This is a genomic window from Endozoicomonas sp. 2B-B, assembly GCF_053470045.1.
On the sequence record NZ_JBLZMU010000001.1, the window covers coordinates 3,087,660 to 3,145,330 of the forward strand.

Consider the following 57,671-nt stretch of genomic DNA (forward strand, 5'->3'; position numbering starts at 1 on the left):
TCTTGATCTCAGTGACGTTCCCGACCCAACGTGGCTAAACAAGCGCACCTGCTGTTCCCCTGTTTCAGGCCAGGCTGCTGACTGTTCTGCCGCCAGCCGGAAACAACTTGGTGGCAAGGGAATGTATTTGCAGCGCATGAAGAAAGCCGGTCTGTCTGTGCCACCGTTCGAATGTGTTACTGCTCAAGTCATGAGTGCTCTTGAACAACAGCCTCTGGATAACCTTGACCGCTATCTCCCCGGGATTGACCGTGAACTGAAGGCAGAGACCTGTCTCAAGAACATCCGTGAACACCTCAATGCCTTGCCGCCTTCAGAGCAAAGCAAAAGGGATAACTGGCTGCTGGGTCTGGCGCAATTTGTTGCCAGTGATGACTATTACGAACAGGTTAAAGATTCTGAAGCGGCCCGACACATCAGGACTCTTCGCCATCAGCTGGACAAACTCTCCAGATCACAACCTGTTATTGTCCGCAGTTCCGGCATCAACGAAGATAACTACGGCGATGCCCAGGCGGGCAAATACCTCTCGGAAGTTCAGGGAGAAGAGGATGTATTGCGCACCTGCCTAAAGGTCATGGCCTCAGGTTACCGGGCTGAAGTCTGTTCCGAAGGCATACCACAACCCATGGCACTGATCATCCAACAGTGCATTGATTGCCGATACGGCGGTGTCGTCATGAGCTTTCAATCTTTTCAGGAAGATACCATCAGGGTTGAGTACACACGTGGTCAGCCCAGAGGCGCAGTGGCAGGGCAGTCCGGTAACCGGCCCCATCGCATTGATATTTATCGCGAAGATCACAAAGAAGAAGCTCACAGCTATCAGTACTTTCCCGGAACAATCTCCAGTCACTTTGTCTTGCATAAGAATAATAACGGCTATTCGGAAACAATCATTGCTAATGCCGATGCTCAATCAGACGACAGTGGACAGGAACTTACTGATAAAATGGTTTCAGATCTCAGGGATGCGGTGACAAAACTGGAAGACCTTTTGCTCTGCCCCGTGGATGTGGAGTTTGCTATCGATCATCAGGATCGTCTGTTCCTGTTGCAGGTGCGCCCTGTTACCCGACTCTCCGGCGACATGGTTTTTGCCATGCCCATACCCGAAGAGACTCTGGCCATTGGCGAGGGCATCAGTGAAGGCTTCTGCACCGGGCCACTCTGGTTGGCTAAAAAAACACAGGCAGACTCTATGCCAAAGGGCGCTATTGTCGTCGCCCGGCAGGCAGAAGACTGGATGCTTGAGCCCGGCTTGCTGAAACGGGCAGGAGGTTTTGTGCTGGCCGAAGCCGGATTCAATGATCATGTAGCGATCCTCATGAAACAGGAAAAAATAGCCTTGATGCGGGCCGGTGATGAGTATGCGGCTGTGATCGCTCAGGATGGCCAACAGGCGACACTGGCCTGCGCTCGCTTTAACGGTGAGCCCGGCGCCTTTATTGTTGTCGGTGACCTTGCCGGAAAACTGGCCAGTCACAGAAATTTATCCTCTGCCTTCTCTGATGTGCTGCCGGGTAAAGCCGTCCCGTCGCGGGCTGATTTGTCTCCCTCTGAAGATACACTTTGTCAGGTCGCCAGCGGTTTTCAATGGCTCACGGATCAAAATGCTCGCCTGCTGGCATTTTTTGCCTCCGGCGGCGGACTGGATTGTCTGGCAAACCCCATAAAACTAAGCATGTCGCCGCAACGATCAGAGTTACTGGCAGACGCCAGAGAGAACATAAGCCGACTGATTTATGGAGCTGAAAAGCTGTTGCAGGGTTATGAGGCATTCCTGCGGCTGGCGGGCGACAGTAGTTCATCCCGGGTTGAGCCATTGCTGGATGAATTTCTGCACCTGTCCAACCGCTTTGAGACGCTGAAACAGACCATCCTATCTGGCTTGAAGAGTATCATTATGCCAATGCAAGCTGCTGAAGACGGGCAGCTATCTCCGGTAATGTTTCGTCATTGGCTGGCAGACTGCGATCAGCTGCAATCCTATCTTCAAGCTCTCAACCCCTGGAGGGCTGAGCAGGTACAGAGTGTCCATGAACTGATTTTTGCTGTACATCAGCGCTTCGTAAATGCGCTTGCACCGATCACTCTTGCCTCGAGTCAGGGCAGGGTCTCTCGGGAAAAGCGCATCACCTACATTGATCACAGGACTCCGAGTGAAACGGCACCGCTACTGAGTCCAGCCTGCAAAGCATCCCTCGAAGGATTATTGTTTCGTAAAGCGATTGTCGTCTGTATGGATGAAGCCTTGATTGTTAACCTGAAGTTAGGCACTCATGTGAGTCTTATCGAGCTACTTGATCGTGCAGAGGGGGGGAAAGGACGAACCCTGCGGCTGAAATTTTCTGACTCTTTTGACAGTGATGATGGCAGTGATTCACCCGGCAAATTAAAACGTATGTGGTTTCTGGTGGAGTTACTGAAAGCGTTCGAACTCAATAAAAATGCGGGTAGCATGAAGACAAGTTGTAACGCTGTAGCGGGTGAAATTATCGTTGAATGCACTCGCATGAGATCACGTGAAAACATGCAGGAGGCCTTTGTAAAACTGACCAAGGCATTATATTCATTAGTTAGTCTGGATCAATACTTAAGTCGGATAACTCTGTTTGAAGGAGGTCGGTGGAGCTTTAACTGGCTTGCGCAGCGCCTTGACAGCGATGCTTCGGCAGAAGCTAATAGATTCGCCTTTCAGCATTGCCTTTTCTCAATGGTTAATAGTGTCCGAGATGGCATTGCTCCAGAGTGTTACCCGTTATTAAGCAAGCATCAACAAGAGTTCATGGATCAAGGTCGATGTCTGGTCAAATCGAAGGACAATGTTTGGGAACTATTAATGAGTGATCAGGTCTCTGAAGATATCTTAAGGGAGCTATTACATCATTTTTTATTGTCATATCCTGGTAACGCCAGTCAATGGGTTGAGCTTTTGTATCCTCATCTTAAAGATCAATACTACATTATCAAACGTTCCTATAGTTACAGTCTGGAGTTTGATGTGCCACCGATGCCGTTGCTCAGGGGGCAAAAAGAAAGGGTCAGGAGTTTCTTGCTCAAGCATGGCATAAAATGTGCCAGCCAACGAATTCGAAATGACAAAGACCTTATGTTAGCGGCTCTTGCAATACATCCGTATAGCCTGAAATATGTCAGTGAAAAGCTGAGGAGTGATAAACAGGTCGTCCTCACTGCAGTCAGCGGAGATGGTTGTAGCCTGCAATACGCCAGCACCAAACTGCGGGATAATGAAGAGGTTGTCAAAGCCGCTATCAAACATGATTCAGCAGCCCTGGAATATGCCAGTGACAGAATTCGAAGCGATAAAAAAACATTATCAAAGCCTTAATGGCTGTCAGTTTTGATAACTTAAGATATGTCAGTAAAGCGGTGTTGAAGGATCGTACAGGTTGAACTTTATAAAAAAATTATTGTCAAAAGATTAATTGATGTTTTTTCTAGCAGCCTGTCGGACTTAAGCGTCCGTAGCGAGGATTGCAAGAAATTGAGGATAAAAATCTCTGTTTCTGAGGAGAATAGCGAGCTATTTGACGAAGAAACAGGGATTTTTAGACCAATTTATTGCAACCGCAGTAGGACAGTCTTAAGTCCGACAGGCTGCTAGATGAATCATGGATGAATATTAACATGGGAGGGATATCTTGATGTTACCTGCTAATTCTCATATGTCAGCGCTTCGGAGTCCAACAACGAATCCAGATGAGATTACCGGGACTGGTAGTTCATCCGGCAGGGTTGGTAGTTTATACGGCAGGGCTGTTAATTACCTCAAAAGTTATTTCAGTTATCCTGATAGCACTTCCATTCCAGACCCGACGTGCCTTGGCAAACGCACCTGCTGTTCATCTGTTTCAGATCAGGCTGATGACTATTCTCCCCCCATCCGGCATCAGCTTGGGGGTAAGGGACTGTTTTTGCAACGCATGAAGGAAGCTGGTCTGCGTGTTCCAGCGTTCAGATGTGTGACAACTCAGCTCGTTCATGCGCTTGAACAACACCCTCTGGATCCTCACTCTTTAACTCGCTATCTTCCCGATATCGCCTGTGAGCCGGGTGTGCACAGCAGCCTGACGCTCATCAGGGAATACCTCAATACTCTGCCACCTTCAGAACCCGTCAAAAGAGCCGGGGTGCTGACGGGGCTGGCGGAATTTATTGCCAGTGATGACTTTTATCAGCAGGTTAAAGAGTCTGAAGCGGCCCAACAAATCACAGACCTGCGTCGTCAGCTGGACAATCTCTCTTTATCACAACCGATTATTGTCCGCAGTTCTGGCGTCAACGAAGATAATTACGGCGATGCCCAGGCAGGCAAATACCTCTCTTTGGTTCAGGAAGAAGACGATGTTTTGCGTACCTGTCTGAAAGTCATGGCTTCAGGCTACCGCCCTGAAGTCTGCCCCGAAGGCATACCACAACCCATGGCTCTGATCATCCAGGAGTGTATTGACTGCCAATACGGCGGTGTCGTCATGAGCTTTCAATCTTTTCAGGATGGAACCATCAGGGTTGAGTTTACTCAGGGTCAGCCCAGAGGTGTGGTTGCGGGGCAGTCCGGTAACACGCCTCACCGTATCGATATTTCTCATGAGGAAGGCCCTGACAGCTATCAATATTTTCCCGGTACGATTTCAAGTCACTTTGTCCTGAACAAAAACAATCATGGTTATTCAGAAACAAGAATTGATAATGTCGGTGCCCAGCCAGACGACGGTGAACAGTTACTTGGTGATCAAACGGTCTCAGATCTCAGAGAGATGGCGATAACGCTGGAAAACCTGTTGTTCTGCCCCGTGGATGCCGAGTTTGCCATCAATCGTAAGTGGCAGCTGTTCCCGGTGCAGGTGCGCCCTGTTACCCGACTCTCTGGTGGCATGGATTTTGCCCTGCCCATACCCGAAGAGACCATTGCCACAGGTGCCGGTGTCAGTGAAGGCTTTTGCACCGGAACGCTCTGGCTGGCCAGACGACAAAAGGCAGACTCTATGCCAGAGGGTGCCATTGTCGTGGCCCCACACGCTGAAGACTGGATGCTTGAGCCTGGGTTCCTGAAGCGGGTTGGTGGTTTTGTCATTGCCAAAGGAGGATTCAATGATCATTTTGCGATCCTTATGAAACAAGAACAAAAAGCGTTGATGCTGGCCGGTGGGCAGCTTGCGGCAGTGGAAGCTCAGGTTGGGCAACAGGCGACGCTGGCCTGTGCCCGCTTTAACGATAAGCCCGGTGCCTTTATTGTTGCCGGTGACCTTACCGGAACATTGGCCAGGCACAAAAGCCTGTCCTCAGCTGTTTCTGATGTGCCGCTAGCCAAAGCCGTCCCCTCACGGAATGATTTGTCCTTTCCTGAAGGTACATTCCTTCAGGTTGCCAGCAGTTTCAAATGGCTCACGGATCAAAATGCCCGCCTGCTGGCATTTTTTGCCCCCGGTGGCGGACTGGATGGTTTGACAAACCCGCTAAAACTCAGCATGTCGCCACAACGATCCAGGATACTGGCAGAGACTAAAGTCAGCGTAAATCGGCTGGTTTATGGGGCCGAAGCCTTGTTGCAGGGTTACTGGGCCTTCTTACAGCTGGCGGGTGAGAAAGGTTCGCCCGAGGTTCAGTTATTGCGGGATGAATTGCAGCAACTGATCAGCCGGTTCGAGACCTTGCAAAAGACTATCCAATCAGGGCTGGAGAGTGTCATTCTGCCCATGCAAGCCGCTGAAGAAGGGTGGCCATTCCCCGGTATCTTTCGTCAATGGCTGGCCGATTGCCATAAGCTACAATCCGATCTTCAGGCGCTCAACCCCAGCGCAGCTGAGCAGGTCCTAAGTGTCCATGAGCTGATTTTTACCCTGCATCAGCGCTTTGTAGAGGCACTGGCACCGGTCACTTTGGCTTCGGGGCAGGGCATGATATCTACAGAAAAGAAAATCACCTATGTCGATTGCACGACTCCGGGCGGCTCAGGTGGAAAGGTGCCGTTATTGAGGCAGTCCGGCAAAGCATTGATTGAACAATCAAGGCACCCGGTAACTGTCGTCAGTCTGGATGATGCCTTGTTGGTTAACCTGGAGCTTGGGCATCATTTAGGCCTTATTGAGGCACTTGAATGCGCAGAAGGAGGGAAAGAAAGAACCTTGCGGCTTAGGTTTACAGACCGGTTTCGGAGCCCTGATGGCTATCAGGAACCCGGCAAGTTGAAGCGTATGTGGTTTCTGGCGCGGTTGCTGAAGGCAATTGAACTGGATAAAGAGGCAGATGGTATGAAGATCAGTGTCAATCCTGCAGTGGGTGAAATGATTGTTGAATGCTCTCGAATGTCATCACGTAAAATCCTGCAGCAGGCTTTTGAAAAACTGATAATGGCATTGTATTCAACCTATAGTCTGGATCTGTACATACGTAATATAGCCCTTTTTGAAGGAGATCAGTGGAGCTTTAATTTGCTTGCACAACGCCTTGATAGCGATGTTGTGACAGAAGCCGATCGATTCGCCTTTCAACAATGCTTAATTCAACATGGCTTATGCTCACTACATTACTCCGTTGCGATCGGTATTTCAGATGCTTGCTACTCGTTCTTAAGCGACCATCAACAGCAGTTTGTTTATCATAGTCGGCGGTTCTTTCTATCGGAGAAGAATTTTTCGGAAGTGTTAATGAGTGATGAGGTGGATGAGGACACCCGCAGGGAGGTACTGCATCATTTTTTATGGCTCAATCCCGATGAGGCGACTCCATTGTTTGAGCTTGTCTATCCTCGTTTGAGAGGCCAATACTATATTATTAAGCCATCATGGGATTACACGCTGATGTTTGATGTGCCACCGGGGCAGCCGCTTCCCGATCACAAAGAAAAGGTCAGGAACGTTGTGGTGAAGGAAGGGCTGACATATGCCAGCCAGCAGGTTCGAAATGATAAAAGCCTTGTATTAGCGACCCTTGCAAGACATCCAGATAACCTGAAATATGCGAGTGAAAAACTCAAGAGTGATAAAGTGGTCGTCATGGCTGCAGTCACTCAAAATGGCTTTTGTCTGAAATATGCCAGCCCGAAACTTCAGGATAATTATGAAATTGTCATGGCTGCAGTCACTATTCATGGCAGTTATCTGGAATTTGCCAGCCCGAGACTTCGGGATAATTATGAAATTGTCATGGCTGCAGTCACTCAAAATGGCTTTTCTCTGAAATATGCCAGCCCGAAACTTCAGGATAATTATGAAATTGTCATGGCTGCAGTCACTATTCATGGCAGTTATCTGGAATTTGCCAGCCCGAGACTTCGGGATAATTATGAAATTGTCATGGTTGCAATCAAACGGGATGGTATACATCTCAAATATGCCAGCCCGAGACTTCGGGATAATGAAGAGATAGTCAGGGCTGCAGTCGCAGTTTATTCAGGACCTGTGTCTTATGCCAGTGAAAGAATCCGAAGCGATAAAAACATTATTAAAAACCTGATAGCCGTTAATATTGAAATTCTACGAAATGTCAGGAAAACATTATTGAATGATCGGGAGTGTATGCTGGACTTAATTGAACAGGACTCTTTTGCTTTTTTGTATGCGTCTGATGAGCTTAAACAATATAAGGCTTTTATTGAGGCAGCAAAAAAAAGAAACCCCGAAGTGATTCGACACCTCAAGTAATCTCCGAACAAGGTTTCATTTATTCTGACAACGCTAAGTACTCAACCATACGAAATCATATTTTCTGACTCATTGTTCAGGCACTCTGACTGCGTTGCAACTCTGGTCACATAGCTTGCTATGTTCCCGTCGTTGCGCCTTGCAGAGCACCTGCCCAATAAGCCAGAAATATTCGATTCCGTATGGCTGAGTACTTAAACAGTGCCAACTGTGTTGACAGCTCATTGTTGTTCCCCCTATTGCGTGGTTCAGCCTGAGGGGTGAACTTTATAAAAAAACTATTGTCAAAGGTTTATTGACCTCCCAGTCATTGAGTCACATGGATGAATATTAACATGAGAGGGATATTTTGATGTTACCCGCTTGTTATCAAAGGGCAGATTCTCCGACTCCGGCAACGAATTCAAATCAGATTCCCGGGGCTGAGGGTCTATCCGACGGGGCCGAGAGTCCACACAAAAGCTATTTCAGTGATCCTGATCTCACTGGCGTTCCCGTCCAGACATCGTTAGCCGATCGTCTTTGCCGTTCACCTGTTTCAGATCAGGCTGATGACTATTCTCCCCCCAGCCGCCATCAGCTGGGGGGTAAGGGAATGTTTTTGCAGCGCATGAAGGAAGCCGACCTGCCTGTTCCACCCTTTGAATGTGTGACAATCCAGGTCATGAATGCACTTGAACATGAGCCTCTGGATCGCCGCTGCCTGGCCCCCTATCTCCCCTGGATTCCTGATCAACCGGAGGCAGAGACCAGCCTGTCGCAGATCAGGAAATACGTCGCTACTTTGCCACCTTCTGAGCAAGCCAAAAGGAAAGACTGGCTGGCGGGTCTGGCAACATTTATTGCCAGTGATGACTATTACGAACAGCTTAAAGATTCTGAAGCAGCCCGGGAAATCAGAGACCTGCGCTGTCAGCTGGAAAAACTCTGCCCATCACAGCCGGTTATTGTTCGCAGTTCTGGCGTTAATGAAGACAACTACGGCAATGCCCAGGCGGGCAAATACCTCTCGAAACTTCAGGGAGAAGAGGATGTATTGCGAACCTGCCTTGAGGTCATGGCTTCAGCTTACCGGCCTGAAGTCTGCTCCGAAGGCGTACCCCAACCTATGGCACTGATCATCCAACAGTGCATTGATTGTCGATATGGCGGGGTTGCCATGAGTTACCAATCCTTTCAGGAGAATACCGTCAGGCTTGAGTACACATATGGTCAGCCCAAAGGTGTCGTGTCAGGGCAGTCCGGTAACAGGCCCCACCGTATTGATATTTATCGTGAGGATCGCGTAGAAGAAGTTAACAGTTTCCGATACTTTCCAGGGAGGATCTCCAGTTACTTTATCCTGAAAAAAAATGATAACGGTTATTCGGAAACTGAGGTTTTTGATGCCGATGCCCAATCCGACGACGCCAGACATGCACTCACTGATGACATGGTTTCAAAACTCAGTGACTATGTAACAAGACTGGAAAACCTGCTGTGCTGCCCGGTGGATGTGGAGTTTGCCATCGATCGTCTGGGTCGTCCGATCCTGTTACAGGTGCGCCCTGTTACCCGACTCTCTGGCGGCATGGATTTTAACATGCCCATACCCGAACAGACCCTGGCCATTGGCGAAAGCGTCAGCGAAGGCTACTGTACCGGACCCATCTGGCTGGCCAAAAAACGACACGCAGGCTCTATGCCAGAGAGAGCCATTGTCGTGGCCCACCACGCTGAAGACTGGATGCTTGAGCCCGGGTTCCTGGATCGGGCAGGGGGTTTTGTCCTTCTCGAAGGAGGATTCAATGACCATGTAGCCATTCTCATGAAACAGAAACGAAAAACTTTGATGCTGGTTGCTGGTCAGTTTGCGGCAATGGATACTCTTGTTGGCCAACAGGCGACGCTGGCCTGTGCCCGTTTCAGGGGTAAGCCCGGCGCCTTTATTGTCGCCGGTGACTGTACCGAAAAACTGGCGTGTCACAGCAGTCTGTCCTCTGATTTTGCGGATATGCCCTTAGCAAAAACTCTCCCGTCACGGGATGATTTGTCCCCCCCTCCAGGCACATTCTCCAGGGTCACCAGTGCCTTTCAATGGCTCACCGACCAAAACGCCCGGCTCCTGTCATTCTTTAACTCCGGCAGCGAACTGGATTGTCTGGCAAACCCGATAAAACTGAGCATGTCGGCACAACGTTCAGAGCTACTGGCAGAGACCAGAGACAGGGTTAACAGGCTGATTTATGGAGCTGAAGCCCTGTTGAAGGGCTACCAGGCATTCTTGCGGCTGGCCGGGAAAAAAGATTCACCCCATGTCAAGTTATTGCAGGATGAATTTCCACTCCTGAGGGAACGGTTTGTGGAGCTGAAAGAGACCGTGGAATCAAAGTTAGACAGTGTCATTCTGCCAATGCAAGTCGCTAAAGAAAGACTGGTTTCCCCGTTAGTGTTTCGGCAGTGGGTGTTTGCTTGCCACCAGCTGCAATCTTGTCTGCAAGCACTCAACCCCAGAGAAGCTGAGCAGGTTCGAAGTGTCCATGAGCTGATTTTTGCTCTGCATAAGCGCTTCGTAGAGGCGCTGGCACCGGTCACACTGACCTCGGGTCAGGGCAAGATATCTATGGATAAGAACGTCACTTATGTTGAGTGCTCGACCCCGGGTGAAACAGTCCCGCTGATCAGTGCATCCTGCAGAACATCCCTCAAGAGATTAGTGCGTCATGCGACGGTCGTCACTATGGAGGGAGCATTTATTGTTAACATGAAGTTTGGCGAACACTGGGGGTTGATTGAGCTGCTTGAAAAGGCAGAGGGGGGGAAAGGACGAACCTTGCGGCTGAAATTTTCTGACGCATTTCATCCATCGGATGGTAGTGAAGAACCCGGTAAGTTGAAACGTATGTGGTTTCTGGTGCAGTTACTGAAAGCCATCGAACTGGACAAAAATGCTGATAGCATGAAGCTAAGCTGCAACGCCGTTGCAGGGCAGATTATTGTCGAATGCCCCCGAATGACATCACCTGAAACCATGCAGGAGGCCTTTGGAAAACTGATAACAGCTTTACGTGCTGTTCAGAATCTGGATCTTTTTTTAGAGGATAAAAGCATTTTTGAAGAGGTTGAGTGGAACTTTAACCTGCTTGCACAACGCCTTGATAGTGATGTTGTGACAGAAACAGATAGATTCGCCTTTCAACATTGTCTTTTCTTAATGGTTCTTAGTCAGCAATATGACATTCTTCCCAGTTGCTACCGGTTATTAAACCACCAGCAGATGCAATTTATTGATCATTCCCGGCGGTTAGTTAATTTGGAGAATGCTTATGAAAAAGTGCTGATGAGTGATGATATCGGTGAGGCCACTCGCAGGGAACTTTTGCATCATTCTTTATTAGTAGATCCCGGATGGGTGACTCCGTTGGTTGAGGATGTGTATCCCCATTTGAAGGGTAAAAGTTTTATTATCGAACCATCAGAAGATTACCAGTTGAATTTTGTCGTTTCAACTGATCAGCTGTTCAGTGAGCATAAAGAGAAAGTCGAGAAAGCCTTTCAGAGGAATGGGCTTCTATATGCCAGTCAACGGCTGCGAAATGAATACTTTGCTTTTAGGTACGATCAATAATTTTGTGAATCAGCTCTGATCTATTCTGACAACCTTGACCTTAACGGCTTATTGCCATTTTTACTGGTGCCTGTTTCAGACTGAAGGTTGAACTTTATTGATGTGCCGGTTATTTATGAAAGGGATATCTTAATGTTAAATGTCAATTCTGATAAATCGAATGATGGACTCCTGACAGCTTATTCAAGTCAGAATAACCGGGCTGGCAGTCCATCCAGAGGAACTGATAGTTCACCCAAAAAGCATCTCGATGATTCTGATTCCAGTGGCGTTTCCATCAGCAATACGCCTTTAGCCAAACGTCACTGTTGTTTATCTGTTTCAGATCAGACTCCCCTCAACCGCGAAGAACTGGGGGGTAAGGGAATGTTTTTGTGGCGCATGAAAAAAGCCGGTTTGTCTGTTCCGCCATTTGAATGTGTGCCAGCCCGGGTCATGAACGCGCTTGAGCAACACTCTCTGGATAGCAGACTTTTAGCCCGCTATCTCCCAATGATTGCATGTGAACTTGAGGCAGAGAAAGAGATCAGCCTGACGAACATCAGGGCATGCCTCAATGCCTTGCCACCTTCACAGCAGACCAAAAGGAATAACTGGCTGGCGGGTCTGGCAGAATTTATTGCCAGCGAAGACTATTACCAACAGGTTAAAGATTCTGAAGCGGCCGGAAAAATCAGGGGGCTGCACAGTCAGGTGGGCGGACTCTCTGCATCACAACCCGTGATTGTTCGCAGTTCCGGCATCAATGAAGATAATTACGGCGACGCTCAGGCGGGCAAATACCTCTCTTTAGTTCAGGGAGAAGAGGATATTTTGCGAACCTGTCTTAAGGTCATGGCTTCAGCTTACCGGCCTGAAGTCTGCTCCGAAGGTATACCGCAACCTATGGCCCTGATCATCCAACAGTGCATTGACTGTCGCCACGGCGGTGTCGCCATGAGCTTTCAATCTTTTCAGAATAATACCCTCAGGGCAGAGTTTACATCGGGTCAACCCAGAGGCGTGGTGGCAGGGCAGACCGGTAACACGCCCCACCGCATCGACATTTATCGCAAGGATCGCAAAGAAGATGCTGTCAGCTATCAATACTTTCCCGGGACAATCTCAAGTCACTTTGTCTTGCACAAGAACAATAACGGCTATTCGGAAACAATAACTGATAATGTTGATGCTCAATCATGCGACGGTGGACTGCAACTCACGGATGCAACGGTTTCAGAACTCATGGAGGCGGTGATACAGCTGGAAAACCTGTTGCTTTGTCCTGTGGATGTGGAGTTTGCCGTTGATCATCAGGGGCGCCTGTTCATGCTGCAGGTACGCCCTGTTACCCGGCTCGCTGGCGACATGGTTTTTGCCATGCCCATACCCGAAGAGACCCTGGCCATTGGCGACAGCATCAGTGAAGGCTATTGCACCGGTCCCCTCTGGCGGGCTGAAAAAAGAGCAAAAGACGCTATGCCACAAGGCGCCATTGTCGTCGCCGACCACGCTGAAGACTGGATGCTTGAGCCTGACTTCCTGAAGCAAGTGAGGGGCTTTGTCTTTGCCAAAGCAGGATTCAATGATCATGTAGCGATCCTCATGAAACAGCAAAGAATAACCTTAATGCGGGCCAATGATCAGTGTCCGGTATTTGCCACTGACAATGGCCAACAGACGACACTGGCCTGCGGCCGCTTTAAAGGCAAGCCCGGAGCCTTTATTGTTGCCGGTGACATGACAGAAAAACTGGTCAGCCACAGAAGCCTGTCCAGCGTTTTTTCTGATCTGCCTTCCGCGAATGCGATTCCGTCCTGGGAGGATTTATCAATTCCTGAGGGCAAGTTCTGTCATGTCGCCAGCGGCTTCAAATGGCTAACGGATCAAAATGCCAGGCTTTTGGCATTTTTTGCCTCCGGTGGTGGACTGGATTGCCTGGCAAACCCGGTAAAACTGAGCATGTCGCCAGATCGCTTAAAACTATTGGCAGAGACCAGAGACAGCGTGAAGCGGCTGATTCATGGATCTGAAGCACTGTTAGCTGGATACAAAGCATTTCTGGGTCTGGCTCTGGAAAGTCGACCATACCTGACCACGTCATTGCGGGATGAATTACAGCAACTGGAGAAACGCTTCAAGACGCTGCAACAGACCATAGGATCAGTGTTAGATAGTATTATCCTGCCAATCCAGGCCGCTGAAGAAGGGGATGTATCCCCGGGCATCCTGAGTCAGTGGGTGGCAGATTGCCATCAGCTGCAATCTTGTCTTCAGGCACTGGACCCTGAGCAGGCTGAACAGGTACGGAGTGTCCATGAGCTGATTTTTGCCTTGCATCGACGTTTTGTAGAGGCACTGGCCCCCGTCACTCTGGCTTCTGTTCAGGGCAAGGTATCTACAAATAAGCACATCACCTATTTTGATTTTACCACTCCGGGTGGAGAGTTACCGCTATTGGGACTGTCAGGCAAAGCATCCTTGGACGGGTTGAGGCTTCCAGGGACTGTCATCAGTACGGATGAAGCCTTGATTGTTAACCTCAAGTTAGGATCTCACGTGGGCCTTATCGAGCTGCTTGAGAATGCAGAGGGAGGTAAAGGACGAACTCTGCGACTGAAATTTTCTGACCAATTCAATATATCTGATGGTGTTGAAAAAACCGGCAAGTTTAATCGTATGTGGTTTCTGGTGCAGTTACTGAAAGCGATCGGGCTGAACAAAGATGCCGATAGCATGAATCTGAATGGCAATGCTGTAGCAGGTGAAATCACTGTTGAATGCACGGGAATAGCATCACGTGAAACCATGCAGCATGCCTTTGAAAAACTGATCATTGTGTTAGATTCAATGGCTGAACTGGATCGACGGTTTCATAAAAAGGTTATTTTTGAAGGAGGCCAGTGGGACTTTAGCTTGCTTGTAGAACGGCTTAATCGAGATGTTGCGACAGAAGCCGATAGATTCGCCTTTCAACATTGCCTTTTCTTACAGTTTCACCAGCGAGGTTGGAGCATCACTCCCGCTTGCCAGGAGTTATTGAGCGATCAGTGTCAACGTTTTGCTGAGCATGCACAGCGGTTAGGTGAGTGCGCGCGGGCAATTTTTTGGCGACGAAAATCGGAGGACAGCCTGCAGGAAATGTTAATGAGTGATGAGATCGCTGAGGACACTCGCTGGGAACTCCTGCATCATTTTTTATTGGTAAACTTCAGTTACGCCACTCGATTGGTTGAACGTCTGTATGGCCTGGAAAATCAATACTTTGTGATCAATCCATCTTGCAGTTACAGATTGGAGTTTTATGCTCCACCGGGGCAGCCGTCCGGGGATCATAAAGAAAAGGTCAGGAATGCCCTGCTCATGCATGGGTTGATGTATGCCAGCCAACGGGTTTTGAATGATAAAGAACTTGTACTAGCCGCCATTACAAAACATCCCGAACAACTGCAATACGTGAATGAAGAACTGAGGGATGATAGTGATGTCGTCATGGCATCAGTCACTCGAGATGGCAGTCAGCTGCAACATGCCAGTCCAGAACTTAAGAATAATGTCGGGGTGGTAATGGCGGCTGTCGAACAATATCCAGATGCTCTGAGGTATGCCAGTGAAAAAATGCGAAGCAATCAAAATATTATTAAAATCGCAATGGCCAATGATATTCAATACTCAGAATATGCCAGTGAAAGTGTATTGAGTGATCGCGATTTTATGCTGGACTTAATTGCAAAAAATCATCGAGCTTTCAAATATGTTGCTTCAGAGCTTGAAAAGGATAAGGATTTTATTGAGGCAGCAAGACACAGAAACCCCAAAGTTATTAAATACATCAGGAAACTTTCGGATAAGGTCTGATTGGCTCTGAAAACGTTGACCGGTTCAAATCGTCTGGCCAGGTACTTATACCAATCGAACTTTCTAACTCCCTATTGCGCTGAAGATTTGAGCCCTAATCCTGCGTTGGCGATCGTCGCCATAGCTAAGGCTATGACTCCTCACGCCGCCTTGTCTTAAGGCTCAAATCTCCATGCTCATCACGGGAGTTAGAGAGTACGATTGGTATTATTGCCGTTTTCCTGTTGTGCTCTTCAGCCTGAGTGGTGAACTTCATAAAAATATCATTGTCAAAAGTACCAAACGTTTTATGCCATAGCGATAAAGTCATGGATGAATAAGAACCTGAGAGGGATATTTTGATGTTACCTCCTGCTAGAGACATACCAGGTCCCAGTGGCCTGACAACTGTTCCTGATCAGGATAATGAGGCTAAGCATTCACACAAAAGGCATTTCAGTGATCTTCATCCCGGTGACGTTCCGGACCGGACGCCGCTAGCCAAGCGCACCTGCCGTTCAGCTGTCTCAGATCAGCCTGCTGATCGTTCATCCGCCAAACGGGAAGAATTTGGGGGCAAGGGAATGTTTTTGCAGCGCATGATGAGCGCCGGTCTGTCTGTTCCACCGTTCCGATGTGTGACAGTCCGGGTCATGAATGCGCTTGCACAATACCCTCTGGACAAACACCCTCTGGATAGCCATCTTTCAGGCCGCTATCTCCCCGGGATTGACCGTGAACCGGATGCCGAGACCAGCCTGAAGAGCATCCGGGAATACCTCAGTGCCATGCCGCCCTCAGAGCAAACCAAAAGGAATGACTGGCTGACGGGTCTGGCAGAATTTGTAGCCAGTGATGATTATTACCAGCAGGTTAAAGATTCTGAAGCAGCTCAAAAAATCAGGGATCTGCGCACCGAGCTGGACAGACTCACCAGATCGCAGCCCGTTATTGTCCGCAGTTCTGGCATCAATGAAGATAATTACGGCGATGCCCAGGCGGGCAAATACCTCTCTTTAGTTCAGGGAGAAGAGGATATTTTGCGAACCTGCCTTAAGGTCATGGCTTCAGCTTACCAACCTGAAGTTTGCGCCGAAGCTATACCACAACCCATGGCGCTGATCATCCAACAGTGCATTGACTGCGAATATGGTGGTGTCGCCATGAGCTTTCAATCTTATCTGGATAATACCGTCAGGCTTGAGTATACACAGGGTCAGCCCAGAGGCGTGGTGGCAGGGCAGTCCGGTAACAGGCCTCACCGCATTGATATTTATCGCGGGGGTGTTAAAGAAGAAACTGACAGCTACCAATACTTTCCCGGGACCATCTCCAGTCACTTTATCCTGCACAGGAACAAGGATGATAACGGCTATTCGGAAACAAGAATTGATGATGCCAATCCGCAATCAAAGGTCACTGGGCATTCACTCACTGATGACAGTATTTCAAAACTCAGGGAGGCGGTAACAGAGCTGGAAAACCTGTTGCTCTGCCCCGTGGATGTGGAGTTTGCTATCGATCATCAGGGACAGCTATTCCTGTTGCAGGTACGCCCTGTTACCCGACTCTCCGGCGACATGGTTTTTGCCATGCCCATACCCGAAGAGACCCTGGCCACTGGCGAGAGCGTCAGCGAAGGTTATTGCACCGGCCCCATCTGGCTGGCCAAAAAACCAGAGGCAGACTCTATGCCATACGGAGCTATTGTCGTGGCCCCGCACGCTGAAGACTGGATGCTTGAGCCTGAGTTCCTGAAGCGAACAGGGGGTTTTGTCTTTGCTGAAGGAGGATTCAATGACCATGTAGCCATCCTCATGAAACAGAAAAAAATAGCTTTAATGCTTGCCGGTAAAAAGTATACGTCAGTAGTGAATCATAATGGGCAGCAGGCGACACTGGCCTGTGCTTGCTTTGACGGTGAGCCCGGTGCTTTCGTCGTGAGCGGTGACATGACCGGTAAACTGGCCAGTTACAGAAGCCTGCCTTCTGCTGCTTCTGATATGCCGGTAGCAAAAAACCTCCCCTCACGGGATGATTTGTCCCCCCCCGAAGGCACATTCTGTGAGGTGGCCAGCGGTTTTAAATGGCTAACGGATCAAAATGCCCGGCTGTTGGCATTTTTTGCCACCGGCGGCGGACTGGATTGTCTGGCAAACCCAATCAAACTGAGTATTTCGCCACAGCGATCAGAGCTATTGTCAGAGACCAGAGACAGCATAAATCGGCTGATTTTTGGTGCGCAAGCCTTGCTGGAGGGATACCGGGCAATCCTGTGGCTGGCGGATGAAGGTGATTCATCTCAGCTCAAGTCAATGTGGGAAGAATCACAGCAATTGATCGATCGGTTCGGGACGCTGAAACAGATTATCCGGTCAAGGCTAGAGGATGTCATCCTGCCCCTGCAATCCGTTGCAAAAGGCCTGGTACCTGCTGGAACTTTTCGCCAGTGGCTGGCCGCCTGCCATCAGCTACAATCCTGTCTTCAAGAACTCAACCCCGGGGAGGCTGATCAGGTCCGAAGTGTCCATGAACTGATTTTTACCCTGCATCAGCGCTTTGTAGAGGCAATGGCACCGGTCGTTCTGGCTTCGGGTCAGGGCAGGATATCCAGGAAAAAGGACATCACTTATGTTGATTGCAGGACTCCGGGTGGCGCGGATGAAATGGGACCACTATTGAGTTACCCCTGCAAAGCATCCCTCAAAAAGTCAAAGCGTTCAGCGACGGTTATCAGTATGGATGATGCTTTGATTGTTAACCTTGAGTTAGGACATCATATGGGCATTATCGAAATGCTTGAACATGCAGAGGGGGGGAAAGGACGTACCTTGAGACTGAAATTTTCTGACCAGTTTGTCAGGGCTGATGGCCGTGACGCCCCCGGCAAATTGAAACGTATGTGGTTTCTGGCGCACTTGCTGAAAGTGATCGAGCTGAATAAACACGCTGGTAGTATGAAGCTGGGTTGCAATGCCATAGCAGGTGAAATGATTGTTGAATGTCCGCGAATGGAATCACGTGAAATCATGCAGGATGCCTTTGTAAAGTTGATAACGGCTTTACGTGTCATCAAGAATCTGGATATGGACCTAAAGTCAACAGCCATTTTTGAAGGAGATCAGTGGAGCTTTAACTTGTTAGTACAACGCCTTGGAAGCGATGTTGCGGCTGAAGCCAACAGATTCGCTTTTCAACACTGCCTGTTCTTAATGGTTTATGGGAGTCGAGATTGCATTATTCAGGACTGCTTCCGGTTATTAAAACGGTTATTGAGGAAACACCAAAAACAGTTTATTCAGCATAGTCGACGCTTAGCTCAATCAAAGGACAATCTTCGGGAAGTGTTAATGAGTGACAGGATCGCTGAGGACAACCGCAGGGAACTCTTACAGCATCTTTTATTGTTAGAGCCCAATAAAGCTACTCCATTGTTTGAGGAAGTGTATAGCCTGAGAGATCAATACTTTGTTATCGATCCATCCCTCAGTTACAGCCAGAATTTTGAGGTTCCAGCGGTTCAGTCGCTTGGGGATCAAACGGAAAAGATTAAAAATGTCTTGCGCAGGCGAGGACTGAAATATGCCAGCCAACGGGTTCGAAATGATAAAGATCTGGTATTGGCGGCCATTGCCGTACATCCATATAATCTGGAATATGTGAGTGAAGCACTGAAGAGTGACAGAGAAGTCGTCCTGTCCTGTATTCAGGCACTCTATCCCATGAAGACCGGAGAGGTCCTGAGTGTCAATGGCCTGATGCTTGCGTTGTACGAGTGCCTGGTAAAGTCCCGGGCACCAGATACTCCGGTCTCGGCTCAGGGCATGCTGGCCATGGACGAGGGCGTGATCTATGTTGACTGTACGACAGCGGATGGCTCGGGTGAAAAAGCACCGGTATTGAGTTCGTCCTGCAGGGCAGGTCTGAGAGAGTTAAGGCTTCTTAAAGGGACTGCCATCCGTATGGATAATACCCTGACTGTTAATTTGGATTTAGATAATACTGCGAGCGTTATTGAGCTTCTTGAAAACGCAGAGGGCGGAAAAGGGCGAACCTTGCGGCTGACATTTTCTGAGGAATTTTATGCCACTGATGGCAGTGATGCACCCGGCAAGTTGAAACGTATGTGGTTTCTGGCGCAGTTACTGAAAGCGATCGAACTGGATAAATATGCTGATAGCATGAAGCTGAGTTGCAACGCTGCAGCGGGAGAAATGATCGTCGAATGCTCCCGATTGACATCACCTGAAATCATGCAGGATGCCTTTTTAAAGCTGATAACGGCGTTAGATGTCATTTATGATCTGGATGAGTTTTTAGAGCTAAGAAGCATTTTTGAAGAAGATCTGTGGAGCTTTAACTTGCTTGCACAACGCCTTGATAGCGATTTTTCGGCAGAAGCCAATAGATTCGTTTTTCAACATTGCCTTTTCTTAATGGTTGATAGTCACAGAAATGGCATTAATCCCGGTTGCTACCAGTTATTAAACAGTCATCAACAAGACTTTATTGGTCATAGTCGACGGCTCATTAATTCGAAGGACAATCTTCGGGAAGTATTGATGAGTGATAAAAACGCTGAGGACATCGGCAAGGAGCTGCTGCATCATTTTTTATTGTTACATCCCGGTAAGGCTATGGGATGGGTTGATCTTGTGTATCCTGATTTGAAAGATCAATACTACGTGATCAAGCCGTCCTATCTTTACAGCCTGGAGTTTTATTTTCCACCGGCGCAGTCGCTTGGGGATCACGAAGAAAAGATCAGGAGTGTCTTGCTCAGGGGAGGATTGAAATATGCCAGCCAACGGATTCGAAATGATAAAGACCTTGCATTAGCAGCCATTTCATCAAACCCCTATAATCTGATACATTTGAGTGAAGAACTGAAGAGTGATAACGAGGTCGTTCTGGCTGCAGTCACCCAAGAAGGCTATCAACTGCGATACGCCAGCCCGAAACCACAGGATAATGAAGAAGTTGTAATGGCCGCTATCAAAAATTATCCGGCAGCCCTCAGATATGCCAGTGAAAGAATCCGAAGCGATAAAAACATAATTAAAACCTTAGTGGCTATCAATTTTAATATCTTGAGATATGCCAATAAAACGCTATTGAAGGATCGTGACTATATGCTGGACTTGATTGAACAGAATTCTGATGTTTTCAATTTTGTTGCTTTCGAATTTGAAGATGGTGAGGATTTTATTGAGGCAGCAATACAAAGAAACCCCGAAGTTCGTGAATACGTCGAGTAATCTGCGAATAAGGTCTGATCAATTCTGACATCGTTGACCGGCACAAGCCGTTTTGCCAGCTTATTGGCTTTTTTTCTAATGCGTGCTTTTGGCCGACGGTTGAACTTTATAAAAATATCAATGTCCAAGGACAGTAATTAATTGACTCATCAACTATTGGGTCACAGGTGAACATTATGAGAGGGATGTCTAATGAATCATGTTACTTTCAGAGCATCATGTCCTGAAAGCCTGACAACCAATCCTGATCAGAATACCGGAGCAGGTACTCGATCCAATGAGGCTGTTCATCCAGCCAGAAGGTATTTCGATAATCTTGATACCCGTGGTACGCCCGACTCAAGCTTGCTGGTCAGGCGCAACTGTCATTCAGCGGTTTCAGATCAGGCTGCTGAGCATTCTCCCTGTAAACGAGAACTACTCGGGGGCAAGGGGATGTTTTTGTGGCGCATGAAAGCAGCCGGTCTGTCTGTTCCGCCCTTCGAATGTGTTACTGTTCAAATCATCAATGCGCTGGCACAACACCCTCTCGATACCCATCTTTTAGACCACTATTTGCCCGGGTTTGTTGATGAACCGCTGACGGAGATCAGCCTGAAGAACATCCGGGAATACCTCAATACCTTACCGCCTTCAGAGCAAACCAAGAGGGATGACTGGCTGTCAGGTATGGCAGAATTTATTGCCAGTGATGACTTTTACGAACAGGTTAAAGATTCTGAAGCGGCCCGAAAAATCAGGGAGCTGCACCGTCGGGTGGACCGACTCTCTGCATCACAGCCCGTGATTGTCCGCAGTTCCGGCATCAACGAAGATAACTACGGCGATGCCCAGGCGGGCAAATACCTCTCTGTCGTTCAGGCAGAAGGCGATGTTTTAAGTACCTGTCTCAAGGTCATGGCCTCAGGTTATCGTCCTGAAGTCTGTCCCGAAGGCATACCGCAACCCATGGCGCTGATTATCCAACAGTGTATTGACTGTCGATATGGTGGCGTCGTCATGAGCTTTCAATCCTTTCAGGATGATACCGTCAGGGTTGAGTACACACCAGGTCAACCCAGAGGTGTGGTAGCAGGGCAGTCCGGTAACAGGCCCCACCGCATTGATATTTATCGCAAGGATCGTAAAGAAGAAGCTGACAGCTATCAATACTTTGTCGGCACGATCTCAAGTCATTTCGTCCTGCAAAAGAAGAATAACGGCTATTCGGAAGTAGCAATTGATAATGCTGGTGCTCAATCAGACGACGGCGGACAGAAACTCAGTGATGAAACGGTTTCAGAGCTCATGGAAGCGGTGACAACGCTGGAAGACCTGTTGCTCTGCCCCGTGGATTTGGAGTTTGCCATCGATCATCAGGGTCAACTTTTCCTGTTACAGGTGCGTCCTGTTACCCGACTTTCTGGTGGTATGGATTTTGCCATGCCTGTACCCGAAGAGACTCTGGCCATTGGCGAGGGTGTCAGCGAAGGCTTTTGCACCGGTCCCCTCTGGCTGGCCAAACAACAACAGGCCGACTCTATGCCACAGGGAGCCATTGTCGTGGCCCACCATGCTGAAGAGTGGATGCTGAAGCCTGAGTTTCTGGAGCGGGCGGGAGGTTTTTTCATGGCTGAAGGAGGATTCAATGATCATGCAGCGATCCTCATGAAAGAGAGAGGAAAAACGTTAATGCTGGCCGGTGAAAAGTTTGCAGCTATAGCCGCCGGGGAAGGCCAACAGGCGACGCTGGCCTGCGCCCGCTTTAAGGGTAAGCCGGGTGCCTTTATTGTTTCCGGTGACCTTACCGGAAAACTGGCCAGTTATAGAAGCCTGGCCTCTGCTTTTGCTGATGTGCAGTTACACAAAGCCGTCCCGTCGCGGGATGATTTGTCCCCCCCTGAAGGCACTTTCCTTAAGGTTGCCAGTGGTTTTCAGTGGCTCACGGATCAAAATGCCCGCCTGCTGTCATTTTTTGCCTCCGGCAGCGGTTTGGATTGTCTGGCAAACCCGATAAAACTGAGCATGTCGCCGCAACGACTCAAGATTATGGAAGAGATCAGAGACATCGTTAATCGGTTGGTTTACGGGGCTGAAAAACTGCTTGATGGCTACAGGGCATTCTTGTCGCTGGCGGGTAAAAGCGATTCACCTCAACTCAAATCACTGCAGGAAGAATTACCGCAACTGAGCAACCGGTTCGAAACACTGAAACGGATCATCGGATCAGGGTTAAAGCGTTTCATCCTGCCAATGCAGACTACTGAAAAAAGACAGCTATCCCCGATAATTTTTAGTCAATGGGTGACAGACTGCCATCAGTTGCAATCCTGTCTTAAGGCACTCATCCCCGGTGAGGCTGACCAGGTCCGGAGTGTCCATGAGCTTATTTTTGCCCTGCATCAGCGCTTCATAAAAGGGCTGGCACCGGTCACTTCGGCCTCGGGTCAGGGCAATCTGACAAGGAAAAGGGCAATCAACTACGTTGATTGCACGATCCCGGGTGAAAAAACACCGATATTGAGTCCGGTCCTCAGAGCACTTATGGAAGAGTTAAGGCTTATAGGGACTGTCATCATTATGAATGAAGCCTCGATTGTTAACCTGGAACTTGGAAGTCATGTGGGCCTTATCGAGCTGCTTGAGTGTGCAGAGGGGGGGAAAGGTCGAACCTTGCGGCTGACATTTTCTGATCAATTTGACAGGCCTGAGGACCGTGATAAATCCGGCAAGTTCAGACGCATGTGGTTTCTGGCGCAATTACTGAAAGAGATCAAACTGGATCAAAATGCTGACAGCATGAAGCTAAGTTGCAACGCAGTTGCGGGTGAGATTATTGTCGAATGCTCCCGAATGAAATTACCAAAAACCATGCAGAATGCCTTTCAAAAGCTGATCATTGTGTTACGTGCTATGTATAATATGGATATTCGGTTGAAGTGCTCACCCATTTTTGAAGGCGGTCAGTGGGACTTTAACTTGCTTGCACAACGTCTTGATCGTGGTGTTGCGACAGACGCAGATAGATTCGCTTTTCAACATTGCCTTTTCGTAATGTTTTATTGGCTCAGGGGTGGCCGCTACACTACTGCCGCTTTCTGCAGTTTATTAAGCAACCACCACCAACAGCTTACCCATCATGCCCGGCGGTTAGGCGCGCATCAGTGGTCATTGTTTTTTAATAGAGAACCCGAAGAGAGTCTGCAGGACATCTTTATGACTGAAGAGATGAGTGAGGACATCCGCAGGGAGCTGTTACATCATTTTTTATTATTCGAACCTAAAAGTGCTACCAGATTGGTTGAGCAAGTGTATGACCTGGGAAATCAATACTTTGTTATTAAGCCATCGTTCAGTCACGAATTGGAGTTTTATGCGGCACCAGGCCAACCGCTTGGGGATCACAAAGAAAAGGTCAGGAATGCCCTGCTCAAACATGGATTGGAATATGCCAGCCAACCAGTCTGGAATGATAAAGACTTTGTATTACCCGTCATTTCAAAATATCCCATGGAACTGAGATATTTGAATGAGGTGCTGAGGAATGATAGAGATATCGTTATGGCCGCTGTCGCAGAATCTCCCGGAGTTTTGTGTTATGCCGGTGAAGGGCTCCGAAGCGATAAAGACATTATTCAATTGGCAAATGGCAATTGCCGATAGTATTTCTCCCTTATTCTTTGCCAGCGAAACAAAGCAATCCCGAATTTCGTGAAAACTTCATGAACTTTATAAAAATATCAATGTCCAACGAAATTAATTAATGACTCATCAGCTATTGAGTCATAGGTGAACATTATGAGAGGGATGTCTAATGAATCATGTTACTTTCAGAGCATCATGTCCTGAAAGCCTGACAACCAATCCAATTCAGAATACCGGAGCTGGCACTCGATCCAATGAGGCTGGTCATCCAGCTAAAAGGTATTTCGATAATCTTGATATCAGTGGTACACCCGACCCAAGGTTGCTGGTCAAGCGCAACTGTCATTCAGCTGTTTCAGATCAGGCTGCTTACCATTCTTCCTGCAAACGGGAACTGCTCGGGGGCAAGGGGATGTTTTTGTGGCGCATGAAAGCAGCCGGTCTGTCTGTTCCGCCCTTCGAATGTGTGACTGCTCAAATCATGAATGCGCTGGAACAACACCCTCTTGATACCCATCGGTTAGACCACTATTTGCCCGGGTTTGTTGCTGAACCGCTGGCTAAGACCAGCCTGAAGAACCTCCGGGAATACCTCAATACCCTGCCGCCTTCAGAGCAAACCAAAAGGGATGACTGGCTGTCAGGTATGGCAACATTTATTGCCAGTGATGACTTTTACGAACGGGTTAAAGATTCTGAAGCGGCCCGAAAAATCAGGGAGCTATACCGTCAGGTGGACCGACTCTCTGCATCACAGCCCGTTATTGTTCGCAGTTCTGGCATCAATGAAGATAACTACGGCGATGCCCAGGCGGGCAAATACCTCTCTGTCATTCAGGCAGGAGGCGATGTTTTCAGAACCTGTCTCAAGGTCATGGCCTCAGGTTACCGTCCTGAAGTCTGTCCCGAAGGCATACCGCAACCCATGGCGCTGATCATCCAACAGTGTATTGACTGTCGATATGGTGGAGTCATCATGAGCTTTCAATCCTTTCAGAATGATACCGTCAGGATTGAGTACACAAAGGGTCAGCCCAGAGGCGTAGTGGCAGGTCAGTCCGGTAATACGCCCCACCGTATCGATATTTATCACAAGGAAGGCGCTGAACACTTTCAATACTTTCCCGGCAAGGTTTCAAGTCACTTCGCCCTGCACAAAAACAATAACGGCTATTTGGAAACAGAAATTTATGATGCGGACGACCAATCAGACGACAGTATTCATAAACTCAGTGATCATTTGGTGGTAAAACTCAGTCAGGCGGTGACGGAGTTGGAGAACCTGTTGCTTTGCCCCGTGGATGTGGAGTTTGCCATTGATCATCAGGGTAACCTGTTCCTGTTGCAGGTGCGCCCTGTTACCCGGCTTTCTGGCGGCATGGATTTTGCGATGCCGATACCCAAAAAGACCCTGACCGTTGGTCAGGGCGTCAGCGAAGGCCATTGCACCGGAACACTCTGGCAGGCTGAAGAACAAGCGGCGGACTCTATGCCAGAGGGTGCCATTGTTGTGGCCCAACACGCTGCAGACTGGATGCTTGAGCCAGAGTTCCTGAAGCGGGCAGGGGGGTTTGTCTTTGCCGAAGGAGGCTTCAACGATCATGTCGCGATCGTTATGAAACAGGAAGGAAAAACCTTGATGCTGGCCGGTGGGCAGTTTGCGGTCGTGGCCGCTCAGGTTTGCCAACAGGCGACGCTCGCCTTTGCCCGCTTCAAAGGAAAGCCTGGCGCCTTTATTGTTGCTGGTGACCTTAGCGGTAAACTTGCCAGTCACAGAAGTCTGTCCTCTGCATTTTCTGATGTGCCGCTCACCGGAGCCGTCCCGTCACGGAGTGATTTGTCCCCCCCTGAAGGCACATTCCTTAATATCGCCAGCGGTTTTCAGTGGCTCACGGATCAAAATGCCCGTTTGTTGGCATTTTTTGCCTCCGGTGGCGGACTGGATTGTCTGGCAAATCCCATAAAACTGAGCATGTCGCCGCAACGGGCAGAGTTGCTGGCAGAGATCAGAGTCAGGGTAAATCGGCTGGTTCAGGGGGCTGAAGCATTTCTGGATGGCTACCATGCATTCTTGCAGCTGGGGAGAAGCAGTGTCAGACCTTTGCAGGATGAAGCACGACAATTAATCAAACGGTTCATGACAGTCAAAGAGAGCGTCCTGTCAGGCCTGGAGGCTATTATGCTGCCCCTGAAAGCTGCTGAAAAAAGGCAGGGGTCCTTCCGTCAGTGGGTTACAGACTGTCAGCAACTACAATCCGTTCTGCAATCATTGAATCTTAAAGAGGCTGAGCAGTTCAGAAGTATTCATGAACTGATTTTTGCCTTGCATCAGCGTTTCGTAAACGCGCTGGCTCCGATTGCTCTGGATTCGGTTCAGGGCAGGGTATCGAGAGTAAAGAAAATCACCTATGTTGACTGCACGACCCCGAGTGACAAAGTATCGCTACTGAGGCCGTCCGACAGATCATCCATTGAAAATTCCGGGTCTACGGGGACTGTCTTCAGTATGGACAGTGCCACGATTGTTAACCTGAAGCTTGGCGTTCATCTGTGCCTTATCGAGCTACTGGAAAACGCAGAGGGGGGAAAAGGACGAACCTTGCGGCTTAAGTTTTCTGACCAATTTGATGGCAATGATGGTGTCGATGTCAGCGCCAAGTTAAAGCGTATGTGGTTTCTGGTGCAGTTGCTGAAAGCGATCGAACTGAATAAAAATGCTGGTGGTATGAAGGTAAGTTGCAATGCCATAGCGGGTGAAATTGTCGTCGAATGCCCGCGAATGAAATTGCATCAAACCATGCAGCATGCCTTTGAAAAACTGATGATTGCGTTAGATTCCATGTATAATCTGGATAGACATTTAGAGGACTTACGTATTTTTGAAGGAGATCAGTGGGACTTCAACTTGCTTGCACAACGCCTTAATCGCGATGTTGCAACAGCAGCTGACAGATTTGCCTTTCAACATTGCCTTTTCTCAATGTTTTACCGCGGTGGGTTCAGGATTTCCAGCGAATGCTGCCAGTTATTAAGCAACCGACTGCAACAGTTTGTTCGCTGGGCCCGGCAGTTAGGTTCGTGTGATTCGTTAGTATTTCAGAGGAAAAAAACAGTAGATAGTCTGAGGGAGATGTTCTTGAATGATGAGATCGCTGAGGACATTCGCTGGGAGTTCTTGCATCATTATGTATTGTTACATCCCGAATACGCTGTTCGAGTGGTTGAGTTGGTGTTTGGCTATAAAAACCACTACTTTGTGATCAATCCATCCTTCAGCTACAAACTGGAGTTTTATCTTCTACCGGTTCAGCCACTTTCAGTTAATAAAGAAAAGCTCAATAATGTCTTGCGAGAGCATGGGCCGAAATATGCCAGCCAACGGGCTAAAAATCATTACTCTGCTTATTTCTGGAGATAAGGTCTGATCTATTCTGAGAACCCTGATCAGTGAAAATATTGTCGTTTTTCCTGATTGCTGGATAGAACCGGGCTGAAGCAGACCGGAAATTTCCCTCGTTTTTTATCGATCATTTGAAAATACCTAAATATTCAGCGTTGCGACATCTCTCTTGGGGTGACATGGCATCTTTCTGCGTCATTAAGACTTTGCTGAACATTTTTGAGGTCATACCAATCGAACTTTCTAACTCCCTATTGCGCTGAAGATTTGAGCCTTAATCCTGCGTTGGCGATCGTCGCCATAGCTAAGGCTATGACTCCTCACGCCGCCTTGTCTTAAGGCTCAAATCTCCATGCTCATTGCGGGAGTTAGAAAATACGATTGGTATCAGACATGTCCAGAGTGAAGAGACCGATCAAAGTCGTATAAAAAGTCAGTAAGAAATCATTGTTTCCTACTTCTCCTGTCGTTAGTCTTTACAGGCAGATTCAATTTTTTCGCACTATTTTTCGATCACAGTATGCAGGAAACGAATCAATCCGTTCAGAGAAAAATTCTCCATGTTGATGCAGATGCCTTTTACTGCTCTGTAGAGGAGAGGGATGACCCCACGCTAAAAGGCAAGGCTTTTGCTGTGGGGGGTAAAGCTGAACGTCGGGGAGTGATTGCCACATGCAGTTATGCGGCGCGAAAGTCGGGCGTGCATTCTGCTATGGCGTCCTATCGTGCACTCAGGCTCTGTCCTGATCTGATTATTTTGCCAGCCCGGTTTGATGTCTATAAAGCCGCTTCACGGCAGATGCATGCCATTTTTCATCGTTACACTGAGATGATTGAGCCCTTGTCGCTGGATGAGGCCTATCTGGATGTTTCCCTCTCCAGTCACTGCCAGGGCAGTGGCACGCTGATGGCCCGGGAGATTATGCAGTCTGTCCTGGAAGAGGTGGGGATTTCTGTCTCTGTTGGTGTGGCTCCAAACAAATTTCTGGCCAAGGTGGCATCGGACTGGAACAAGCCAAAAGGTCTTTGTGTGATCACGCCCGACCAGGTTCAGGATTTTGTTTTTGAATTACCGGTTGAGAAGATACACGGTGTCGGCAAGGTCACTGCTCAAAAGCTACATAGCAAAGGGATTATGACCTGTGGCATGTTGCGACAATACTCTCCGGTTGAGTTGTGTCGTTGGTTTGGCAGTTTCGGCGAGCGCCTCTGGGAGCTTGCCAGAGGCGAGGACAATCGTGCACTGGAGCTGGATAGAAGACGGAAGTCGTTATCTGTTGAGCACACTTTTGATGCAGATTTGCAGGACGAACAGTCGATACTGACTCAGGTAAAACCCCTGGTTGAGGATCTGTCGCAACGTTTTCAGGCAATCAGGAATGAATATTCGGTCACCAAGCGGTTTGTAAAAGTGAAGTTCAACGATTTCACCCAGACAACACTTGAGGAAATGATAGAGTCCGATGATCTGGCACCCGAGGCACACTTCCAGGCATTGCTGATTCGAGCCTGGCAAAGGGGGAATAAACCTGTTCGTCTACTGGGTGTTGGCGTAAGGCTGCTGGATTTGAGAACCTCGGGGCAGATGCAGCAATTGGAGTTGTTTGAACGCAGGGGTAGAAGGATATAGTATGGTATCTCTCAATATTTAAACTCTGATAAGGTCCCATGGAGCTGAATCTGACAACTCCCGCCCTGTTGTTTCCGGCCATTTCTCTATTGTTCCTTGCCTATACCAACAAGTTTCTGGCGCTGGCTACATTGATCAGAAATCTTCACGGTGAGTTCAAGAAACATCCGGATAACCCTCACATCAAAGGGCAGATGGAAAACCTCAGGCGACGAATGATACTCATCAAACACATGCAGGGGGCTGGAATTGTCAGCTTTATCTGCTGTGTTCTGGTTATGTTTCTTCTTCACCTGGGTCAATATCAGGTGGGTTTTATCATTTTTGGTATAAGCCTGCTGGCTTTATTGATTTCCCTGATCATCTGTCTGGCCGAAATTAAAATTTCGATTGATGCGCTCGAACTTCAGGTAAGTGAGATGGAAGATTGAGCAGTTTATGGCTGCTCTTTCAATAACAGCTGCCCTGTCAATCCTGAAACCAGGCAGTAGGCGACAAAGAGATAGAATCCACAGTGCAGTTCTGCCTGAAAATTCAGCAGAGCGCTTTCCGACGCAGTGGCGTTGGCAGCCAGCATGGCAATGATGATCCCCATTGCGAACACGTCTGCCATAGACCATTTACCGAGCGCAGCGTTGACTTTAAGTGCAACTCTTCGTGATGGCGAGTGACAGGATGCCAGCAAGAGTAAGCTTTTGATAGCAGGTATCAGGACACTGAAGGTAAGAATCAGAATGGCGACAAATTTGTAGCCAAAATTCCAGAGGTCGCTGGCAGTGCCAAGAATGCTTCGGGTCTTGTCATAAACCCGGCTCTGGCCTTCCACCTTCAGATTAGAGAGAAACTGGTTGGCCATAGTCAGCAGTGCCGGGTGAATGGACTGTTGTTCCATAATTTTTTGACCTTCCTTGACCAGGGCCTGTCGGTTCATATCCGCTTGAAGTGTGATCATGGGTTGGGTGATTCCGGGAATCAATAAACCTAGTGAAATGATTAAAACAATCAGGGGGGCAGCAATACTGAAATTTCGGGGCTCAGTCATTTTTCTTGTGTCTTCTGGAAAGAGTTATCTTGTCACTAAAATAGTTGAGAAACCTGCAAAGAACAATGATATGCCAATGAGGGCAGTCCCCCTGCTATCAGGCTGATTCAAGGTGGTCAACAATCAACTGAAGGCTCTGTTGACCCCGAAACTCGTTAATGTCCAGTTTATAAACCGCTTTAACGGTTGTTATGTTCTGGTTTGGCCACTGCCCCGGGTCAATGTTGAAGGCAATGGCATCTACATAATATTCTGACGAAGGCAGCTTGAGCACCATTTTCAGATGTTTCTGGCCTACCAGCCGCTGCTGAATGATCTGAAACCGGCCATCGAATGAAGGTTCCGGGAAATTCTGTCCCCATGGCCCGCTATCGCGTAGCAGTTGAGCCGTATCCATTGTCAGCTCGGAGACACCCAGTTCGCCATCGGTATGGATCTCTGCTTCAAGCTGCTCAGCAGAGAGCTCCTGTTTTACAATCCGGTCAAAAGCAGCCGCGAACGTCTCGAAATCTTTTTTATAAATGCTCAGACCTGCTGCCATGGCATGACCGCCGAATTTGATGATGAGGCCGGGGTTTTCCCGGGCAACACTGTCCAGAGCGTCGCGCATGTGCAAACCTTTTATGGACCTTGCCGAACCTTTGATTTCGTCATTGTCGGCTTCTGCAAAGGCGATCACCGGGCGGTGTAATTTCTCTTTCACCCTTGAGGCCAGAATGCCTACCACACCCTGATGCCAGCCTTCGCGGAAAAGACTGAGCCCCCAGGGCAAGTCGGAATGCTGATCCAGTTTCAGGCTGGACAAGTGGCTCATGGCCTCTACTTGCATTCCTGCTTCAATCTCTTTTCTGTCCCGGTTAAGACCGTCCAGCTCAGCAGCCAGTTCCCGTGCTGTCTCGATACGCTCTGTCAGTAATAATTCGATACCGGTGGACATGTCATCCAGGCGTCCCGCTGCATTGAGGCGAGGTCCCAGGGCAAACCCCAGGTCGGAAGAGGTCAGGCGTGACTGTTGTCGGCCTGAGATCTCAATCAGTGCCTGAATCCCCGGACGACAATGGCCAGCACGAATTCTTGCCAGACCCTGATAGGCGAGAATGCGATTGTTGGCGTCCAGACTGACAACGTCAGCAATGGTACCCAAGGCAACGAGATCCAGTAATTGAAAAGGGTTGAACTCGGTTTTTCCTGCAAACCAGCCCCGCCTGCGCAACTCGGTTCTCAGTGCGCACATGACGTAAAAAATAATGCCCACCCCGGCGGTATTTTTACCGATGAAAGGGCAGTCAGGCTGATTGGGGTTGACGATAGCGTCGGCTTGAGGAATCTGTTCGCCGGCCAGATGGTGATCCGTGACGATGACCTTCCAGCCCAGAGATTTTGCAGCTGCTACGCCTTCTATGCTGGAGATGCCATTGTCGACGGTGACCAGAACGTCAGGCTGATATTGTCTGGCGACCTGAACAATCTCCGGTGTCAGACCATAACCATATTCAAATCGGTTAGGCACCAGGTAATCCACTATTGCACCCATTTCTCTCATGGCCAGGACACCCAGCGCACTGCTGGTGGCTCCGTCACAATCAAAGTCTCCGACGATTAAAATACGTTGCTGGCCATAAACAGCGTCAGTCAGAAGACTGGCTGCTTTTTCAATATCCTTGAGACTTTTATAGCTCTGAAGACCCTTTAGCTGACGATTGATTTCCGAAGGGTGGCTGATGCCCCGGGCACTGTATATTCGGGCGAGAAGCGGGTCTATGCCATCAGTTAAAGAGAGAGGGGTGCTGGTGCGTCTAATGATCTGAAGCGGCATGGAAGTTCTGGGCTGTCTGCAGTAAAAAGTATCGGTTTACTCTATCACAGAGAGCGTCAGAGCACAGGAGGGTTATTGGCTAAATGAGAGCAGGCAGCTCAGGATAAGCTGCCTGCGGTAAGCTTTATTGTGCCAGATGATTCTGAATAAAGCTTTTCACAGCGTTCAGGTCGTCAGGCAGAACCTCATAACGCTCTTCACGTTCCAGAAGGTCCTTCAGATGATGTGGCAGCTCCGGGGCGTCCAGTCCGGCTTTTTCAATGGCTTCGGGAAACTTCACAGGGTGAGCGGTTGCCAGAACGACATTGGGAATACGGCTGTCCGTTTCAACTTCTGTCAGTGCTCTGATAGCGGTAATAGTATGAGGGTCGGCCAGGTATTCAGTGCGATCAAACAGGTCTTTGATGGCATTGCAGGTATCCTGGTCGGCACTACGACTGCTGTCGAACAACTCGCGGATTTTCTGCCAGCGCTGTTCTGAAACCGAGAGCTTGCCGGTTTCTTCAAAGGCTGCCATCTGTGCGGCAAGGGCCTGGCCATCACGATCCTGAAGGTCGAACAGCAGGCGCTCAAAGTTGCTTGACACCATAATATCCATACTGGGCGACAGGGTGTGTTCGAGGCCTTGTTTGCTGTAATCGTTGCTCTGGAAAAAGCGGTGCAGAATATCGTTACGGTTAGTTGCAACAATCAGCTTATTGATTGGCAGTCCGATACCCCGGGCGATGTAACCTGCGAAGATGTCACCGAAGTTGCCGGTGGGTACCGAGAAGGAAACCTCTCTGTCCGGGCCACCCAACTCCAATGCTGCATGGAAGTAGTATACGACCTGAGCCATGATGCGGGCCCAGTTGATGGAGTTGACAGCCACCAGGCGGGTCTTTTTTCCTGGCGAGTCTGGCAGGAAGGACTGATCGGCAAAGCACCGTTTGACCATCGCCTGACAGTCATCAAAGTTACCCTGAACAGCGATATTGTTGACGTTGTTGTCCAAAATAGTAGTCATTTGTCGTCTCTGGACTTCAGAGACTCTCTGGTAGGGGTGAAGGATGAAAATATCCAGCGCTTTACTGTGCCGACAGCCTTCGATAGCTGCCGAACCTGTGTCACCGGAGGTGGCACCCAGAACGACAGCACGTTCACCTCTTTCGGTAAGAGTGTAATCCAGTAATCGGCCAAGCAGTTGCAGGGCAAAATCTTTAAAAGCCAGGGTAGGGCCGTGGAACAGCTCCATGACCCACTGGTGACTTTTTAGTTGAGTTAGCGGTGCAACTGCTTCATGAGCAAAGGTTGCGTAGCTGTCATCAATCATTTCCTTCAGTTTGGGGTCAGGAATTTCACCTGCCACAAAAGGTTTAATCACTTCAAAGGCCAGTTCGTTGTAAGGCAGGCCCCTCAGTGAGCGGATTTTATCTTGATCAAACTGGGGCAGTTCGGCAGGGATGTACAAGCCACCGTCTTCGGCCAGACCGGCCAGAAGTACTTCCTTAAAACTCTTTTCTCCACCCTGTCCCCGGGTACTGATGTATTTCACGGTCTATTCCATCTATTGTTTATGAGTTCATGGCTGCTTTCCCATGAAGGGTGAGACTTGAATCTCACTCCTTCCGGGGCTTATGCACTCAGGACTTAATCTGTAGCTGTCTGACAAACGACAGTTTTCAAGCCATGGTCTCAACACGAATGCGTGTGACAGGTGCCTGGATATCGCTCAGGCTTTCAATTTCGGCAATGGCCTTATCCAGCTCCGATTCTTTGATGGTCTGGGTCAGGATAACAATGTCAGCGAAGCCATCGCTTTCACGGATCGCTTTTTGGGTGATGGCATCCATATTGATCCCACGGTCACTGAGAATCCGGGTAATGGCATTCATGACACCAGGGTGATCGTCAGCATGGATGCGCAGATAATTGGGACTCAGTGTTTCACCGATGGCCAGAACTGGAATGCTTTGTAACTGATCTTCGGAGAAACCCAGTGGGTTAGGGGCTGCTTCTGGCGTTGCCAGTGCTCTGGCAATGTCCATAATATCGGCAACAACAGAAGAGGCTGTTGGCTCGGCGCCAGCACCGGGTCCCACCATCATGGTTTCACCGATGGCATCTGCATTGATTACAACAGAGTTCAGAACGCCGTTGATATTGGCCAGTGGTCGGGAAGCCGGAATCAGGGTCGGATGAACTCTGAGTTCAACGCCTTCATCAGTCTGTCGGGCAATGCCCAGATGTTTTATGCGGTAGCCCAGCTCTTGCGCGTATTGAATATCGGCCGGAGTTATACGGCTGATACCTTCTGTATAGGCGCGCTCAAAGTTCAGAGGGATACCAAAGGCAATAGAAGCCATAATGGTCAGTTTGTGGCAGGCATCAATGCCTTCTACATCAAAGGTGGGGTCAGCTTCTGCGTACCCCAGGGCCTGGGCCTCGGCGAGTACTTCTTCAAATGAACGATTTTTGTCGCCCATTTCAGTCAGAATAAAATTACCGGTTCCATTGATGATGCCGGCCAGCCATTTAACCTGGTTGCCTGCCAGACCCTCTCTCAGGCACTTGATGACAGGGATGCCGCCAGCCACTGCCGCTTCATAGGCAACCACGACATTCTTTTCACGGGCTGCCTGAAAGATCTCATTGCCATGTTCGGCTATCAGCGCTTTGTTGGCCGTAACAACATGTTTGCCGTGTTGGATCGCTGTGAGAATCAACTCCTTGGCAACATCGTATCCGCCAATGGTTTCGACAAGAATATCCACTTCGGGATTACGGGCGACATCAAAGATGTCACGGGTGACTTGGGTGGTCGAGGTATCAGCAGCAGGATTGTCCCGACGGGCACCAATCTGCTCTACAATAATGGGTCTGCCAGTTCGTGCAGCAATGCTACTGGCATTGCGTGTCAGTACATTAAACGTACCGCTGCCTACGGTACCCAGGCCACATATTCCTACTTTGACCGGTTTCAAACTGTTATCCCCCGTGAGCTGATCTCAACTCACTGTCTGTGTCGACGGCTTTCAGAAACAGAAAGCGCTCTGATTTATTATCAATGGATGGGGGATTATAGCCATAAACCGGCCTTAAGAGCGATAGTTTGCCCGAACTGTTTGCAGGTTCTTCGCTGTTCCTGCTGACGATCAGAGGCTATTAATGTATGGCGGTATGACTGATTTGGGAAGCAGGTGCGAAGCAGGTTCGCACCCTGAAGTACTCTATGACTTTGGCGCAGAGTCAGCTTTAGTGTCAGGAGCTGGTTCAGGGGCAGGAGGAGGTGTAATGCCCATAATTTTGGCAAGCTCCACCGCTGGGCGGTAACCGGGTATGGCTTTGCCGCTCTCAAGAAACAGAGCAGGGGTTCCGCTCACACCCAGCTTCAGGCCCTGCTCGAATTGCTCTTCAACGAGAACTTCGCATCGGGTTTGATCTTTGTCTTCTTTGGAAGCTTGATGAGTAATCTCTTTGCCGTTTTTCAGCTCTGAAAGGGCTTGCGTTCTCTCAGGTGAACACCAGGCATTAACCATTTTGGCGTAGGCGGGGGATTGTTTTCCGCCTCTGGGGAAAGCCAGATAACGTACTTCTATCCCCATATTATTGAGTTCAGGCACTTCCTGGTGGAGCTTTCGGCAGTAACCACAGTCGGTATCTGTAAAGATATAAACAACGCCTTTGACCTCTTCGGGTGAAAAGACAATCTGATCTTCTTTTTTCAGAGACTTCAGTTGGTCTGCCACGGCTTTATTACGGAGTTCTTCTGTCAGGTTAACGATCTGGCCATTGTTAATTTCCAGCATGTCACCACGCAGCAGGAGTTTGCCGGTTTCATTGGAATGGATCACGCTGCCGCCTTCCAGCGTTATTCTGAACACGCCTTCCCAGCCAGTCTTTTCAATCTTTTTAATGGGAATGTTGGGATCCAGACCTTTCAGTTCACTGGTAATGGCATTTTGTACTTCTTGAGTGACCTGGTCTGCTAATGGCGCAGCCCGCAAAAAGGGGGCAGTCGCCAGAGTGGCAGATAAGATCAGGGTGCTTAGGCGCATGAGTCATCCTCCTGGGTATTGTTTTTTTCTCGACCGACAGTGTGAAGCAAGTCAGGTAGCTACTGCCAATATGATCGTAGGTTCTGGGGCAGAAGTTTAGACACTTTATTGGAATTGTCAGTTTTAGCTGTCATGAATCAGAAAATTGACTACTGGTTGGTTGTGATATCTCCTTTTGTGTTCCGTCAGGTCTCTTGAACTTCTGCAGAGCGTCCAACATAGCCTCTGTTGGCCATCCTCGCCGATTATGAAGGTGTCACAGACCAGCCCGACTACGACAGCCTCCTTCGCGGGAATGACGGGAGTGAAGACAACTCGTTCCCACGCTGGGACCCACAGGGCCTGAAAGTGTGGGAATCAGTGTTTTGCGACACCCTCAGAGCGTGGGAACGAGTGGTGAGTGCTCTAACAGGCGGCGACATAAACCATGACCCGTTCGGAGTTGGGTCTTTACTTTCTGGGTGGAGGCATTAATGCCGGGTCCAGGGGGAGCCTTCGAAAAGTCTCCCTATCAATATATGCCACACCATAGTTGGTGCTGAGATAGTCCAGGATCGGTTCCCAGGTTTCAGAAAGATCCCAGAGTCCCTGGGTATCTATCATCCACTGCAGGGTCTCACGCCAGGCTTTTTTGTCACCACTGTTCTGGCTGATAATAAGACTGCTATGGCAGACGTTACACTGAGCGTTAACCATCTCCCAGCCCGGAGCCATTATCAGTCCGGACCCGGGATCAACCGGGTACTCTTTTTTTGGCACTTCATCGGGTGCGGCCAGGCTTGCTCCACAAAGTAACGCCGAGACTATCAATATTTTGAGCTTTTTTAAGTCCGGCATCAGGCAACCCTCACAGCAATTCGGTGACAGCCATTGAAGAGGTAGCCTTTCGGATTCCACTGGGGTTGTACCACAGGCTGGGAATCTCCTTCACTGTCCGTGGCTTTGGCCCAGATTTCGTAGTAACCCTGCTCTGGCAGCTTCAGATTTATGCGCCACTGTTGCCAGGCACCCTTGTTGACCGGTTGACTCAATTCGGCCTGATGCCAGCGAGTACCATAGTCATAACTGACTTCAACCTTGACGACTTTTCGCAAACCGGCCCAGGCGTGCCCCCTCACTTCCTGGGTTTTACCCAGTGACAGTTCAATCCCGCTCTGCGGGAAAGTGATCAGAGATTTGACGATCATCTCTTCGATAATTTCATAATCTTCATTGGGCACTTTCTCTCCGGGTGCTATAGGGTATCTGGGAACCTGATAGGCCGGTGCTGCCATCTTGGTGCCATCATGCACCTTGTTACGAACACTGATACCTGTGGCTGCCTTCTGGGAGACAGAAGCCGGGCGGCCAGCAAAGACAATGCGCAGGGGGAAACCGTGGCGAAATGGAATATCTTCGCCATTCATAGCCCAGGCGATCAGGGCGTTATCATTCATGGCTGCGGCAATGGGTACACCCCGCGAAATCGCAGGTCCTGTGCCGCTCAGTTGTTTATCAATCCCATGGTTACCGGTGTAAACTGCGTCGTCTTTCACGCCACAGTCTTTCAGTACATCGCTGAGCAGGACGCCGGTCCATTGTGAGCAAAAAACGGCAGCGTTATTCCATTGGTTGCCTTTGGTGTTGGGAAAAAAATTTTTACGGCTATTGCCGCCACATTCCAGAACCAGGTTCTGTTTGTGGTGTTTGAACCTGCTTTTGAGTTCATCAATGGTATAAGTCCTGGATTTGACGACGGATTCCCCGTCGACAGTAAATGTCCAGGTCTTCGGGTCTATCTTGTCAAAATCCGGCATCTGACCATTCCAGCGTGTAAAGGCTATGTTTGCCGGTGTGACTGCCGGGTCCAGCAGATGCTCAGCAGGATGGGCATTTAACGGGTTGGTATTCAATACCGTGTAATAATCTGGCAGATCTTCCGCCCTGACCCATTTCATTGTTGAGATGTCAACAGGCTCCAGACCCGGGGGACGGTTTTGAGCAAAAACCCACCTCACAGACAGAATGGAAGCAGCGGATGCGGTCAGTGCCTGCTGTAGAAACTTTCTTCTGTTCATTGTCTGGTATCCGGTTAACCTTTTGGTGTCTGGTTTGTTCAGATTGCAGAGGCTTTGGGTATGCTCAAGGCTTTTTGCCTTCGTAGAAAAAGTCAGCCAGACGCAGCATATCTTCTTCACTTAACAGTTGAGCGACTTTAGTCATGGTGATGTCCTGTCGTTTACCGCTTTTGAAAGCCTGTAATTGAGCGAAAAGGTACTGGCGATTCTGCCACTTGAGATTCGGGATGGTATTGAACTTATTACTACCATCCTGACCATGGCAGGCACGACACATGTTAGCTAACTTTTCATATCTGTCAGCTGCCTGGGCTGTTGACAGGATGGCAGAAGGCAAAAGCAGCAGTGCTGTAACTGCCCAGGGTCTCAGGTAGAGCCTGATGGTATCCGGTAAGTTCAAAGCGCAAGCCTACACAATGTTTTCTGATTTTAATCCGAATGGCTAAATTAAAAGGCTTAGGTCTTATAATTGCTAAATAGTGATGCTTTTAAATACTTAATATCTGTTTTTTTTGGGTCTGATGAAGCCGGATTCGGATGTTCAATGGGTGTCTGTCAAATGAAGCTTAGTCTTGTATTTTACTGTTTAAAAAGGCTGAACCTGCATTCAGCCTCTGGGATGGTGAGATTCATGCAGTTCGCTCAACCGCTGCCGGGCAATATGGGTATATATCTGGGTCGTTGAAAGGTCGCTGTGTCCCAGTAGCAGTTGGACCACCCGGAGGTCGGCTCCATGGTTCAACAGGTGGGTAGCAAAGGCGTGTCGAAGAACGTGGGGGGAAACCGTGCTTTGAATGTTAGCTGTTATGGCATGTTGTTTGATCCGGTGCCAAAAGGTCTGACGTGTCATCGGGCTGCCGTTTCGGCCGGGAAACAGTACCCGATTCTCCGGGTCACTGATCAGAAAGGGTCTGCTGTCTTTCAGGTAGAGGTGAAGCCAGTTCAGGGCCTCTTCACCCATAGGCACCAGCCTCTCTTTATTACCCTTGCCCTGAATACGAACGATGCCCTGCCTTTGGTTGATTTGATTCAGGTTGAGGTTGACCAGCTCCGATACTCTGAGTCCGCAGGCGTAAAGTAGCTCCAGCATACATCGATCTCTAACTCCTAAATCGGTATCAAGATCAGGGGCTGCAAGCAGGTTTTCAACGTCAGTCTCTGTCAGGGATTTGGGCAGAGGCCGTCCCTGTTTGGGCATCTCAATATTTTGAGTAATGTCCTGACTGACCATGTTTTCTCTTAAAAGGTAACGGTAATAGCCGCGCAGGCTGGATAGTGCTCTGGCTGTTGAGCTGGGTTGAAACTTTTGCTGGTGTCGCCAGGCCAGATAGTTTCTCAGGTCCGAAGTAGATGATTTCTCAAGTGTGAGTCTGTTCTGAGAAAGCCAGGAAGCGAATTGTTCTATATCGTTTTTATAGGCCGTGCGGGTGTTTTCGCTAAGGCCTTTCTCAAGCCAGAGGTGGTTGAGAAACAGTTCGATGGAGGTATTGGCCATTATTATCTGTATATCAGGTTCAGGTCTCCATTATTGCGGCATATGGAAGGATCGTAAAGAAAACAGTACAAGCCTGAAAATGAAAAGCTGTTTTCTGTTTTGAAGGCATAAAAAAAGCGACTTTCGTCGCTTTTTTTATGGACTGACAAGGTTGCCGGATTGTCAGAACTTTTATGACCCTGGGCGTCATGCTCAGGGTTTTGGAGAACCCTAAAGAGTTTTTCCGCGCGAGGCGAAAAGCGTCCCTTAGTTGAGCTTTTCCTTGATACGAGCCGCTTTACCGCTCAGAGCGCGCAGGTAATACAGCTTGGCTTGACGTACGTCACCGCGACGCTTCACATTGATAGAAGCGACCAGAGGGCTGTATGTCTGGAAAACACGCTCAACGCCAACACCGCTGGAAATCTTGCGAACGGTGAAAGCGGAGTTCAGGCCACGATTACGCTTGGCAATGCAGACACCTTCGAACGCCTGCAGACGCTCACGGTTACCTTCTTTAACCTTAACTTGTACGACCAGGGTATCACCAGGGCCGAAGCTCGGGATTTCCTTGGTCATCTGCTCTTGTTCGAGCGCTTCAATGATTCTGTTCTTGCTCATTTTAAATCTTGCTCCCGTTAGTCAAGTGTTCCGCTCGTCGAGTCTGCCTTGCTGTGGCTATCCGAAGAATGATGCTCCTGAATAAATTCAGACAACAGTTTTTCCTCTTCACGGGTCAGTTTTCTGTCTTGCAACAGGTCCGGTCTTCTCAACCAGGTTCTGCCCAGTGCCTGTTTGAGGCGCCATGCACGAATTTTTGCATGATCCCCAGACAACAGGACTTCCGGCACTCTCTGCCCCTTGAAAACCTCAGGGCGGGTGTAGTGCGGACAATCCAGCAGGCCATCAGCAAAGGAATCCTCTAATGCGGAATCCTTGTGACCCAGGGTGCCCGGTACAAAGCGTGAAACTGCATCAATCAGAGTCATGGAGGCGAGTTCGCCACCACTTAACACGTAATCACCGATCGACCATTCCTCGTCGACTTCTTCGTTGATTACACGCTCATCAATACCTTCATACCGCCCCGATACCAGAATAAGCCGCTTTCTGGCGGCCAGCTCCTGAACCCCGGCCTGGTCAAGCAGGCGTCCCTGGGGAGACAGGTATACTACCGTGGCATCGGCTCCTGCAGCCTTCTTGGCTGCATGGATGGCGTCACGCAGAGGTTGAATTTTCATCAACATGCCGGGACCACCGCCGTAAGGTCGGTCATCCACAGTCCGGTGTCTGTCGTGGGTGAAGTCCCTGGGATTCCAGGTTTCTACCGAGACAATTCCCTCCTTTACAGCACGGCCGGATATGCCGTGATCGGTAATGGCCCGAAACATTTCCGGGAAGAGGGTGACTACACCGAACCACATATCTGCTGTTACGGGTGATTGTTCATGGCTGTTCTGCGGCTCAGGACTGTCTAACGGCTCAGGGCTGTTTAACGGCTCAAGGCTGTCCGCAGGCTCTGGGCTTTTAATCAGACCAGGGCTGTCCATGTCAGTTTCACTCATAACGGTTAAAATTCCGGATCCCAGTCAATCCGAATGAATCCTGCTTCCGGATTCACTTCCATAATCACCTGATCCAGTAACCAGGGGACCAGTCGTTCGCGTCGGTCGATGCTGCCCTTGCAGGCTTTGATGACCAATACGTCGTTGGCTCCTGTCTCCATCAGGTGGCTGGCTTTGCCCAGCAGAAGCTCCTTGCCCGCCTCGTCAGCGGTTTTCACTTCCAGACCTTCAAGCTGATGCCAGTATATCTCGTCATCAGCCAGTGGGGGCAGTTCGCTCTCAGCGATGAGGATTTCTGAGCCAGTGAACTGGCGGGCGATATCCCGGTCATCGCATCCGGCGATGTGTGCGACCAGTCCCTTGCCCTGACGGCGGCCCTGATCGACTTCAATGGTCTGCTGGCGACCATCCTGGCGCAAAATCCAGTGTTTGTAGTTCAGAATATTGGTCATGGGATTGGTGTGTGAATACACTTTCACCCAGCCTTTTACTCCGTACACACCAGTAATACTTCCGAGGACAACCTGTTTGGGTTGAGCGGTTGCTGATGCTTTTTTCACTGGTTCTGTTCCTTTTTGAGGTGGTTGTTTAAACGGCCCGGGGCTGTTCTAAACGGCTCAGGGTTGTTCAAATCTGACCTCAGGCTGCTTTGGCGTCTTTCAGCAGCTTGCTAACGCGGTCGGATACGGTAGCGCCCTGGCTCAGCCAGAACTCAACACGCTCCTGATCCACACGCAGACGCTCTTCCTGACCACGGGCAGTGGGGTTGAAGAAACCTACACGCTCGATGAAACGGCCACCTTGAGCCTTACGGCTGTCAGCAACAGTCAGGTGGTAGAACGGACGCTTTTTGGAACCGCCGCGAGCTAAACGAATTGTTACCATGGAATAATTTCCTGTAATCGTGATGTCCGGCAACACTTGTCTCTGAAAGCAGCATTCACCGCTTTCAGGTTCATGGAGCACATGCAGTGAGCCATGAAGGGCGCATATTCTAAGGAATAACTGTCCCGCTGACAATATGCCCGACACTTATCTTGTTGCGGAAAGTCTTATGGAATGAGGGGAGGGCAGTTTCTGTGGGCTAAAACGACGGGCTTGTTATGATTTGACTCTGGTTCCCTTGCTTTCAGGTCCTGTGGGTCCCAGCGTGGGAACCCATACCCATCTCGCGTGAGTCCGCTTTTCAGGGGAGGTATGCATTCCCACGCAGAGCGTGGGAACGAGTTGTTAGAGTTTTGCGACAGCCTCAGAGCGAGGGAGCGAGTGGGTCAGGCTGGCCATAAAGTTTTCGGGAAGGGCTAGCAGCCTGTCGGACTTAAGACTGTCCTACTGCGGTTGCAATAAATTGGTCTAAAAATCCCTGTTTCTTCGTCAAATAGCTCGCTATTCTCCTCAGAAACAGAGATTTTTATCCTCAATTTCTTGCAATCCTCGCTACGGACGCTTAAGTCCGACAGGCTGCTAGAATGGAAACTTCTTACCGCCGCCTGGAGGCATCATGCCGCCCATGCCGCCGGGCATCTGACCTTTCATACCACCGAGGCCGCGCATTAGCTTGCTTATGCCGCCTTTCTTGGTGACTTTCTTCATCATCTTGCTCATCTGCTTGTGCTGCTTGATCAGACGGTTGATGTCCTGGATCTGGGTGCCGGAACCTGAGGCAATGCGCTTCTTGCGAGAGCCGTTCATAATATCCGGATTTGCACGTTCAGCCGGGGTCATGGAGTTGATGATTGCTTCCATCTGGACAAAAATCCTGTTGTCCATCTGGCCGGGCATGTTGGCTGGCATACCCGGCATGCCGGGGAGTTTGTCCATAACGCCTGCAAGGCCGCCCATTTTCTTCATCTGCTGAAGCTGGTCACGGAAGTCTTCCAGGTCAAAGCCTTTACCCTTTTTCAGTTTGCTGGCCAGTTTGTCGGCTTTCTTTTTGTCGAGCTTCTGTTCAGCTTCTTCAATCAGGGAGAGAACGTCACCCATGCCCAGGATTCGGGAAGCGATACGGTCAGGGTGGAAGGGGTCCAGAGCGTCTGTCTTTTCACCGACACCCATGAACTTGATTGGCTTGCCGGTAATATGGCGAACTGACAGGGCGGCACCTCCGCGTGCGTCACCATCTGCCTTGGTCAGAATGACACCGGTCAGGGGCAGCGCATCACCAAAGGCTTTGGCGGTATTGGCGGCATCCTGGCCGGTCATGGCGTCAACCACAAACAGGGTTTCGACAGGATTAATGGCACCGTGCAATGCCTGGATTTCAGCCATCATATCGCTGTCGATGTGCAGACGACCGGCGGTATCGACAATGACCACGTCAATGTGTTTCAGGCGAGCTTCCTGAATGGCTGCTGTGGCAATATCAACGGGTTTTTGTTCGCTGCTGGATGGGAAGAAATCGACGCCGACTTCACCCGCCAGCGTTTCCAATTGCTTGATCGCTGCCGGACGGTAAATGTCGGCACTGACGACCATCACAGATTTTTTGTGGCGTTCCTTGAGGAACTTGCCCAGTTTCGCCACAGAGGTGGTTTTACCGGCACCCTGCAGACCGGCCATCAGCAGGACGGCAGGTGGCTGGGTCGACAGGTTCAGCTGGTCATTGGCTTCGCCCATGACCGAAATCAGTTCTGCCTGAACAATCTTGACGAAGGCCTGGCCGGGGCTCAGGCTGGCCTGTACCTCCTGACCAATCGCCCGCTCTCTGATCCGGTTGATGAACTCTTTGACCACCGGCAGCGCAACGTCAGCCTCCAACAGAGCCTTGCGAACCTCGCGCAGGGTATCTTTAATATTGTCTTCAGACAGTTTCGCCTTGCCGGTGACGTTACGAAGCGTCTGCGACAGGCGTTCGGTTAAATTCTCGAACATCCAGTTACCTTGGAAATACCTTGAAGTAAGGTGCAAGTACGTAATTGGCAGTCATTATATCCAATCCAGCGCAAAAGGGGCAGTATCGGGTCCCGGCAGAGACAGTATTTCCACTTGATGGATGAAAACAAAGTGGTTCTTGTGTAGATTTGGACATGGCAAGCTCTGGTTTGCATCTTCCTAAGTGGCTTTGTGACGGTTTCGCCATCAGGAAAATTTCAGATGGAGGTTATAAAAGAATCAATGAATTTCATGCTCGTCAGCATCGGTGCCATTATTTTTTATGCGGTGGGAATGGTCTGCCAATGGGGAAGAATTACTGGTCGCGGTGGCGCTCGAAAGGTGGTGTTGCTGGCAACCACAGTCGGAGCTGCTTTACATGCTTTTTCGCTCTATTTTTCTATTCACACCGATAAAGGGACCAACCTTGGTATTCTCACGATCGGTTCTTTGACGACACTGATAGTCACACTGGTAGTACTGCTCAGCAGTTTGCGAAAGCCTTCTGAAAGTCTGCTGGTTACGATTCTGCCTTTTACCATCATCTCGGTTCTGGCGGACTGGCTGGCTCCGTTGGAACACATTTTTCATTCACCCACCCTGATGGTGGTGCATGTTCTGCTGTCGGTATTGGCCTATGGTTTGTTGATGGTGGCCGTGTGTCAGTCACTGCTACTGGCCTATCAGGAGAAGCAGCTGAGGAGTCACAATCAAAAGCGTCTGCTAAAAGCCCTGCCGCCCCTGCAGACTATGGAAAAATTGCTGTTCGAGTTTCTATCTGTAGGAGTGATCCTGCTGACCCTCTCGCTGATTTCAGGCTTCCTGTATATCGATAATATGTTTGCCAGTGATATGTTCCACAAAACAGTGCTTTCTCTGGTGGCCTGGGTGCTGTTTACGACACTGCTGATTGGGCGCTGGGTCAATGGCTGGCGAGGACAAAAGGCCATGCGTTGGACGGTTGCCGGTTTTGTCCTGTTGTTGGTGGCTTACTTTGGCTGGCGGACGGTTGTTGACTTTATCCTGGTTAGATGAGCCTTTTCGGGGCAGACTCTGTTTCCTGCTCCTCTTAATCTCTCTTGGTACTTCTTTTTTTTTCCGGCAGCTTGAGATGTCTGTAAGTCGGTCTATTGTTTATGGCTATGAAAATGATAATAGCCACCAAGCTCAGTAAAATTTTCTTGACGGCGGGTGTTGCTCTATTTAGTACGTTGGTTGTGTTTAATAATCTGATGGACCACCAGAGCAATTACCTTTATGTCCAGCATGTGATGAGTATGGATACAACCGGGAACCATGCTCAGGCAGAATGGCGAGCAATTCATGATCCCATGGTCTGGAAAATTGCTTACAGCCTGATTATTGCTATTGAAGCCATTATAACCCTTTTATGTTGGACGGGTGTCGCTTGTATGTTCTTCAATCTGCACGGTGAGAATTTCCATGAAAGCAAGTGTCTGGCTCTGCTGGGTTTGACTCTGGGCATCATGCTCTGGTTTCTGGCCTTTATGGGAATTTCGGGAGAGTGGTTTCTGGCCTGGCAGTCTCGCAGCTGGAGTGGTATTCAGCCAGGCTTCAGGGTGGCCACATTGTTTTTTTTGACCTTGCTCTATTTGAGTCAGGAAGAGCGATAAAAGTGTTTGGGGTTTAGAGTATGAAACGTTAGAATCAGCGCTTTCATAAACAGAATCTTAACGAGCGATTTCAGCCTTGAGCGAAGCATCTACCAGTCTTCTTTTAACCATATTGGCCCTTTTAATGTTGTTGTCGGCTTTTTTTTCCAGTTCGGAAACCGGCATGATGGCGATCAACCGTTATCGCCTTCGCCATCTGGTTCGCAAGAATCACAAAGCGGCCATGCGGACTCATAAACTGCTTGAACGCCCCGACAGACTGATTGGTGTGATTCTGATTGGCAACAACTTTGTCAATATCCTGGCTTCTGCCCTGGCCACTCTGGTGGCAGTGAGACTCTGGGGGGATAGCGGTATTGCAATTGCTACTCTGGGTCTGACGGTGGCAGTACTGATTTTCGGTGAGGTAACACCCAAGACAGTTGCCGCGCTCTATCCTGAAAAGATTGCTTTTCCTGCCTCTTTTATTCTGACGCCGCTGCTGAAACTCTTCTATCCCATGGTGGTCGTTTTAAACTGGGTCTGTGGTTTCCTGCTGAGACCTTTTGGTATCAAACCCGGTCAGGCTGCCGAGGATCAGTTGAACGCTGAAGAGCTGCGCACCATTGTGACCGACCCCGGCATGTTATTGCCGCAGAAAAGACGGGGAATGTTACTGGGTATTCTGGATCTGGAGAAAGTCCGGGTAGACGATATCATGGTACCCCGAAATGAAATTTTCGGAATTGATATTGACGATGACATCAAGGATATCCTGGAGCAGTTAAGGGCCTGTCAGCACACCCGCTTGCCAGTCTATCGTGGCGATGTGAACAATCTTGTGGGCATGTTGCATATGCGAAAGGTGGCGCGACTATTGAGTCAGGAAGAAGTCAACAAAGCGCTTCTCCTGCAGGAAACCACAGAGCCTTATTATGTTCCTGAAAGCACCCCCCTGCATACCCAGCTGTTTAATTTCCAGAAGTCAAAAGAGCGTGTAGCGCTGATAGTCGATGAATATGGCGATGTTCTGGGCCTGGTGACGCTGGAAGATATTCTGGAAGAAATTGTGGGTGACTTTACTACCGATGTTTCCGACTCCAGCCAGGATATTACCCCTCAGGAAGACGGCACTTACATCATTGATGGTTCTGCATCCATAAGAGACATTAACCGTTCTCTGGGTTGGAAATTACCCACCGGGGATGCCAGAACAATTAACGGTTTGATCACCGAGATGATGCAGTTTATACCGGAGTCCAGTGTCTGTCTCAAAGTAGGCGAATACCGGTTTGAGATTATGCAGGTCAAGGACAATCGAGTAAAAGCAGTGAAAATTTTCACTGCTTAACCTGAGTCACTTATTCTGTAAAATGGACTTTAACCTCAGGCCATCCGAAAGTTAGCGGTTTTGCGTAAAACTGTGGCTGGCATGAAACTGAGGGGCATCCAGTGGAATAGTGGTGTTTAATCCCACATTCAGAAATTCTACCAGCATAATGGCCGTCAATCCCCAGATCAGATATTCATCGTATTGATAAGAGGGCATGGAGTAGGTTTTATCGTTCATGCTCCAATGGTGAAACTGCAGGTTGTCCAGATTGGTGAAAAACTCCAGTGGGACGTGAAAAATGCGGTCCAGCTCTTCAATGTTTGCGCTGAGTGACAGGTTTTCCGGTACAGAACCGACGACAGGGATCACCTTGATGCCAAAGCGGGAAATAACTGGACCCATGGTGCCCAATATATGGACGGAAGCAGGGTTCAGATCAATCTCTTCCTGGGATTCTCTCAGGGCGGTCTGAATCAGATTATGATCGTCATCTTCCCGTTTGCCACCGGGAAATGCCACTTCACCGCTATGCTTGTTCATGTGCGAAGCCCTTCGGGTAAGGATTATTTCGGTGGCCTGTCCCTGGCCATTAGTCACCAGAGGTATCAGTACTGCGGCTTCCGGTAGAGGAGTGTCTATACTTCTTGGCTGATGTTTGTGGAGTCTTCGTTCTATATCTGTAATCAACATATAACAAGTGAATCTCTGGCTTTCTTGGCGACATTCAGATGCTCAGAAAACATAAGTACTCAACCATACGGAATCATATTTTCCGACTCATTGTTCAGGCACTCAGACTGCGTTGCAATCCTGGTCACATAGCTTGCTATGCTCCCGGCGTTGCGCCTTGCAGAGCACCTGCCCAATAAGCCGGAAGTATTCGATTCCGTAAGGCTGAGTACTTAGTGACATTGAAAAAAGGCGCCGTTGGAACATTATTGTTATCGACCTTGGGTACCAGACTGCCAGTAACACCAGGCAGAGCTAAGCTTCCGTGGGTGCAACACTAATTTTTCAGGCTTTGAAAAGATCATAACACAGATATTTTTTACGGCATGATCCATCTGGTAAAGAAATGATAAGCATTTTCTACACCAACTCTGATTCAAGTGACTTCAGGTATGAATCAGGTTAAGGTGAAGAAAGATTTTCATAGTTAGAAGGAAAAACAGTGAATTTCTGCAGTGAGTGTGGTGCTAAGGTCAGTAAGAAAGTTCCTTGTGGCGATAACCGGTTACGTGATGTTTGTGACAACTGTGGCAAAATTCACTATCAAAATCCGTTAATCGTTGCCGGTTGTCTGCCAGTCTATGAAGGTAAAGTGCTCCTTTGCAAACGCTCTATCGAACCACGCAGGGGTTACTGGACATTACCCGGCGGTTTTATGGAGCTGGGAGAAACCCTTGAGCAGGCTGCCCTGCGGGAAACCATGGAAGAGGCCGGAGCCGAGGTTACTCTGCAATCACTATATACCCTGTTTAATATTGTTCATGTGAGCCAACTCTCGGTATTTTTTCTGGCTCATCTTGATAAACCCGAATACAGCGCCGGTGAAGAAAGTGAAGCAGTGGCCCTTTTCAGTGAAGAAGAGATTCCCTGGGATCAGCTGGCTTTCAACACCATCAGTCGCACCCTTCGCCATTACTTCAGTGATCGTCAGACAGGTGATTTCCCTCAGCGGATGGAAGATATTGCCCTGCCGGGCCGTAGAGTGGCTTCCTGAATTTCAGGGGTATTTTATCAGGTTGAAGCAGCGTGAATGACAAGCCGGAAATTACCGATCAGCAGTTAGTGAAACTGGCAGGCGAGAAAGCTTTTTCCCGGGGGAAGGGGTACTACCAGGAAGGACGGGTCACAGACCTGACGATCCGGGGCCAGAGGATTTCAGCCAGTGTTATGGGCAGCGAGGTTTATCAGGTCAATCTGGTTTATACCCAGAGTGCCCTGGACGGCAGTTGTAACTGTCCGGCTTCTGATGGCATCGACTTTTGCAAACACTGTGTTGCTGTGGCTATGGTGTTGCGAGATAAAGTCTCTGTTCCCCGGGTGAAAAAAGGCGCACAGGCCACAGACGTATTGGCCGCTTATTTATTGCAGATGCCCAAAGAAGAACTGGTGGGGCACTTTGTTGAAATGATAGACGCCAGTCGTTCAGTGCGAGAGCACTGGTTGCTCAAGGCTGAAACAGCACTGGGCATTATGGACCGAAAAACCATCCGTAAACGAATAACCGCCGCTATCCCCTACAATCGACATTACTTTAGATACGCTCAAGTCAGGCAGTATTTTGCCAATGTCGAACAGGTTCTCTTTAATCTTGAACCACCTTTAAAAAAGCTGGCAGCTACTGATCAGTTGGCGTTGCTGGACTATGCTATGTCACGAATCGTCCGTGCGCTGGAGACAGTGGATGATTCCGGAGGTTTCAGGTTTGAGGCTGTCGCTCAGTTACAGAGGATGTATGTTGAGGCCTTTGCTTCACTGAACTGGTCTGAAGCGTCCAAGGCTCAGCATCTGTTGGAGTTGCTGCTCAAGGATGAAGATGAATGGCATGGCCGCGTCCCGGATGATTTCAGTGAAGTTATGACGCCAGAGTGTCAGAAGACTTTCCTGGAGATCGCCCGGGCTCGTTGGGATGAGTTACCCAGGCTGAAAAGTGATAACTGGCGGGATCGCCTCATTTATGAACGGTTGCTCAGTGTCCTGCAAGTCGAACCCGAACTGGAAAATGACTACAAGACATTGATTCAGCTCTATAAAAAGATTGCCATGACTGAGAAAGACTATCTGGTTATTGCGCGCTGTTATCTGGAGCTGGATGAGCATGACGAAGTCCACAATTATCTTGATAGAGCTCGGCAGAGCAGTCGTTTCGGTGAATCAGCTGAGATTCATGAACTGCAACAGTTGCTGCTTTTGAAAACGGGGCGAAGCTCTGAAGCTTTGCAGGATGTTTGGGAGCAATTTAAAGAGTCACCAACACTGTCCACTTTTGAGTATTTGCAGGAGCTTTCACAAGACCTGAACAGTCAGCAAGACTGGCGGCAAAAAGCCATAGACTGGATGAAAGAGCGTGTCGTTAGTACTAAGGGGTATCTCCACCACCGTGTGTTAAACACACTGATGATGACTTTTCTTGCCGAGTCCGATCTGGAGTCGGCCTGGCAACTGGTTACAGATTCAGAACCGGATGTGGCATTGCTCTACGAGCTGAGGAAACATTTTCGGCAGGATGGAGAACGCTCTTTTGCTCTCTATGGGAAGCTGGTTGAAGCTTGTCTACAGAAAAAAACGAATAATAGTTATAAAGAGGCGGTCGAGCTAATGGCCGAGTGTCAGCAGATATTGACTGGACTGAATCAGCAGCGGGCATTCAGTCATTGGTTTGAAGAGCTGCGCGAAAAGCACAAGGCTAAAAGAAACTTTATTCGTTTTCTCGGTGAGGCGTTTCCCGGCTTTTAGACTCAGGCTCCAAGCGGCCAGCTTTCAAAGGCTGGCTCTTCATAAGGGTGTGCCGATTTCAACGCTGCAATGGCGGCTTTCAGATACTGGTCCTCGCAGATCATTTCAACCTTGAATTCCTGAACGGTTTCCAGCTTACCCTGGCTACCGATAAAAGGATCGCTGCCATCCAGCGCTCTGAACTGTCCCTGACCTAACGTTTGCCAGCAACAGTTGTCGTACTTTTCATAACGACCGGCACCCGCAGCAAAGACGGCAGTCTTCACTGATTCAAGATGACTTTCAGGGACAAAAAAACAAAGCTTATGCAAAGACATGTCGTTTTCCAGCAAAATGATTGATAACAGGATTGGCGTACATCCTCAGGAACCAGGGTTGATGAGCCTCCGGGCACTGGGTTATGCGATCATTGAAGTCTGTGACTTTATCGTCGAGCGATTCTTCCGGGCAAAACCTTTCAAACAGAGCTTCTAAAGTGCACTCTGTGACATTGGGATAGCCACTGCGGAGCCGATCAAAGGCAATCAGATTGGAAGCGAACAGATGGTAGTTTTGATGAACCTGACGATCTACCTCTTCAACAACCTGATTGGCATTTTCATACTCGTCGAACAGCGGTGTACCGAAAGCCACATGAACCTTGCCTTTGAAGCCTTCGATGCCTGTCACTATGCTTTGCAGGTCTTCTCCTTTAAATTTTTCGTAATTACCCCAGGTTTCAGTGGCGTGGAGTTCTCTGGCTTTGGCCATATCGCAGGGGTCGTATTCGTAAGCAATCGAAACCGGTACCAGGTTCATGGAGCGAATGCTGTCGGCAAAAGAGGTTTCCGCAGCCTTTCGGCTCATGTGGAGCATTTTGATGATAGCAGAGTCGGTTTTGTCGTCACCGTCTTTTGCCCGGCCTTCACTTTGAGCGATCCAGACGGGATGCCCGGTATCTATGGAGTGATGAATATAGGCTGACAGTGTCTGATAAGACCTGAGTTTTTCCCGGCGGCCTTCCACAGAGCGTTTGACGATAAAGCTTTTGTTAAGACGCATCAGGTCGCTGACAAAAGGTCTTTGCAGCAGGTTGTCACCAATGGCTATTCGAACGGTTTGCATGCCCTGTTTGTAAACAGCCAGATTGACAAAAGCCGGGTCCATGACAATGTCCCGGTGATTGGACAGGAACAGATAAGCCTGCTCTTTGTTGAGCTGATCCAGTCCGGAAAAGCTGATGCCGGAAGTACTGCCTTCAATGACACGGGTCAGGTAAGGTTCAATGACCTGTTGCAGTCCATCAATGTCATGTATGTTCTTTAGTTTGTAGCGCAATCCCATGGCTGTCAGCCAGCCTGCAATGCCATTAAGGAAAACTGGCATGTCAGGGTATTGATGACGCACCAGTGCCTGAATAAGTTCAGGGTCTTGCAACAGGCGGTCCAGGACGGGCCTTACTTCCTGATCGTGATAGGGGCGGATTTCTTCAAAACGTTCCATCTGTTCCGGGTGGTTGCCTTTTATAACAGCGGTGAGTAAAACCATGAGTATATAGTTATTAAAACAAAGGGTCTGTAGCCGGGGTGTGGCACTTTGTAACGGTTTGAGAATAGCCGTACGTATGAATGTTTGTTGATGTGGGTTTAACGGGTTATTGATAATTGAAAGCTTGCAGAATTCCCTGTCTTGAGTGTGTATACTCTGCGCAATCGAAAAAATCAGTGTTTCAAAAATGCAATCATTGGGCAGTCGACTGCTCAAAATGGCTAGAGGTAATAGATGTTATTGAGTAGAAAGTGCCAGGGTGGGCTACTGGCCATTACATTACTGTTTTCCCTGAGTGGCTGGGCTGCTGACTTTTCCAGTCTGTTGAAGCGGGCCAGCTCAGGTGATGAACAGGCCGTGCTTGAAGCGGGCAGCCTGTTGGTTGCTGGTAAAGTCAGGCCGGAAAATCCCAGTCAAACCCTTTCTCTGCTGGAACCTCTGGCGAACAGAGGTAATGTTCAGGCAGAACTTTTGTTGGGCAAGGCCTATCGAGAGGGTCTGGGGGGCGTAGCTAAAGATCCCAAAAAAGGTTTTCAACTGATCGAACGGGCCGCAGGTCGACAGGGCAAGAGTGCAGAGGCTCAGTACGAACTGGGGAAATCCTATTATAAAGGGGCAGGCACAGACCGCAACCTGATTGCTGCTTATATGTGGACTGCCCTGAGTCTGGAAGATTCCGAGGGGGACTTTCTGACAGCGGCCCGTAAACAGAAGCAGGAGCTGTCTGAACTGCTTACCCCTGCCCAGAGAGCTAAAGCGAACGAGCTGGTCAGCCAGATCAGGACGGTCTACCTGAAGTAAGCTTGCTTTACGACGATAGTCGTGTTTTTATTAAAAGTATGATCAAGATATTCAGCCCTGAAAATCTCCTTGAGGCTCAATGCCTCAAGGATGTTCTGGAGAGCCATGGCATTGCCTGCCATCTGGGAGGTAGCTATCTGGCGGGTGCCGTGGGTGAACTACCCGCTACCGGTCTGCTGGCTCTCTATGTAGACGACTACGATGCCGGTCTGGCCAAAGAAATGATCGAGGATTACCTCAAGGCGTCCCCCGTTCTGGAAGAATCTGATCACATTCAGGAAGAATGATTATGTGTGGTCGTTACACGCTGATGGCTGATCAGATCAACCTGGGGTGTCTGGGTATCCGCCAGACGGAAGTCAATATTCCCTCCTATAATGTTGCGCCTGGTGAACAGGTACTTATTGTCAAAAATAATGAGCAGGGCGGTGTTGAAACCGCGCGGGTTAAGTGGGGTCTGGTTCCTCACTGGCTGCAGGATTTTTCCAGAGCCCAGATCAATGCCAGAATCGAAACCGCTGCCGATAAACCAATGTTTCGCAGCGCCCTCAGAAAGCAGCGTTGTCTGATTCTGGCCGATGGCTGGTTCGACTGGCAGAGGGTAGGGGATCACAGTCAGCCATGGTATATACGTCCAAAGTCGGGTGGTTTGTGCCTGTTTGCCGGTCTCTGGGAGAGTTATCCTGTGGACGACCAGTTGAGTTTCGAGTCCTGCGCGATTCTTACTCGTCCTGCTATCAGTGATATTACACCGCTGACCGAGAGAATGCCGGTTTTGCTGCAACAAAAACAGGCTAAGGAGTGGCTGGGTGAGCGCTATAAGACGGTTCTTGCGAGTCTGGGCAAACCGACTGAAACGGTCAGTAAACTGTCTTTTTATAAAGTGGGCAGAACGGTAAATCATGTTTCTAACAAGGGACCAGAGTGTGTGAAGAAACTGGTTGCTCGCAATTAAACGACTCCCCCGTTGCCCACGACAAAAGGTGAGGGGAATCCTGAGGCTCCGCTTACCCGATTAATGGGTATCTGTACCCGATTCCGAAGTGCTTCGAGGGTCAAGTGTCTGCCCAATAAAGAGGATTCTTTTTGTTATTTTATTATGCAATACATAAAGAAATGGTCGATTAAATTGGACGGATTTTCTCTGATTGTCCTTGGTCGATCTCGTAGAAATAAGGTGTGTGACAGCTGCGGCTCGGGTCCCATTTTCATTAAGCTCAATCGCACAATGTTGATGAGCCTCATCAATAGAAACAGCTAGAGGATTGGATAGCATAGCGCCTAATTCCAGGGGTCTTGTAAAAAGAGGGTGTAAAGCTGTTTTACTTAAAAAATCGCTCAACTCAATGTCCGAATCCACTTTAAAGGGTGGAAGTCCAATAGAGATTTTTGAACATGATGGACATGATTCCCCGGAGTTTAATGATGAAAATAATGCCATTATTATTTCTGCTGATATCTCATGGGGCATTATCCCTTGGGGAGGTAAAACTAAAATCATTTCATGGGCTCCCTGGTAAGGAACGGTGACTGCTTCCCAATCATTGTGATTTGTGTACTGGGAGGAACTGATTTCACCCACCATAAATTCGTTCAAATTGACTCTCTGACCGTCGGGTAAAGTAAATTTAGCTTTTCGGACATTAAAAGACCTTTCCCAAAGCCCTTTGAAGTAAATAGAATTTATGAGTGCCATGGTGGTATCTGGCGACCATTGGTCGGCGTAGCAAAATTGTGGAACCATGCCATGGGTTAACTGGCTAAATAGTTTGTTGAGCTCATCAGCAAGGCTTTCTAAAGATAGACGGTCGAAGAAGTTGATGTTATCACGAACATCGACGTTTACTTGTTTTAGTCTCTCACGATAAGTTTCCTTAAGTTCAAGTCCACTGGACAAGAGCATAGTGTTCGAGATGGAGTATTCGTCCTGTGCAGAAGATGTTGCGGTTGGTGCTGCTGCAAGGGATGGCTCAGAATAATTATCTCCCAGGTAGCTTTGAAGCAACCGCCTGGTTTCTCCAGTAGCCCCCATGAGTAGTGGTGCCAGAGCTCGAAAAAGGCCATCAGGGGAGATAAGAAAATTTTCAGGCGTTACTTTTGCTGCCTGACTAAATACACTTATGGCAAGCTCCAGATTCCCCTTGGACTCAGCCGCCCGTCTACCAGGATCCGAATCAGGGCTTTCTGGTGTTGCCGATTGGAAAGGCATTGTGTCACCTTTAAGCTCGTCGTCAGAATCTTCTTCATGAAACGCCGTGCAGGCTGAAAATTTTTCACGATCCTGATTGATGTCGCAGTTGTCATTGGTCACAGCCCTGAGTTGTGAGGATAGCAACAGGAAATAAAGCAAACTGACCAAGAGCAGAATGCGCCTGTGCTGCAAGGCCATATCGGGAGATTTAATTACCTGAGCCATGTTGGCACCTTATAACTTCATGATTTCAGGGGTTGTCTCAAGATGATCATACAGGATGGTTTCCTGGTTAGCGCCAATAAAAAAAAGTTTGAAGATTAAAATCTTTCAAAGCCACATTCTTCTTCGCTTGCAACAAAGGGCGAGGGAGTCGCGAGGCTCCCCCTGTCCCGATTACCGGGTACCCGATCCTGAAGTACCTGTTCCTGATTTACGAGGATCAAGTATCTGCCCAATAAAGAGGATTCTTCCTGTGTTTTTATCACGCAAGAAATAACTAAATGGTCGATCAAATTTGACGGATTTTTTATCATGACCTCCTGCTCCAAACGATCTCGTTGAAGAGACGCGTGTGATAGCTGCGGCTCGGGTCCCAGCTTCATTGACCTCAATTGCGCAATGTTGACGAACCATATTAATAGAAGCACCTCGAGGATCACGTAGCATAGCTCCCAATTGGAGGGGGCCTTTATCAAGGACGGCGGCTGTAAAAACAGGACGTAGAGGCGTTTTTCTTAAGAAATAGCTCAAATTCATGTCCGAATCAACCTTAAAGGGTGGAAGTCCGATAGAGATTTTTGAACATGATGGACATGATTCTTCGGAGTTTAATGATGAAAGTAATGCCATTATTATTTCTGCTGATATCTCATGGGGCATTATCCCTTCGGGAGGTAAAACAAAAATCATTTCATGGGTTCCCCGGTAAGGAACGGTGACTGCTTGCCAATGTTTGTGACTTGTGTATTGGGAGGAACTGATTTCACCCACCAGCCATTTGTCCAAAATGGCTCTCCATTCTTCGCCGGGTACAGTAAATAAACCTGTCATATCGACTTTAAAAGAGTCTTTCCAAAGCGCTTTGAAGTAAACAGAACTTACGAGTCCCAAGGTGGTATCTGCCGACCATTCGTTGGCGCTGCAAAATTTTGGAACCATGCCATGGGTTAATTTGCTAAATAGTCTGTTGAGCTCATCAGCAAGGATTTTTAAAGATACACCGTCGTAGAACCTGATCCTTTCACGAAGATCGACGTTTACTTGTTTAGCTCTCCCACGATAATTCTCCTGAACTGCAAGTTCTTCGGACAAGAGTATAGTGTTCGAGACGAAGTAGTCGTCCTGTGCAGAAGATGTTGCGGTTGCTGCTGCAGGGGATGGCTCAGAATATTTATCTCCCATGTAGCTTTGAAGCAATTGCCTAGTTTCTCCAGAAGCCCCCATGAGTACTGGTTCCAGCGCGCGAAAAAGGCCATCAGGGGAGATAAGAAAATTTCCAGGAGTTTCTTTTGCTGCCTGAATAAATAGACTTATGCCAAGCTCCACATCCCGGTTGGACTCAGCCGCTCGCGGACCAAGGTCTGAATCAGGGTTTTCTGGTGTTACCGATTGGTAAGGCATTGTCTCACCGTGAAGCTCGTCGTCAGAATCCTCTTCTTGAAACACCGGGTAGGGTGAAGATTTTTCAGGATCTTCGTTGTCGTCGAAGTGGTCATAGGGCGCAGCCCAGAGTTGTGAGGGTAGCAACAGGAAATAAAGCAAACTGACCAAGAGCAAAATGCGCCTGTGCTGCAAGGCTATAGCGGGAGATTTCATTACTCGAGCCATGTTGGCACCTCATAACTTCCCGATTTCAGGGATTGTCTCAAGATGATCTTCCTGTTCACTGGACAGTTGCCCTGAGGAGTGGTGAACGGAATACGTAATACAATATAGGGTGGTTTTTTGGTGAGTGCCTAAAAAACTATACCTGCTCAAGGGTCAGAGGGAATTGATGCTGTAAAATTTAAAGATTCAATGTTTACCGATGGCTATTTACCCAAAAATCTCTGAGAACCCTATTCCATCTGGCTTGCAAAGAAAGGGTGAGGGGGAGTCGTGAGGCTCCCCATGTCAATTATTGGGACCCGAACCTGAAGAGTCTTCTTTCAAGTCCGGGGATCAAGTATCTGTCCAATGAAGATGATTTTTTTTGTTATTTTATTACGCAATATATAAATGAATGGTCGTGTAAAGTTAATGGGCTTCGGAAAACTCATACCCGTTGATGTAAAAAAACCGACGTGTGTTACAGCTGCGGCTTCGGTTCCTTGTTCATCAACTTCTATGACGCTGTGTTGATTAAACATATTAATAAAAACAGGTGCTGGATTGGATAGCATAGATCCTAAGCTGAGTGTGCCTGTAAAAAGAGAGTGTAAAGTTGTTTGAGCTAATGTATTTATCAATTTAGTGTCCGAGTCAACACTAAAAGTCGGGAGTCCAAGACCAAGAGGAACTGATGAGCTTGAAAATAATAGCTCTTTGGAGTCTAATGATGAGAATAGTGCCATTATTATTTCTGGCGATACCTCGTGGGGCATTATCCCTTCCGGGGGTAAAACCAAAATCATTTCATGATCTCCCTGGTAGGGGACGGCAGCTGCCCTCCAATCATTATATTCAGCCTCCTGGTCAGCATTAATTGTTCCATCCATAAACCCGTCTAAAACAACTCTTTGATTGTCGGGTAAAGTAAATGTTGATCCTCCAATTCGTTTCCTGAAAAACGTTTCCCAGAGGCCTTTGAAGTAAACAGAATTTATGAGTGCTATGGAAGTATTGGAATGCCAATCATTGTCCTGGCAAAATTCTCGAACCAATCCATGGGTTAATTGG

Annotated in this window: 37 protein-coding genes (2 of these 37 cut by a window edge); 17 read left to right on the forward strand and 20 right to left on the reverse strand. The window is 48.8% G+C overall.

Annotated features, from left to right (window positions below):
• From ACOMHB_RS11895 to ACOMHB_RS11935, 9 genes are all read left to right on the forward strand, one after another.
• Positions 1-3,352, forward strand: the 3' portion of a protein-coding gene (locus tag ACOMHB_RS11895; RefSeq protein WP_448216772.1) for a DUF4116 domain-containing protein. The gene continues 113 nt to the left of window position 1, outside the view; 3,352 of the gene's 3,465 nt are visible here — the last part of the coding sequence; its start codon lies off the left edge, out of view; the stop codon is at positions 3,350-3,352.
• A gap of 316 nt (positions 3,353-3,668) precedes the next feature.
• Positions 3,669-7,667: a DUF4116 domain-containing protein gene (locus ACOMHB_RS11900; protein ID WP_448216773.1), complete on the forward strand. Its 3,999-nt coding sequence runs from the start codon at positions 3,669-3,671 to the stop codon at positions 7,665-7,667.
• Positions 7,668-8,019: 352 nt separating this feature from the next.
• Positions 8,020-11,274 (forward strand): PEP/pyruvate-binding domain-containing protein, encoded by a 3,255-nt coding sequence (locus tag ACOMHB_RS11905; protein ID WP_448216774.1) that lies wholly within the window; start codon positions 8,020-8,022, stop codon positions 11,272-11,274.
• Between the two features lie 132 nt (positions 11,275-11,406).
• Positions 11,407-15,111 (forward strand): DUF4116 domain-containing protein, encoded by a 3,705-nt coding sequence (locus ACOMHB_RS11910; RefSeq protein WP_448216775.1) that lies wholly within the window; start codon positions 11,407-11,409, stop codon positions 15,109-15,111.
• Between the two features lie 341 nt (positions 15,112-15,452).
• Positions 15,453-20,348, forward strand: a complete 4,896-nt coding sequence (locus ACOMHB_RS11915; RefSeq protein WP_448216776.1) for a DUF4116 domain-containing protein — start codon at positions 15,453-15,455, stop codon at positions 20,346-20,348.
• Positions 20,349-20,540: 192 nt separating this feature from the next.
• On the forward strand, positions 20,541-23,990 hold the full coding sequence (locus tag ACOMHB_RS11920; protein ID WP_448216777.1) for a PEP/pyruvate-binding domain-containing protein: 3,450 nt from the start codon (positions 20,541-20,543) through the stop codon (positions 23,988-23,990).
• A 151-nt stretch (positions 23,991-24,141) separates the two neighbouring features.
• Positions 24,142-27,390: a PEP/pyruvate-binding domain-containing protein gene (locus tag ACOMHB_RS11925; protein ID WP_448216778.1), complete on the forward strand. Its 3,249-nt coding sequence runs from the start codon at positions 24,142-24,144 to the stop codon at positions 27,388-27,390.
• A gap of 502 nt (positions 27,391-27,892) precedes the next feature.
• Entirely contained in the window at positions 27,893-29,002 is a 1,110-nt protein-coding gene (gene dinB / locus ACOMHB_RS11930; protein ID WP_448216779.1) for a DNA polymerase IV, read from the forward strand.
• A gap of 38 nt (positions 29,003-29,040) precedes the next feature.
• Positions 29,041-29,433, forward strand: coding sequence for a DUF2721 domain-containing protein (locus tag ACOMHB_RS11935; protein ID WP_317141854.1), 393 nt, complete (start codon positions 29,041-29,043; stop codon positions 29,431-29,433).
• Between the two features lie 5 nt (positions 29,434-29,438).
• Here the strand turns inward: ACOMHB_RS11935 and ACOMHB_RS11940 are convergent, their stop codons facing one another.
• From ACOMHB_RS11940 to ffh, 14 genes are all read right to left on the reverse strand, one after another.
• Entirely contained in the window at positions 29,439-30,044 is a 606-nt protein-coding gene (locus ACOMHB_RS11940; RefSeq protein WP_422133481.1) for a paraquat-inducible protein A, read from the reverse strand.
• A 97-nt stretch (positions 30,045-30,141) separates the two neighbouring features.
• Positions 30,142-31,860 (reverse strand): single-stranded-DNA-specific exonuclease RecJ, encoded by a 1,719-nt coding sequence (gene recJ / locus ACOMHB_RS11945; RefSeq protein ID WP_448216780.1) that lies wholly within the window; start codon positions 31,858-31,860, stop codon positions 30,142-30,144.
• Positions 31,861-31,984: 124 nt separating this feature from the next.
• The gene (gene thrC / locus ACOMHB_RS11950) at positions 31,985-33,394 is read right to left on the reverse strand and encodes a threonine synthase (protein ID WP_448216781.1); all 1,410 of its coding nucleotides are present in this window, start codon (positions 33,392-33,394) and stop codon (positions 31,985-31,987) included.
• Positions 33,395-33,521: 127 nt separating this feature from the next.
• Positions 33,522-34,823 carry a homoserine dehydrogenase gene (locus ACOMHB_RS11955; protein ID WP_448216782.1) on the reverse strand — a complete coding sequence of 434 codons (1,302 nt, stop codon included), beginning with the start codon at positions 34,821-34,823 and terminating at the stop codon, positions 33,522-33,524.
• A 246-nt stretch (positions 34,824-35,069) separates the two neighbouring features.
• Complete coding sequence (locus ACOMHB_RS11960) at positions 35,070-35,897, reverse strand: DsbC family protein (RefSeq protein WP_422137815.1); 828 nt, start codon at positions 35,895-35,897, stop codon at positions 35,070-35,072.
• Positions 35,898-36,347: 450 nt separating this feature from the next.
• Positions 36,348-36,734, reverse strand: coding sequence for a hypothetical protein (locus ACOMHB_RS11965; RefSeq protein ID WP_448216783.1), 387 nt, complete (start codon positions 36,732-36,734; stop codon positions 36,348-36,350).
• Complete coding sequence (locus tag ACOMHB_RS11970) at positions 36,734-37,954, reverse strand: sulfite oxidase (protein ID WP_448216784.1); 1,221 nt, start codon at positions 37,952-37,954, stop codon at positions 36,734-36,736. The genes ACOMHB_RS11965 and ACOMHB_RS11970 overlap by 1 nt, the downstream gene beginning before the upstream one ends.
• A gap of 64 nt (positions 37,955-38,018) precedes the next feature.
• On the reverse strand, positions 38,019-38,354 hold the full coding sequence (locus ACOMHB_RS11975) for a c-type cytochrome (protein ID WP_448216785.1): 336 nt from the start codon (positions 38,352-38,354) through the stop codon (positions 38,019-38,021).
• A 207-nt stretch (positions 38,355-38,561) separates the two neighbouring features.
• Positions 38,562-39,449, reverse strand: a complete 888-nt coding sequence (xerD, locus tag ACOMHB_RS11980) for a site-specific tyrosine recombinase XerD (protein WP_448216786.1) — start codon at positions 39,447-39,449, stop codon at positions 38,562-38,564.
• Positions 39,450-39,695: 246 nt separating this feature from the next.
• A complete protein-coding gene (gene rplS, locus ACOMHB_RS11985; RefSeq protein WP_252180499.1) occupies positions 39,696-40,049 on the reverse strand; it encodes a 50S ribosomal protein L19 in 354 nt (117 codons plus the stop codon).
• Positions 40,050-40,066: 17 nt separating this feature from the next.
• A complete protein-coding gene (gene trmD / locus ACOMHB_RS11990; protein WP_422137100.1) occupies positions 40,067-40,852 on the reverse strand; it encodes a tRNA (guanosine(37)-N1)-methyltransferase TrmD in 786 nt (261 codons plus the stop codon).
• Between the two features lie 146 nt (positions 40,853-40,998).
• On the reverse strand, positions 40,999-41,553 hold the full coding sequence (gene rimM / locus ACOMHB_RS11995; RefSeq protein ID WP_422133490.1) for a ribosome maturation factor RimM: 555 nt from the start codon (positions 41,551-41,553) through the stop codon (positions 40,999-41,001).
• A 79-nt stretch (positions 41,554-41,632) separates the two neighbouring features.
• A complete protein-coding gene (gene rpsP / locus ACOMHB_RS12000; protein WP_317141840.1) occupies positions 41,633-41,878 on the reverse strand; it encodes a 30S ribosomal protein S16 in 246 nt (81 codons plus the stop codon).
• Between the two features lie 579 nt (positions 41,879-42,457).
• Positions 42,458-43,864, reverse strand: a complete 1,407-nt coding sequence (ffh, locus tag ACOMHB_RS12005; protein ID WP_448216787.1) for a signal recognition particle protein — start codon at positions 43,862-43,864, stop codon at positions 42,458-42,460.
• 222 nt (positions 43,865-44,086) lie between these two features.
• Here ffh and ACOMHB_RS12010 point away from each other — a divergent pair, with 222 nt between their 5' ends.
• The 3 genes from ACOMHB_RS12010 (at position 44,087) to ACOMHB_RS12020 (ending at position 46,828) form a co-directional block, all read left to right on the forward strand.
• Positions 44,087-44,899 (forward strand): cytochrome C assembly family protein, encoded by an 813-nt coding sequence (locus ACOMHB_RS12010; protein WP_422133493.1) that lies wholly within the window; start codon positions 44,087-44,089, stop codon positions 44,897-44,899.
• 101 nt (positions 44,900-45,000) lie between these two features.
• Complete coding sequence (locus tag ACOMHB_RS12015; RefSeq protein WP_448216788.1) at positions 45,001-45,498, forward strand: DUF2165 family protein; 498 nt, start codon at positions 45,001-45,003, stop codon at positions 45,496-45,498.
• Between the two features lie 76 nt (positions 45,499-45,574).
• Positions 45,575-46,828: an HlyC/CorC family transporter gene (locus ACOMHB_RS12020; protein ID WP_422133494.1), complete on the forward strand. Its 1,254-nt coding sequence runs from the start codon at positions 45,575-45,577 to the stop codon at positions 46,826-46,828.
• Positions 46,829-46,879: 51 nt separating this feature from the next.
• On the opposite strand, the gene ACOMHB_RS12025 is transcribed toward ACOMHB_RS12020, so the two are convergent.
• Positions 46,880-47,500, reverse strand: a complete 621-nt coding sequence (locus ACOMHB_RS12025; RefSeq protein ID WP_422133495.1) for a CoA pyrophosphatase — start codon at positions 47,498-47,500, stop codon at positions 46,880-46,882.
• 481 nt (positions 47,501-47,981) lie between these two features.
• Here ACOMHB_RS12025 and ACOMHB_RS12030 point away from each other — a divergent pair, with 481 nt between their 5' ends.
• Together ACOMHB_RS12030 and ACOMHB_RS12035 are read left to right on the forward strand one after the other, a co-directional pair.
• Positions 47,982-48,533: an NUDIX hydrolase gene (locus tag ACOMHB_RS12030; protein ID WP_422133496.1), complete on the forward strand. Its 552-nt coding sequence runs from the start codon at positions 47,982-47,984 to the stop codon at positions 48,531-48,533.
• A gap of 32 nt (positions 48,534-48,565) precedes the next feature.
• Complete coding sequence (locus ACOMHB_RS12035; protein ID WP_448216789.1) at positions 48,566-50,272, forward strand: SWIM zinc finger family protein; 1,707 nt, start codon at positions 48,566-48,568, stop codon at positions 50,270-50,272.
• A gap of 2 nt (positions 50,273-50,274) precedes the next feature.
• On the opposite strand, the gene ACOMHB_RS12040 is transcribed toward ACOMHB_RS12035, so the two are convergent.
• Both ACOMHB_RS12040 and ACOMHB_RS12045 read right to left on the reverse strand, forming a co-directional pair.
• A complete protein-coding gene (locus ACOMHB_RS12040) occupies positions 50,275-50,589 on the reverse strand; it encodes a YqfO family protein (protein ID WP_422133498.1) in 315 nt (104 codons plus the stop codon).
• The gene (locus ACOMHB_RS12045; RefSeq protein ID WP_448216790.1) at positions 50,576-51,799 is read right to left on the reverse strand and encodes a 1-acyl-sn-glycerol-3-phosphate acyltransferase; all 1,224 of its coding nucleotides are present in this window, start codon (positions 51,797-51,799) and stop codon (positions 50,576-50,578) included. The genes ACOMHB_RS12040 and ACOMHB_RS12045 overlap by 14 nt, the downstream gene beginning before the upstream one ends.
• Before the next feature lie 234 nt (positions 51,800-52,033).
• Here ACOMHB_RS12045 and ACOMHB_RS12050 point away from each other — a divergent pair, with 234 nt between their 5' ends.
• The 3 genes from ACOMHB_RS12050 to ACOMHB_RS12060 are packed head-to-tail and all read left to right on the forward strand — an operon-like array spanning position 52,034 to position 53,555.
• The gene (locus ACOMHB_RS12050; protein ID WP_448216791.1) at positions 52,034-52,600 is read left to right on the forward strand and encodes a tetratricopeptide repeat protein; all 567 of its coding nucleotides are present in this window, start codon (positions 52,034-52,036) and stop codon (positions 52,598-52,600) included.
• A 2-nt stretch (positions 52,601-52,602) separates the two neighbouring features.
• Positions 52,603-52,887 carry a putative signal transducing protein gene (locus ACOMHB_RS12055; RefSeq protein ID WP_448216792.1) on the forward strand — a complete coding sequence of 95 codons (285 nt, stop codon included), beginning with the start codon at positions 52,603-52,605 and terminating at the stop codon, positions 52,885-52,887.
• Positions 52,888-52,889: 2 nt separating this feature from the next.
• Complete coding sequence (locus tag ACOMHB_RS12060) at positions 52,890-53,555, forward strand: SOS response-associated peptidase (RefSeq protein WP_448216793.1); 666 nt, start codon at positions 52,890-52,892, stop codon at positions 53,553-53,555.
• Between the two features lie 60 nt (positions 53,556-53,615).
• Here ACOMHB_RS12060 and ACOMHB_RS12065 read toward each other — a convergent pair whose 3' ends face one another.
• The 3 genes from ACOMHB_RS12065 to ACOMHB_RS12075 all read right to left on the reverse strand — a co-directional run.
• Positions 53,616-55,016 carry a serpin family protein gene (locus tag ACOMHB_RS12065; protein ID WP_448216794.1) on the reverse strand — a complete coding sequence of 467 codons (1,401 nt, stop codon included), beginning with the start codon at positions 55,014-55,016 and terminating at the stop codon, positions 53,616-53,618.
• A gap of 171 nt (positions 55,017-55,187) precedes the next feature.
• Entirely contained in the window at positions 55,188-56,621 is a 1,434-nt protein-coding gene (locus tag ACOMHB_RS12070) for a serpin family protein (RefSeq protein WP_448216795.1), read from the reverse strand.
• Between the two features lie 320 nt (positions 56,622-56,941).
• Positions 56,942-57,671: the 3' portion of a serpin family protein gene (locus ACOMHB_RS12075; protein ID WP_448216796.1), read on the reverse strand. Its footprint extends 632 nt past the window's final position; 730 of the gene's 1,362 nt are visible here — the last part of the coding sequence; its start codon lies beyond the right edge, outside the window; its stop codon occupies positions 56,942-56,944.

Bases quoted from the DNA above. Each gene is read 5' to 3' on its own strand.
- ACOMHB_RS11900 (WP_448216773.1), top strand. From the start codon at position 3,669: ATGTTACCTGCTAATTCTCATATGTCAGCGCTTCGGAGTCCAACAACG.
- ACOMHB_RS11905 (WP_448216774.1), top strand. From the start codon at position 8,020: ATGTTACCCGCTTGTTATCAAAGGGCAGATTCTCCGACTCCGGCAACG.
- ACOMHB_RS11910 (WP_448216775.1), top strand. From the start codon at position 11,407: ATGTTAAATGTCAATTCTGATAAATCGAATGATGGACTCCTGACAGCT.
- ACOMHB_RS11915 (WP_448216776.1), top strand. From the start codon at position 15,453: ATGTTACCTCCTGCTAGAGACATACCAGGTCCCAGTGGCCTGACAACT.
- ACOMHB_RS11920 (WP_448216777.1), top strand. From the start codon at position 20,541: ATGAATCATGTTACTTTCAGAGCATCATGTCCTGAAAGCCTGACAACC.
- ACOMHB_RS11925 (WP_448216778.1), top strand. From the start codon at position 24,142: ATGAATCATGTTACTTTCAGAGCATCATGTCCTGAAAGCCTGACAACC.
- dinB (WP_448216779.1), top strand. From the start codon at position 27,893: ATGCAGGAAACGAATCAATCCGTTCAGAGAAAAATTCTCCATGTTGAT.
- ACOMHB_RS11935 (WP_317141854.1), top strand. From the start codon at position 29,041: ATGGAGCTGAATCTGACAACTCCCGCCCTGTTGTTTCCGGCCATTTCT.
- ACOMHB_RS11940 (WP_422133481.1), bottom strand. From the start codon at position 30,044: ATGACTGAGCCCCGAAATTTCAGTATTGCTGCCCCCCTGATTGTTTTA.
- recJ (WP_448216780.1), bottom strand. From the start codon at position 31,860: ATGCCGCTTCAGATCATTAGACGCACCAGCACCCCTCTCTCTTTAACT.
- ACOMHB_RS11960 (WP_422137815.1), bottom strand. From the start codon at position 35,897: ATGCGCCTAAGCACCCTGATCTTATCTGCCACTCTGGCGACTGCCCCC.
- ACOMHB_RS11965 (WP_448216783.1), bottom strand. From the start codon at position 36,734: ATGCCGGACTTAAAAAAGCTCAAAATATTGATAGTCTCGGCGTTACTT.
- ACOMHB_RS11970 (WP_448216784.1), bottom strand. From the start codon at position 37,954: ATGAACAGAAGAAAGTTTCTACAGCAGGCACTGACCGCATCCGCTGCT.
- xerD (WP_448216786.1), bottom strand. From the start codon at position 39,449: ATGGCCAATACCTCCATCGAACTGTTTCTCAACCACCTCTGGCTTGAG.
- rplS (WP_252180499.1), bottom strand. From the start codon at position 40,049: ATGAGCAAGAACAGAATCATTGAAGCGCTCGAACAAGAGCAGATGACC.
- trmD (WP_422137100.1), bottom strand. From the start codon at position 40,852: ATGTGGTTCGGTGTAGTCACCCTCTTCCCGGAAATGTTTCGGGCCATT.
- rpsP (WP_317141840.1), bottom strand. From the start codon at position 41,878: ATGGTAACAATTCGTTTAGCTCGCGGCGGTTCCAAAAAGCGTCCGTTC.
- ffh (WP_448216787.1), bottom strand. From the start codon at position 43,864: ATGTTCGAGAATTTAACCGAACGCCTGTCGCAGACGCTTCGTAACGTC.
- ACOMHB_RS12010 (WP_422133493.1), top strand. From the start codon at position 44,087: ATGGAGGTTATAAAAGAATCAATGAATTTCATGCTCGTCAGCATCGGT.
- ACOMHB_RS12015 (WP_448216788.1), top strand. From the start codon at position 45,001: ATGGCTATGAAAATGATAATAGCCACCAAGCTCAGTAAAATTTTCTTG.
- ACOMHB_RS12025 (WP_422133495.1), bottom strand. From the start codon at position 47,500: ATGTTGATTACAGATATAGAACGAAGACTCCACAAACATCAGCCAAGA.
- ACOMHB_RS12040 (WP_422133498.1), bottom strand. From the start codon at position 50,589: ATGTCTTTGCATAAGCTTTGTTTTTTTGTCCCTGAAAGTCATCTTGAA.
- ACOMHB_RS12045 (WP_448216790.1), bottom strand. From the start codon at position 51,799: ATGGTTTTACTCACCGCTGTTATAAAAGGCAACCACCCGGAACAGATG.
- ACOMHB_RS12050 (WP_448216791.1), top strand. From the start codon at position 52,034: ATGTTATTGAGTAGAAAGTGCCAGGGTGGGCTACTGGCCATTACATTA.
- ACOMHB_RS12060 (WP_448216793.1), top strand. From the start codon at position 52,890: ATGTGTGGTCGTTACACGCTGATGGCTGATCAGATCAACCTGGGGTGT.
- ACOMHB_RS12065 (WP_448216794.1), bottom strand. From the start codon at position 55,016: ATGGCTCAGGTAATTAAATCTCCCGATATGGCCTTGCAGCACAGGCGC.
- ACOMHB_RS12070 (WP_448216795.1), bottom strand. From the start codon at position 56,621: ATGGCTCGAGTAATGAAATCTCCCGCTATAGCCTTGCAGCACAGGCGC.